General features: G+C 70.8%; 54 protein-coding genes and 7 tRNA genes (1 of these 61 only partly in view). 46 read left to right on the top strand and 15 right to left on the bottom strand.

The window, feature by feature from the left end; translation table 11 throughout:
• From ABZ818_RS10275 to ABZ818_RS10255, 5 genes are all read right to left on the bottom strand, one after another.
• A tRNA-Val gene (locus tag ABZ818_RS10275) sits at positions 1-50 on the bottom strand; it reaches 22 nt to the left of the window's first position.
• Positions 51-87: 37 nt separating this feature from the next.
• Positions 88-159, bottom strand: a tRNA-Val gene (locus ABZ818_RS10270).
• A 25-nt stretch (positions 160-184) separates the two neighbouring features.
• Positions 185-256, bottom strand: a tRNA-Val gene (locus ABZ818_RS10265).
• Position 257: 1 nt separating this feature from the next.
• Positions 258-331: transfer RNA gene (locus ABZ818_RS10260), tRNA-Cys, on the bottom strand.
• 38 nt (positions 332-369) lie between these two features.
• A tRNA-Gly gene (locus ABZ818_RS10255) sits at positions 370-442 on the bottom strand.
• Between the two features lie 178 nt (positions 443-620).
• Between ABZ818_RS10255 and ABZ818_RS10250 the strand changes: the two genes are divergently transcribed.
• The 3 genes from ABZ818_RS10250 (at position 621) to ABZ818_RS10240 (ending at position 3,525) form a co-directional block, all read left to right on the top strand.
• Positions 621-1,673, top strand: coding sequence for a chorismate-binding protein (locus ABZ818_RS10250; RefSeq protein ID WP_361412883.1), 1,053 nt, complete (start codon positions 621-623; stop codon positions 1,671-1,673).
• The gene (locus ABZ818_RS10245; RefSeq protein WP_361412771.1) at positions 1,670-2,491 is read left to right on the top strand and encodes an aminodeoxychorismate lyase; all 822 of its coding nucleotides are present in this window, start codon (positions 1,670-1,672) and stop codon (positions 2,489-2,491) included. Before ABZ818_RS10250 ends, ABZ818_RS10245 begins: the two co-directional genes overlap by 4 nt.
• A 209-nt stretch (positions 2,492-2,700) precedes the next feature.
• Positions 2,701-3,525: a GNAT family N-acetyltransferase gene (locus tag ABZ818_RS10240; protein ID WP_361412770.1), complete on the top strand. Its 825-nt coding sequence runs from the start codon at positions 2,701-2,703 to the stop codon at positions 3,523-3,525.
• A 52-nt stretch (positions 3,526-3,577) separates the two neighbouring features.
• On the opposite strand, the gene ABZ818_RS10235 is transcribed toward ABZ818_RS10240, so the two are convergent.
• Positions 3,578-4,108 (bottom strand): DsbA family protein, encoded by a 531-nt coding sequence (locus ABZ818_RS10235; protein ID WP_361412769.1) that lies wholly within the window; start codon positions 4,106-4,108, stop codon positions 3,578-3,580.
• Between the two features lie 192 nt (positions 4,109-4,300).
• Between ABZ818_RS10235 and ABZ818_RS10230 the strand changes: the two genes are divergently transcribed.
• Both ABZ818_RS10230 and ABZ818_RS10225 read left to right on the top strand, forming a co-directional pair.
• Positions 4,301-4,747, top strand: coding sequence for a hypothetical protein (locus ABZ818_RS10230; RefSeq protein WP_361412768.1), 447 nt, complete (start codon positions 4,301-4,303; stop codon positions 4,745-4,747).
• Between the two features lie 138 nt (positions 4,748-4,885).
• Positions 4,886-5,038, top strand: coding sequence for a hypothetical protein (locus ABZ818_RS10225; protein WP_361412767.1), 153 nt, complete (start codon positions 4,886-4,888; stop codon positions 5,036-5,038).
• 103 nt (positions 5,039-5,141) lie between these two features.
• Here ABZ818_RS10225 and ABZ818_RS10220 read toward each other — a convergent pair whose 3' ends face one another.
• Both ABZ818_RS10220 and ABZ818_RS10215 read right to left on the bottom strand, forming a co-directional pair.
• Positions 5,142-5,702, bottom strand: coding sequence for a CGNR zinc finger domain-containing protein (locus ABZ818_RS10220; protein WP_361412766.1), 561 nt, complete (start codon positions 5,700-5,702; stop codon positions 5,142-5,144).
• Between the two features lie 237 nt (positions 5,703-5,939).
• A complete protein-coding gene (locus ABZ818_RS10215; protein ID WP_004002642.1) occupies positions 5,940-6,353 on the bottom strand; it encodes an SsgA family sporulation/cell division regulator in 414 nt (137 codons plus the stop codon).
• A 192-nt stretch (positions 6,354-6,545) separates the two neighbouring features.
• Between ABZ818_RS10215 and ABZ818_RS10210 the strand changes: the two genes are divergently transcribed.
• The 4 genes from ABZ818_RS10210 to ABZ818_RS10195 all read left to right on the top strand — a co-directional run bounded on the left by ABZ818_RS10210 (position 6,546) and on the right by ABZ818_RS10195 (position 8,046).
• Positions 6,546-7,010, top strand: a complete 465-nt coding sequence (locus ABZ818_RS10210) for a TIGR02611 family protein (protein ID WP_361412765.1) — start codon at positions 6,546-6,548, stop codon at positions 7,008-7,010.
• 81 nt (positions 7,011-7,091) lie between these two features.
• Positions 7,092-7,163 (top strand) — tRNA-Val (locus ABZ818_RS10205).
• A gap of 325 nt (positions 7,164-7,488) precedes the next feature.
• Entirely contained in the window at positions 7,489-7,935 is a 447-nt protein-coding gene (locus tag ABZ818_RS10200; protein ID WP_361412764.1) for an SRPBCC family protein, read from the top strand.
• Between the two features lie 39 nt (positions 7,936-7,974).
• A tRNA-Val gene (locus ABZ818_RS10195) sits at positions 7,975-8,046 on the top strand.
• 45 nt (positions 8,047-8,091) lie between these two features.
• Here ABZ818_RS10195 and ABZ818_RS10190 read toward each other — a convergent pair.
• On the bottom strand, positions 8,092-8,820 hold the full coding sequence (locus ABZ818_RS10190; protein ID WP_361412763.1) for a 3'-5' exonuclease: 729 nt from the start codon (positions 8,818-8,820) through the stop codon (positions 8,092-8,094).
• 181 nt (positions 8,821-9,001) lie between these two features.
• Here ABZ818_RS10190 and ABZ818_RS10185 point away from each other — a divergent pair, with 181 nt between their 5' ends.
• From ABZ818_RS10185 to ABZ818_RS10170, 4 genes are all read left to right on the top strand, one after another.
• Positions 9,002-9,568 carry a DUF4365 domain-containing protein gene (locus ABZ818_RS10185; RefSeq protein ID WP_361412762.1) on the top strand — a complete coding sequence of 189 codons (567 nt, stop codon included), beginning with the start codon at positions 9,002-9,004 and terminating at the stop codon, positions 9,566-9,568.
• Positions 9,565-10,800: a hypothetical protein gene (locus ABZ818_RS10180; RefSeq protein ID WP_361412761.1), complete on the top strand. Its 1,236-nt coding sequence runs from the start codon at positions 9,565-9,567 to the stop codon at positions 10,798-10,800. Before ABZ818_RS10185 ends, ABZ818_RS10180 begins: the two co-directional genes overlap by 4 nt.
• A gap of 131 nt (positions 10,801-10,931) precedes the next feature.
• Entirely contained in the window at positions 10,932-12,908 is a 1,977-nt protein-coding gene (gene thrS / locus ABZ818_RS10175; RefSeq protein ID WP_361412760.1) for a threonine--tRNA ligase, read from the top strand.
• Between the two features lie 89 nt (positions 12,909-12,997).
• Positions 12,998-13,543 carry an HIT domain-containing protein gene (locus ABZ818_RS10170; RefSeq protein WP_361412759.1) on the top strand — a complete coding sequence of 182 codons (546 nt, stop codon included), beginning with the start codon at positions 12,998-13,000 and terminating at the stop codon, positions 13,541-13,543.
• 38 nt (positions 13,544-13,581) lie between these two features.
• Here ABZ818_RS10170 and ABZ818_RS10165 read toward each other — a convergent pair whose 3' ends face one another.
• Positions 13,582-15,249 (bottom strand): hypothetical protein, encoded by a 1,668-nt coding sequence (locus ABZ818_RS10165; RefSeq protein ID WP_361412758.1) that lies wholly within the window; start codon positions 15,247-15,249, stop codon positions 13,582-13,584.
• Between the two features lie 169 nt (positions 15,250-15,418).
• Positions 15,419-17,617, bottom strand: coding sequence for an elongation factor G-like protein EF-G2 (locus ABZ818_RS10160; protein WP_361412757.1), 2,199 nt, complete (start codon positions 17,615-17,617; stop codon positions 15,419-15,421).
• A 227-nt stretch (positions 17,618-17,844) separates the two neighbouring features.
• Between ABZ818_RS10160 and pgsA the strand changes: the two genes are divergently transcribed.
• The 15 genes from pgsA to relA all read left to right on the top strand — a co-directional run bounded on the left by pgsA (position 17,845) and on the right by relA (position 33,592).
• Complete coding sequence (gene pgsA / locus ABZ818_RS10155) at positions 17,845-18,573, top strand: phosphatidylinositol phosphate synthase (RefSeq protein WP_361412882.1); 729 nt, start codon at positions 17,845-17,847, stop codon at positions 18,571-18,573.
• Positions 18,570-19,499 carry a phosphatidylinositol mannoside acyltransferase gene (locus ABZ818_RS10150; RefSeq protein ID WP_361412756.1) on the top strand — a complete coding sequence of 310 codons (930 nt, stop codon included), beginning with the start codon at positions 18,570-18,572 and terminating at the stop codon, positions 19,497-19,499. The genes pgsA and ABZ818_RS10150 overlap by 4 nt, the downstream gene beginning before the upstream one ends.
• A complete protein-coding gene (locus tag ABZ818_RS10145; protein ID WP_361412755.1) occupies positions 19,496-20,659 on the top strand; it encodes a glycosyltransferase family 4 protein in 1,164 nt (387 codons plus the stop codon). The genes ABZ818_RS10150 and ABZ818_RS10145 overlap by 4 nt, the downstream gene beginning before the upstream one ends.
• A 69-nt stretch (positions 20,660-20,728) precedes the next feature.
• Positions 20,729-21,271 (top strand): hypothetical protein, encoded by a 543-nt coding sequence (locus ABZ818_RS10140; protein WP_361412754.1) that lies wholly within the window; start codon positions 20,729-20,731, stop codon positions 21,269-21,271.
• Between the two features lie 138 nt (positions 21,272-21,409).
• Positions 21,410-22,324, top strand: a complete 915-nt coding sequence (gene pdxS / locus ABZ818_RS10135) for a pyridoxal 5'-phosphate synthase lyase subunit PdxS (RefSeq protein WP_361412753.1) — start codon at positions 21,410-21,412, stop codon at positions 22,322-22,324.
• A 41-nt stretch (positions 22,325-22,365) separates the two neighbouring features.
• Entirely contained in the window at positions 22,366-22,974 is a 609-nt protein-coding gene (gene pdxT, locus ABZ818_RS10130; RefSeq protein ID WP_361412752.1) for a pyridoxal 5'-phosphate synthase glutaminase subunit PdxT, read from the top strand.
• A gap of 47 nt (positions 22,975-23,021) precedes the next feature.
• On the top strand, positions 23,022-23,774 hold the full coding sequence (locus tag ABZ818_RS10125) for a YebC/PmpR family DNA-binding transcriptional regulator (protein WP_361412751.1): 753 nt from the start codon (positions 23,022-23,024) through the stop codon (positions 23,772-23,774).
• Positions 23,775-23,920: 146 nt separating this feature from the next.
• Positions 23,921-24,469, top strand: a complete 549-nt coding sequence (gene ruvC / locus ABZ818_RS10120) for a crossover junction endodeoxyribonuclease RuvC (protein WP_361412750.1) — start codon at positions 23,921-23,923, stop codon at positions 24,467-24,469.
• Entirely contained in the window at positions 24,466-25,071 is a 606-nt protein-coding gene (gene ruvA / locus ABZ818_RS10115) for a Holliday junction branch migration protein RuvA (protein ID WP_361412749.1), read from the top strand. The genes ruvC and ruvA overlap by 4 nt, the downstream gene beginning before the upstream one ends.
• A 15-nt stretch (positions 25,072-25,086) precedes the next feature.
• Positions 25,087-26,181 carry a Holliday junction branch migration DNA helicase RuvB gene (gene ruvB / locus ABZ818_RS10110; RefSeq protein ID WP_361412748.1) on the top strand — a complete coding sequence of 365 codons (1,095 nt, stop codon included), beginning with the start codon at positions 25,087-25,089 and terminating at the stop codon, positions 26,179-26,181.
• 165 nt (positions 26,182-26,346) lie between these two features.
• Positions 26,347-26,838 carry a preprotein translocase subunit YajC gene (gene yajC / locus ABZ818_RS10105; RefSeq protein WP_361412747.1) on the top strand — a complete coding sequence of 164 codons (492 nt, stop codon included), beginning with the start codon at positions 26,347-26,349 and terminating at the stop codon, positions 26,836-26,838.
• A gap of 134 nt (positions 26,839-26,972) precedes the next feature.
• Entirely contained in the window at positions 26,973-28,742 is a 1,770-nt protein-coding gene (gene secD, locus ABZ818_RS10100; RefSeq protein WP_361412746.1) for a protein translocase subunit SecD, read from the top strand.
• Between the two features lies 1 nt (position 28,743).
• Complete coding sequence (gene secF, locus ABZ818_RS10095; RefSeq protein WP_361412745.1) at positions 28,744-29,874, top strand: protein translocase subunit SecF; 1,131 nt, start codon at positions 28,744-28,746, stop codon at positions 29,872-29,874.
• Entirely contained in the window at positions 29,871-30,410 is a 540-nt protein-coding gene (locus ABZ818_RS10090; RefSeq protein ID WP_141362739.1) for an adenine phosphoribosyltransferase, read from the top strand. The genes secF and ABZ818_RS10090 overlap by 4 nt, the downstream gene beginning before the upstream one ends.
• A 644-nt stretch (positions 30,411-31,054) precedes the next feature.
• Complete coding sequence (gene relA / locus ABZ818_RS10085; protein WP_361412744.1) at positions 31,055-33,592, top strand: GTP pyrophosphokinase; 2,538 nt, start codon at positions 31,055-31,057, stop codon at positions 33,590-33,592.
• A gap of 116 nt (positions 33,593-33,708) precedes the next feature.
• On the opposite strand, the gene ABZ818_RS10080 is transcribed toward relA, so the two are convergent.
• Together ABZ818_RS10080 and ABZ818_RS10075 are read right to left on the bottom strand one after the other, a co-directional pair.
• Positions 33,709-34,938 carry a DUF349 domain-containing protein gene (locus ABZ818_RS10080; protein ID WP_361412743.1) on the bottom strand — a complete coding sequence of 410 codons (1,230 nt, stop codon included), beginning with the start codon at positions 34,936-34,938 and terminating at the stop codon, positions 33,709-33,711.
• Between the two features lie 146 nt (positions 34,939-35,084).
• Positions 35,085-35,918, bottom strand: a complete 834-nt coding sequence (locus ABZ818_RS10075) for a peptidylprolyl isomerase (RefSeq protein WP_361412742.1) — start codon at positions 35,916-35,918, stop codon at positions 35,085-35,087.
• A gap of 167 nt (positions 35,919-36,085) precedes the next feature.
• Here ABZ818_RS10075 and ABZ818_RS10070 point away from each other — a divergent pair, with 167 nt between their 5' ends.
• Both ABZ818_RS10070 and hisS read left to right on the top strand, forming a co-directional pair.
• The gene (locus ABZ818_RS10070; protein ID WP_361412741.1) at positions 36,086-36,799 is read left to right on the top strand and encodes an MBL fold metallo-hydrolase; all 714 of its coding nucleotides are present in this window, start codon (positions 36,086-36,088) and stop codon (positions 36,797-36,799) included.
• A 13-nt stretch (positions 36,800-36,812) separates the two neighbouring features.
• A complete protein-coding gene (hisS, locus tag ABZ818_RS10065) occupies positions 36,813-38,075 on the top strand; it encodes a histidine--tRNA ligase (protein ID WP_361412740.1) in 1,263 nt (420 codons plus the stop codon).
• A 77-nt stretch (positions 38,076-38,152) separates the two neighbouring features.
• Here the strand turns inward: hisS and ABZ818_RS10060 are convergent, their stop codons facing one another.
• Both ABZ818_RS10060 and ABZ818_RS10055 read right to left on the bottom strand, forming a co-directional pair.
• Positions 38,153-38,998 (bottom strand): ABC transporter permease, encoded by an 846-nt coding sequence (locus tag ABZ818_RS10060; RefSeq protein WP_361412739.1) that lies wholly within the window; start codon positions 38,996-38,998, stop codon positions 38,153-38,155.
• Complete coding sequence (locus ABZ818_RS10055) at positions 38,998-39,855, bottom strand: ABC transporter ATP-binding protein (RefSeq protein ID WP_361412738.1); 858 nt, start codon at positions 39,853-39,855, stop codon at positions 38,998-39,000. Before ABZ818_RS10055 ends, ABZ818_RS10060 begins: the two co-directional genes overlap by 1 nt.
• A 143-nt stretch (positions 39,856-39,998) precedes the next feature.
• Here ABZ818_RS10055 and ABZ818_RS10050 point away from each other — a divergent pair, with 143 nt between their 5' ends.
• The 16 genes from ABZ818_RS10050 to nusB all read left to right on the top strand — a co-directional run bounded on the left by ABZ818_RS10050 (position 39,999) and on the right by nusB (position 56,437).
• Complete coding sequence (locus ABZ818_RS10050) at positions 39,999-40,655, top strand: vitamin K epoxide reductase family protein (RefSeq protein ID WP_361412737.1); 657 nt, start codon at positions 39,999-40,001, stop codon at positions 40,653-40,655.
• 60 nt (positions 40,656-40,715) lie between these two features.
• Entirely contained in the window at positions 40,716-42,071 is a 1,356-nt protein-coding gene (locus tag ABZ818_RS10045) for a replication-associated recombination protein A (RefSeq protein WP_361412736.1), read from the top strand.
• A gap of 344 nt (positions 42,072-42,415) precedes the next feature.
• Positions 42,416-43,030 carry a 30S ribosomal protein S4 gene (rpsD, locus tag ABZ818_RS10040; protein WP_361412735.1) on the top strand — a complete coding sequence of 205 codons (615 nt, stop codon included), beginning with the start codon at positions 42,416-42,418 and terminating at the stop codon, positions 43,028-43,030.
• A gap of 195 nt (positions 43,031-43,225) precedes the next feature.
• Positions 43,226-43,666: a DUF948 domain-containing protein gene (locus ABZ818_RS10035; RefSeq protein ID WP_361412734.1), complete on the top strand. Its 441-nt coding sequence runs from the start codon at positions 43,226-43,228 to the stop codon at positions 43,664-43,666.
• Between the two features lie 9 nt (positions 43,667-43,675).
• Positions 43,676-44,050, top strand: coding sequence for a hypothetical protein (locus ABZ818_RS10030; protein WP_361412733.1), 375 nt, complete (start codon positions 43,676-43,678; stop codon positions 44,048-44,050).
• Complete coding sequence (alaS, locus tag ABZ818_RS10025; protein WP_361412732.1) at positions 44,050-46,722, top strand: alanine--tRNA ligase; 2,673 nt, start codon at positions 44,050-44,052, stop codon at positions 46,720-46,722. Before ABZ818_RS10030 ends, alaS begins: the two co-directional genes overlap by 1 nt.
• 13 nt (positions 46,723-46,735) lie before the next feature.
• Complete coding sequence (gene ruvX, locus ABZ818_RS10020) at positions 46,736-47,200, top strand: Holliday junction resolvase RuvX (RefSeq protein WP_361412731.1); 465 nt, start codon at positions 46,736-46,738, stop codon at positions 47,198-47,200.
• Positions 47,201-47,322: 122 nt separating this feature from the next.
• On the top strand, positions 47,323-49,053 hold the full coding sequence (mltG, locus tag ABZ818_RS10015) for an endolytic transglycosylase MltG (RefSeq protein ID WP_361412730.1): 1,731 nt from the start codon (positions 47,323-47,325) through the stop codon (positions 49,051-49,053).
• Positions 49,034-49,873 (top strand): shikimate dehydrogenase, encoded by an 840-nt coding sequence (locus ABZ818_RS10010; RefSeq protein WP_361412729.1) that lies wholly within the window; start codon positions 49,034-49,036, stop codon positions 49,871-49,873. The genes mltG and ABZ818_RS10010 overlap by 20 nt, the downstream gene beginning before the upstream one ends.
• Before the next feature lie 253 nt (positions 49,874-50,126).
• The gene (aroC, locus tag ABZ818_RS10005; protein WP_361412728.1) at positions 50,127-51,311 is read left to right on the top strand and encodes a chorismate synthase; all 1,185 of its coding nucleotides are present in this window, start codon (positions 50,127-50,129) and stop codon (positions 51,309-51,311) included.
• Positions 51,308-51,826 carry a shikimate kinase gene (locus ABZ818_RS10000; RefSeq protein WP_361412727.1) on the top strand — a complete coding sequence of 173 codons (519 nt, stop codon included), beginning with the start codon at positions 51,308-51,310 and terminating at the stop codon, positions 51,824-51,826. Before aroC ends, ABZ818_RS10000 begins: the two co-directional genes overlap by 4 nt.
• Positions 51,823-52,914 (top strand): 3-dehydroquinate synthase, encoded by a 1,092-nt coding sequence (aroB, locus tag ABZ818_RS09995; protein ID WP_225076247.1) that lies wholly within the window; start codon positions 51,823-51,825, stop codon positions 52,912-52,914. The genes ABZ818_RS10000 and aroB overlap by 4 nt, the downstream gene beginning before the upstream one ends.
• 165 nt (positions 52,915-53,079) lie before the next feature.
• Positions 53,080-54,129: an AAA family ATPase gene (locus tag ABZ818_RS09990; protein ID WP_361412726.1), complete on the top strand. Its 1,050-nt coding sequence runs from the start codon at positions 53,080-53,082 to the stop codon at positions 54,127-54,129.
• A gap of 139 nt (positions 54,130-54,268) precedes the next feature.
• The gene (locus ABZ818_RS09985; RefSeq protein ID WP_361412725.1) at positions 54,269-55,378 is read left to right on the top strand and encodes an aminopeptidase P family protein; all 1,110 of its coding nucleotides are present in this window, start codon (positions 54,269-54,271) and stop codon (positions 55,376-55,378) included.
• Positions 55,379-55,433: 55 nt separating this feature from the next.
• On the top strand, positions 55,434-56,000 hold the full coding sequence (gene efp, locus ABZ818_RS09980; protein WP_361412724.1) for an elongation factor P: 567 nt from the start codon (positions 55,434-55,436) through the stop codon (positions 55,998-56,000).
• A gap of 2 nt (positions 56,001-56,002) precedes the next feature.
• On the top strand, positions 56,003-56,437 hold the full coding sequence (nusB, locus tag ABZ818_RS09975) for a transcription antitermination factor NusB (RefSeq protein WP_361412723.1): 435 nt from the start codon (positions 56,003-56,005) through the stop codon (positions 56,435-56,437).
• The last annotated feature ends 128 nt before the right edge of the window (positions 56,438-56,565 follow it).

The raw sequence follows: 56,565 nt of genomic DNA, 5'->3' as shown, positions 1-56,565 counted from the left end.
AGTGACCTCTTCCGTGTCAGGGAAGCGCTCTCCCGCTGAGCTAATCGTCCTCAAGATCATGATCACGGGTAAGGATCACGATCCCTGTGCGCGATACTGGGATTGAACCAGTGACCTCTTCCGTGTCAGGGAAGCGCTCTCCCGCTGAGCTAATCGCGCGGGTACGGATCTTGGGCAGATCCAGTGGACGATACTGGGATTGAACCAGTGACCTCTTCCGTGTCAGGGAAGCGCTCTCCCGCTGAGCTAATCGTCCTTGGAGGTGGAGACGGGATTTGAACCCGTGTAGACGGCTTTGCAGGCCGTTGCCTCGCCTCTCGGCCACTCCACCAGGAGTACAGGGGACCCGGGAGATCCCCTCTTCCTACGAGCGGACGACGAGGCTCGAACTCGCGACCTCAACCTTGGCAAGGTTGCGCTCTACCAACTGAGCTACGTCCGCCTGTCGTTTCGGTCCGCTTGCGCGGCCCGGCGACGTGTTGAACTCTAGCGGATTCCCGGGCCAGTACAAAAACGCGTTTGTGCAGCGTGCTGCGCTGCGTCCGCTCGGCGACCCGGCCGGGGGCCCGGAACGACACGCCCGGACCGCCCGGGACGGCGCCCGCCATAGACTCGACGGCGTGCTCGACCTGCCTCCTCTTGCCCGTTTCGGCGACCGTGTCGCCACCGGCCTGACCGATGTCACCAGCGATCCCGCGGCCCTGGACTCCAGCGGTTTCTGGGCCGTCGCCGCGGACTACGAGGGCCGGCTGACCTGCGCCCGCTTCCGTGACGTGCGGGAGGAACCCGTCCCCGCCCCCGTCCCGGGCCGGTGGCGCGGCCCGGCGGCCGGTGACTGGACCTCTTCCCTCGACCACGGTGCGTACACCGCCGGCGTACGACGCATCCGCGAGCACATCGCGACCGGCGAGGTCTACCAGGTGAACCTCTGCCGCGTGCTCGGCGCGCCGGTCGCTCCCGACGCCGACGTGGACGCCCTGACCGCCGTGCTGGCCCGTGGCAACCCGGCGCCGTTTGCGGGAACGATTCGCCTGCCCGGGCACGGGGTGGAGATCGCCACCGCGTCCCCCGAGCTCTTCCTGCGCCGCGACGGCCGGACCGTCGAGTCCGGCCCGATCAAGGGCACCGCCCGCACCGAGGCGGAGCTCCTGGCGAAGGACTACGCCGAGAACGTGATGATCGTGGACCTGGTCCGCAACGACATCGGGCGCGTGTGCGCCACCGGCAGCGTCACCGTCCCCGACCTGTGCGTCGTCGAGAAGCACCCCGGACTGGTCCACCTCGTCTCCACGGTCCGCGGCGAGCTGTGCGAGGGCGCGGGCTGGCCCGAGCTGCTCGACGCCGCCTTCCCGGCCGGCTCGATCACCGGAGCCCCCAAGTCGAGCGCCCTGCGGATCATCGACGCCCTGGAGACCGCGCCCCGCGGCCCCTACTGCGGCGGCATCGGCTGGGTCGACGCCGACCGCGGGACGGGCGAGCTGGCCGTCGGCATACGCACCTTCTGGATCGACCGCGCCGCCGACACACCCGTCCTGCGTTTCGGCGCCGGCGCCGGGATCACCTGGGACTCGGACCCCGAGGGCGAGTGGAGGGAGACCGAGCTGAAGGCGGCCCGGCTGCTCGCGGTAGCGTCGGGCAGGTACGAGGAAAGCGGAGAGGGACTGCAACGGTGAAGATCTGGCTCGACGGCGCGCTGCGGGACTTCGAGTCCGCCCGTGTCTCCGCGTTCGACCACGGGCTGACCGTGGGCGACGGCATCTTCGAGACGGTGAAGGCGCTCGACGGAAAGCCGTTCGCGCTGACCCGCCACCTGGACCGGCTCACCCGGTCCGCCCGCGGCCTGGGTCTGCCCGACCCCGACCACGACGAGGTGCGCCGCGCCTGCGCCGCCGTGCTCGGGGCCAACCCGATGCCGCTGGGCAGGCTGCGCATCACCTACACCGGCGGTCACGGGCCCCTCGGCTCCGATCGCGGGGACCAGGGCCCGACGCTGCTGGTCGCCCTCGGCGAGACCACCCGCCGCCCCGACTCCACCGCCGTCGTCACGGTGCCCTGGACCCGCAACGAGCGCGGCGCGCTCACCGGCCTGAAGACCACCTCGTACGCCGAGAACGTCGTCGCGCTCGCCCGCGCCCGCCAACACGGCGCCACCGAGGCCCTGTTCGGCAACACCGTCGGACGGCTCTGCGAGGGCACCGGCTCCAACGTCTTCGTCGTCCTCGACGGGGAACTCCACACCCCGCCGCTCGCCTCCGGCTGCCTCGCCGGGATCACGCGCGCCCTCGCGATCGAGTGGACGGGCGCGAAGGAGACCGACCTGCCGCTGGACGTCCTGAGCCGGGCCGAGGAGGTCTTCCTCACCTCCACCCTGCGCGACATCCAGGCCGTGCACCGTGTCGACGACCGCGAACTGCCGGACGCCCCGGGCCCGGTGACCGCCAAGGCCATGCGGATCTTCGACGAACGCTCGGTACACCGACTGGACCCCTAGTGCTGCGACCGGAAAGGTTCACCGGCTCGCGACGCCCGGCACGGTTGCTCCCCCACAGCCTGAACGGCGTGGGAGGTACCCCCAGCACCGGACGCCGCGAGCTTTCCGGCAAACCTTTCCGGTCACAGCACTAGATCCGGCGGTCCGGATCCGCTCAGGCGGGACATATTCGGCTGCCGCCCCCTGTCGCAGCGGGTAGAACATCCCTGATGACCACGACCCTGCGGCCGACCGAGCCGCTGCAGCAGAACGCCGACGGAACCCGTTCACGCCGCTACCAGGTGTGCGTGAACAGCCGCCCGGTCGGCGGGATACACCTCGCCACGCACCCCGTCTTCGGGCCCTCCGTCGCCAGGGTCCTCGACCTGCACATCGACGAACCGGACCGCCGCCGGGGCCGCGGCACGGTGGCCGCGCTCGCCGCCGAGGAGGTGGCGCGCGGCTGGGGCTGCAAGCGGATCGAGGCCGCCGTACCCGCCGACGCCGAGGCCGCGGTCCGGCTGGTCACGGCGCTCGGCTACGTCGAACGCAACCGCGCCATGGAGAAGCGGCTGGACGTCGGCGCGCCCGAACTGCCCGCCGGCAGCCGGGGCAGGCCCATGACGCCGGCCGAGTACGGGCCATGGCTCGAACAAGGCAAGCTCAGTTACGCTCAGAGCTGGATCGACCGCGGCGTGCCCGGCGACGAGGCACGGGCCAAGTCGGAGGACGACCACGCCCGGCTGCTGCCCCAGGGTCCCGACACCCCCGGCATGGTGCTCAGCGTGCTGGAGCACGAGGGCACCCCGGTCGGCACCCTGTGGGTGGCGGTCACCGAGGAGCGGGCCTTCGTCTACGACGTCGAGGCCGACGAGCGCTTCCGCGGCCGGGGCCACGGACGCTCCCTGATGCTGCTGGCCGAGATCCAGGCGCTGGCCGCGGGCAGACGCGTCCTGGGCCTCAACGTCTTCGCGGGCAACACCCCGGCCGAGCGGCTGTACGAGTCCCTCGGCTACCGGCCCGTGCTGCGCGCCGTCTACAAGGAACTGCTCTGAGGAACCGCTTCGGCACTCCGTGAGAACAGCGGCGACGGACGGGCCGGGCCGGTCAGTTCCCCTGCCCGGCCTCGGCCAGCAGCCGGTCCACGATCTCCTCGATGCGCTCGCGCAGCCCCTCCTGGCTCTTGCCGCCGTCCAGGCGCTCGCCCCCGACCACGTACGTCGGCGTGCCGGTCACGCCGATCGCCTTGCCCTCGGCCTGGTCGGCGTCGACGATCAGGATGTGCCGGCCGTCGATCAGCGCGGTGTCGAACTCCTCGGCGTCCAGGCCCAGTTCACGGGCCACCTCGATCAGGACGGGCTCTCCCTCGCGGGCCAGCCGCTCGACCCGGTCCAGCACCGCCTCCACGTACGGCCACCCCTGCCCCTGCTCGGCGGCCTCCTCCGCGGCCTGCGCGGCGGCGAAGGAGTGCTGGTGCTTATCCAGCGGGAAGTGCCGCAGTCGCAGCTCCAGCCGGTCGCCGTACCGGGCGCGCAGGGCACGCAGGTCGTCGAGCGCGGTACGGCAGTCGGGGCACTGGAGCTCGCACCAGACGTCGAGGACCGGGACGGGGGCGTGCGCGGGGGAGGAGTCGCTCATGGGGACAGTCTCCCAGGCCCGCCGCGGGCGCCCCAACCGGGATCACACGTCGTACGTCCCACCGGGACCTGCGGAGGAGACGACCCGGAGATCTCCCTGAAGTCCGCCCGGAACATGGCCTCCCCGACGGTGGGCGGTGCAGGATGGAAGGGACGAACCACCCCGACCGGTGAGCCTGCCCTGGAGGACCGGATGATCGCCGAGACCGTATGTTCCGCCGTTTCCGCGGCCGGCCTGGGCATCGCCGCCGTCACCGCCTACCGGCGGCGCTTCCTCGCCGCGGCCCGTATCGCCGCCTACTCCCTGGTCCCGGTCGGCCTGGCGATGACCGGCATCGTCGGCTGGCTGGCCGACACCGCCTTCAGCCCGACCGCCTGGGCGGGATTCGGCCTGCTCGGCGCCGCCTGGCTGCTCTTCGCGACGACCCGGGCGATGGAGCGCCGCCGCGGCGGCACGCGCAAGGAGCGCAAGGAGACGACCCGGACGGCGGAGCGGGGAGCGGTGGCTCCGGCGGCGTCGGCGCCGTCCCTGGGACCGGCCGCCCGCACCTCCGGCCGGCCCGCCGCGAAGCCGGCGGCGTCCGGGAGCGAGGACGACTTCAGCGACATCGAGGCGATCCTGAAGAAGCACGGCATCTGACGGTGATCATGGGTGCACCCGTAAGTGATCACGGTCCGCGCCGAAGCGGACCGAAGATCACGGAATCCTGCTGACTCCCGCACAATCCTGGTGTGTTGATCGCGTCAGCCGCGGCGGCTGCGTCATCATCGCCCCGAGATGGTGGACACGACACAGAGCGAGTCCGCGCCGCCTCAGGACGAGCCGCGCGGATGTCTCTTCGCCCTTTCCCAGCCGCCGCTGATGATCTTCCTTGCGGTGATCGGGTGTCTGCTGCTCATGGCTTCGTTGCACGACCTGCTGTTGCTGTGAGCCGTATCCGTGGGTCCTCGGCGTCACCCGCCGGGGACCACGACAACCATCGAGACGGCACCGGAACGCCGGCCCCGGACAGGTCCGTCACCCGGCCTTCCACTCAGCCGGCCGCCTCCTTGCGGCGCGCCCGGTAGGCGGCCACATGCAGACGGTTGCCGCACGTACGGCTGTCGCAGTACCGCCGCGAGCGGTTGCGGGACAGATCGACGAAGGCACGCCGGCAGTCGGGAGCCTCGCAGCGCCGCAGCCGCTCCCGCTCCCCGGCCACCACGAAGAACGCGAGCGCCATCCCGCAGTCGGCGGCCAGATGATCGGCCACGGAGGCACCGGGTGCGAAGTAGTGGACATGCCAGTCGTACCCGTCGTGGTCCGTCAGCCGGGGCGTGGTGCCCGCGGCGGCCACCAGCTCGTTGATCATGCCCGCGGCCGTCCGGCAGTCCGGGGCCGCGAAGATCCCCGCGAACCGGGCGCGGATCCTGCGCACCGCGGAAAGATCGAACTCCGACAGCACACCCACATCGCTCATCTTGTGGTTCGCCACGAAATCCGCGAGCGCCGCGACGTCCGCCAGCCCGTCCGGTGCCCCGTCGTCCTCCGGTGCGGTGTTCACCAGATCCACCACGGAGTCCAGCGCGCACCGGGTGTCGTGGGTGATCAGCACGTTTTGCTCCCTGGCCTGGGGATCGGGCACACGCCCGCCGATGCAGGCCGATGGTAGTGGCTCCACGCGCCCCCGAGCAGAGCTCACGGCGCCGCTGCCGCGGCCACGCGAGCACACCGGCACCAGCCCCCGCGGGAGACCGGTGCCGGTGTGCTCGCGTATGCGGTTGTCCTGGCCCGAGCCGTCTCCCCGAGTGGACGGCAACGGGCTGCTTGAAGGGTTTCGACGGGTCTGCCCCTAACTTTCCGCGAGGATGTGCGACAGCTCCTGATCCAGATCGAAGTGCCGGTGTTCCGTGCCGGGAGGCACGGCCGCGTCCGTTCGTTTCAGGAAGGACTCCAGGGCCCGCGCCGGGGCCTCCAGCAGGGCTTCGCCCTCAGGCGAGCTCAGGGCGATGCACACGACGCCCTGGCCATGGCTGCGCGAGGGCCAGACACGGACGTCTCCGGTACCCGTGGGTCGGTGAAGCCCCTCGGCGAGGAGGTCGCGGGCGAACACCCACTCGACGGTCTCCTCGGCTCCGGTGTGGAAGGTGGCGTGCACGGCGTAGGGATCGGCCGTGTCGTACCGCAGGCCTGCGGGGACAGGCAGAGAGGACTCGCTCGATACAACGAGGCGCAGGTGCAGCTCGCAGCTGACCGTGGTGTTCATAAGCGCCAGGGCCTTTCGCTCAGTGTGCGCTCGGGGATTCGCACGTCGGCGAAGTCGACATGCCACCTACGGTGCCGTTGTAAACCCCTCTGAGTGTTTTGCTTGGCTTTACGTAACTCTTCCGGCGGAGGGTGTGTTCGTACGGTACGCCCATTCCGGTGACCGGATTCTCGTCCGGTACGGTTGAACCGTATGAATACGGAGAGTGACGAACCGGAGGAGCCGGCCGAGGCGCCGGGACGAGTGAAGGCCGAGGCGGAGGCGGGCGAGGCGCGGGAACGGCGGGGGCTGGGATCGCGGGCTCCCGCGTTCGTCCGGTCACGCCGCGTGCTGCACCTGGGCTGGCAGGTGGGGATCTTCCTCGCCGGACTCCTGGTCGTGATCGCCGGCGTCGTCATGCTCGCGCTGCCCGGGCCGGGCTGGGTGGTGATCTTCGGTGGCATGGCGATCTGGGCCACCGAGTTCGTCTGGGCCCAGCTCGTGCTGCGCTGGACCAAGCGCAAGGTCACCGAGGCTGCCCAGCAGGCCCTCGATCCCGAGGTGCGCCGCCGCAACATCGCGCTTACCCTGACCGGCCTGGTGATCGTCGCCGCGCTGGCCGGGGTGTACGTCTGGAGGTTCGGCCTGGTGCCGCCCTGGGACGCCGGCGGCCGCTGAGCGCGGCGGGTGGCGGCCCGGTGCTCGCCGGGCTGTGGTCCCGGGCATCCCCTGACATGCGGTAACGTTCTCTCTGTGCCCGGGCGATTAGCTCAGTGGGAGAGCGCTTCGTTCACACCGAAGAGGTCACTGGTTCGAACCCAGTATCGCCCACCCGGAACCGGCGGCCCGTCTGCGATCATGCGGACGGGCCGCCGGCGTATGTACGGGGCGCCAGGGAGCGCGGTGACGATCCGTTACTTTGAGTGCGGCGCCGGCGAACACGCCGAGAAGTCGACCACCCGTCCCGTTCTTCCCGAAGAAGTATTTGAGGATCAAGGAGAAGGCCGACTTCCGGGACTATGTCCCATTCCGGGAGAAGTTCCGGACGCCGCCTCCGGAGGAAATCCCCGGACCTTTTCCAAAACGCCGTCACCTTTCTTCACGGGTACGGAAGGAGAGATCCCGAACCGGCGGGCGCCCGGTCCAGACTCGTCCCATGGACTGGACCCACTACCGCTTCCGCACCCGGTGGACCCTGCCCGCACCGCCCGACGCCGTCTACCGGGCACTGGAACGGGTCGAGGACTACCCCCGCTGGTGGCGGCAGGTGCGCGAGGTGACCCGGACCGACGCGGCGACCGGCGTGATCCGGATCCGCTCCCTCCTGCCCTACGACCTGACCTTCACCGCGCGCGAGGTACGCCGCGACCCGGCCGCCGGAGTCCTGGAGGCCGTGCTCACCGGGGACGTCGACGGCTGGGCGCGCTGGACGCTCACCGCGCACGGCACCGGCACCCTCGCCCGCTACGACCAGGTCGTCGACGTGAACAAACCGCTGCTCAGGCGGTTCGCCGTGCCCGGCCGGCCCCTCTTTCGCGCGAACCACCGGCTGATGATGCGAGCCGGACGACGCGGACTGGCCGCACACCTGGAAGCGGTTTGAACGAACGCCCCGCAGGCCTGTATGGTTCAGTGCGTTCCCGGGCGATTAGCTCAGTGGGAGAGCGCTTCGTTCACACCGAAGAGGTCACTGGTTCGAACCCAGTATCGCCCACCGGGTAAGGCCGGTCCGCACAGGCGGACCGGCTTTTTCTCATGCCTACGCGGCCGCCGCCGGCAGGTCCGGACGCAGCGGCCACGACGGGTCCACCGTCTCCTCCGTCCCGCTGCGCGCGAACCACGCCTGAAGACCGCGGGCCTGCGCCGCGTGCCATCCCGTCTGCAGCGTGTGCAGTTCCGTCGGGGTCAGCCGCTCCAGGCGGGCCGCGAACCGGCGGCCGAGCGCGCGGACCACTTCCATCGCGGCCAGGGCGTCCGCCGCCGCGTCGTGCGCGTCCTGCAGGGCCACGCCGTAGTGCGCGCACAGATCGGTGAGGGTGCGCCTGCCCTTGCGGTAGCGGTCGAGATGCTTGTCCAGCACCCGCGGATCCAGCACCCGCAGCGACGACGCCTCGAACCAGTGGTCCAGCGACGAGGCCCGATGGCGACGCAACTCCCGGTCCAGCAGCGTCAGATCGAACGGCGCGTTCATCACCACCAGCGGCCGCCCCAGAGCGGCCTGCTCCGCCAGCTCCTCGGCCAGCTCGTGCATCACCGGCGCCGGCCAGCGCCCGTTGCGCTGGAGATGCTCGTCGGTCAGCCCGTGCACCGCCGTCGCCGCCTCCGGAACCGGCACCCCCGGATTCACCAGCCAGCGGTGAACCCGCGGCCGGAAACCCGGGCCGTCCTGGACGACGACGGCGGCCGACACGATGCGGTCGGTCTCGACGTCGACGCCCGTCGTCTCCGTGTCGAACGCGGCCAGAGGCCCCTCGTACCAGCACGTCATACGCCCACAACTCCTCCGTCCAACTGGACAGCTGACGCGACGTCTCCTGCGTTCGCCTTCTGCCCGTTTGGTGATACCCGGGCTGTTTGCGTCGTACGCCGGAAGGACACAACAGGAGTGCGGGTCTTTGCAGTTCACGCGCCCGCAGCGGGGATTCACCAATCGTGGAAGGCTGTTGGTCATGGTGATCGCGCAGCCCGAGCGGGGCGGGCTGCTGCCCGAGCGCGCGAGCGCCCCACGGGGCACACTCGCCACCACCGCCTGCATGGAGACACTTCAGGTGGGCTATCTGCACGCGGTCGCCGCGGCGGCCGGCTGCTCGCTGTCGCAGCCCTTCCCTGACAACGGCATCGACTGGCACGTCAGCCACAGCGCCCCCGGACACACCGTCGACGACGAGGTGACCATCAAGGTGCAGCTGAAGTGCACCTACCAGGTACCGCCCAACCCCCCGGGCCGGTTCTTCTCCTTCACGCTGGACAACGCCCACCTGGCGAAACTCGCCCGCACCCCGGTCTCGGTGCACAAGATCCTCGTCGTGATGATCGTGCCCCGGTCGCAGGACCAGTGGCTGCGCGCCGGCCACGACCGGCTCGACCTCAGGCACTGCTGCTACTGGGTCAACCTCGCCGGCCACCCCCTCACCGGCCGGCACCGGACCACCGTGCGGATCCCGACCTCGCGCATCTTCGACGACCGGGCCCTGTGCGAGATCATGACGCGGGTCGGGACGGGAGGCAGACCATGACGCACCGCCCCCTCGACGAGCCGCTGCGACCAGTGCGGCCGCACCCCGTCGACGCCCACCGCAACCGCCTTCCCGCGCCCTCCGACGTCGACCCCGCCGTCCTCGGGGCCCTGCTGAGCCGGCACGGCTGGCAGCGGCGCGGCGGCGCCGCCGGCCGCTACGGCCGCTGGACCCCGCCCGGCCCCGGCGGTGCCGGCACCAGCCTGCTCGTGCCCGAGAGCCGCGCCTTCCCCGACAGCGACGACCTGCTCGGCGAGGCGCTGGACGCCCTCGCCCGCAGCGGCATGCCCTCCGCGCGTGAGGTACTGGTCGCGCTCACCCTGCCCAGCGACGAGATCCGCTGGTGGCGGGATGTGCCGGAGGGGCCGGCCGACGCCGTCGGCTGGACCGTCGAGGAACGGCTGCGCGCCGCCGCCCGGCAGATGCTGCTCGCCGCCGCGCTCGCCACACGCGCGCGTGCCGGCTACCACGGCGCCCGCCACCGGCGCTCGGCCGCCGCCTGCCTGGACCACGTCCTCGTCGGCTCCGCCGCCGACGGCCGCGGCCTGACCGCCTTCGTCCCCGTCGACCCCGGACGCCCCCTCGCCGTATGCCTCCACCAGGCCCTGTACGCCGTCCGTGAGGCCGTCGACTACCGCCGGGCCACCGGCGCCATGGACGCCTTCGACGGTGCCGTCCGCGCGGGCGCGAGCCGTGAACTCACCGAGGCCGTCGCCGCCCTCGTCCGCGGCACCGAGGGCGCGCGGGTCGCCGTCGAGTGGGCGCCCGCCGCGGGTGTCCCCGAGGCCTGCGCGGCCGCCGCCGAGGCCGTCGAGTTCTCGCCGGGCGACCTGCCCGTGCTCCGCGAGGCCGGAGCCCGCTATCTGCGCGCCGAACCGTCGGTGCCCGCGCGGATCACCGGCACCGTGGTGCGGCTGCGCAGAGCGCAGCCGCGCGGCGAGGGCACCGTACGGCTGCGGGTGCTCGCGGGCGCCGAAGTGCCGTACGTGCGCGCGACCCTGGACGAGGAGGACTACCGCATCGCCGGGCACGCCCACCTCGTCGGACTGCCCGTGCGCGTGCTCGGACGGCTGGAGAGCCGTGGTGGCTTCCGCCGGCTCACGGGCGCCTCCGGCGTCGTACCCGTCCAGGTGGACGACGAGGAGCGGGACCGGCTGATGAAGTCGTTGCAGGAGAACGCCAAGGACAGGGACTACTTCGAGGAGGCGTGCGGCGGGGACGACCACGACTGACGCGAACGACTGCGACCGACCGTGGACCGTGCGTAATCGTTTCGCGGTCACGGGCCCGGGGTCGGTACGATCCCAGTCATGCGCGCGCTCCAGGTATGGCGCCGCACCCCACCTGCAGTCAGGAGAGACCGGTGTCAGACGTCCGTGTGATCATCCAACGCGATTCCGAGCGGGAAGAGCGCACGGTGACGACGGGCACCACGGCCGCCGACCTCTTCGCCGGCGAGCGCTCGATCGTCGCCGCGCGTGTCGGAGGCGAACTCAAGGACCTCGCCTACGAGGTCGAGGACGGCGAGACCGTAGAGGGCGTCGAGATCTCCTCGGAGGACGGCCTCAACATCCTGCGCCACTCCACCGCGCACGTCATGGCGCAGGCCGTGCAGGAGATCTTCCCCGAGGCCAAGCTGGGCATCGGCCCGCCGGTCAGGGACGGCTTCTACTACGACTTCGACGTCGAGAAGCCGTTCACGCCCGAGGATCTCAAGGCCATCGAGAAGAAGATGCAGGAGATCCAGAAGCGGGGCCAGCGCTTCTCCCGCCGCGCCGTCAGCGACGAGGCCGCCCGCGAGGAGCTGGCCGACGAGCCGTACAAGCTGGAGCTGATCGGCCTCAAGGGCTCCGCGTCGCACGACGACGGAGCGGACGTCGAGGTCGGCGCCGGCGAGCTGACGATCTACGACAACCTGGACGCCAAGACCGGCGAGCTGTGCTGGAAGGACCTCTGCCGCGGTCCCCACCTGCCCTCCACCCGGCTTATCCCGGCGTTCAAGCTGATGCGCAACGCCTCGGCGTACTGGCGCGGCAACGAGAAGAACAAGCAGCTCCAGCGCATCTACGGCACCGCCTGGCCGTCCAAGGACGAGCTGAAGGCGTACCTCGACTTCCTCGCCGAGGCCGAGAAGCGCGACCACCGCAAGCTGGGCAACGAGCTGGACCTGTTCTCCATCCCCGAGCAGATCGGCTCCGGTCTGGCGGTCTTCCACCCCAAGGGCGGCATCATCCGCCGCGTGATGGAGGACTACTCGCGCCGCCGCCACGAGGAGGAGGGCTACGAGTTCGTCTACACCCCGCACGCGACCAAGGGGAAGCTCTTCGAGACCTCGGGCCACCTGGACTGGTACGCCGAGGGCATGTACCCGCCCATGCAGCTCGACGAGGGCGTGGACTACTACCTCAAGCCCATGAACTGCCCGATGCACAACCTGATCTTCGACGCGCGCGGGCGGTCGTACCGGGAACTGCCCCTGCGGCTCTTCGAGTTCGGCACGGTCTACCGCTATGAGAAGTCGGGCGTCGTGCACGGCCTGACCCGTGCCCGCGGCTTCACCCAGGACGACGCGCACATCTACTGCACCCGCGAGCAGATGGCCGACGAGCTCGACAAGACGCTCACCTTCGTGCTGAACCTGCTGCGCGACTACGGTCTGACCGACTTCTACCTGGAGCTGTCCACCAAGGACCCGGAGAAGTACGTCGGCTCCGACGAGGTCTGGGAAGAGGCCACCGAGACCCTGCGCCAGGTCGGCGAGAAGCAGGGCCTGCAGCTGGTCCCGGACCCGGGCGGCGCGGCCTTCTACGGCCCGAAGATCTCCGTCCAGGTCAAGGACGCCATCGGCCGCACCTGGCAGATGTCGACGGTCCAGCTCGACTTCAACCTGCCCGAGCGCTTCGACCTGGAGTACACGGCCGCGGACGGCTCCAAGCAGCGCCCGGTCATGATCCACCGCGCGCTGTTCGGCAGCATCGAGCGGTTCTTCGCGGTGCTGCTCGAGCACTACGCGGGCGCGTTCCCGGCATGGCTGGCGCCCGTTCAGGCGGTCGGCATCCCGGTCGGCGACGCCCACGTGGAGTACCTCCAGAAGTTCGCCGCGGACGCGAAGAGGAAGGGCCTGCGCGTCGAGGTGGACTCCTCCTCGGACCGCATGCAGAAGAAGATCAGGACGCATCAGAAGCTCAAGGTGCCGTTCATGATCATCGTCGGTGACGACGACATGAACGCGGGCACGGTGTCGTTCCGCTACCGCGACGGTTCGCAGGAGAACGGCATTCCGCGTGACGAGGCGCTGGCGAAGCTCCTCGACGTGGTGGAGCGCCGCGTACAGGTGTGATGCGGCGGCCACCGACATAGGCCTTCAGGCCCCCGGGTATCCCCGGGGGCCTTTGCCTGTCCGCAGGTCGCACGCCATATGCTGCACGCATGACGAGTGAGCCGGAACAGCAGATCGGAGTGGGGACGCAGGACGCGTTCCAGCGCCTGTGGACGCCCCATCGGATGGCCTACATCCAGGGCGAGAACAAGCCGAGCGGCCCCGGTGCCGACGACGGCTGCCCCTTCTGCTCGATCCCGGCCAAGTCCGACGAGGACGGGCTGATCGTCCGGCGCGGCGAGCTGGTGTACGCGGTGCTCAATCTGTACCCCTACAACGGCGGCCACCTGATGACCGTGCCCTACCGCCACGTCGCCGACTACACGGACCTGACCGAGGCGGAGACCGCGGAGCTGGCGGAGCTGACCAAGCAGGCGATGCGGGCGCTGCGCGCCGCCTCCGGCGCCCATGGCTTCAACATCGGCATGAACCAGGGCACGGTCGCCGGCGCCGGTATCGCGGCCCATCTGCACCAGCACATCGTGCCCCGCTGGGGCGGTGACACGAACTTCATGCCGGTGGTCGGCCACACGAAGGTCCTGCCGCAGCTCCTCGCCGACACCCGCACGATGCTCGCGAAGGCCTGGCAGGCGTAGCGCGCCGACAGGCGCAGCCCGCGCCGCGGGCGTACGCCTCACGCGTCGTAGGAGTCGGCCTTCTTCGGTGACACGTCCTGGACGGCGCCGCTGAGGACCGCGGAGCGGGAGCCGAACTTCTCGACGTTCACGCCGTTCTCCTTGAGGACCTTGAGCGCCGCGGCGTGTACCACCCGCAGCACGGGCGTGGCGGCGCGCAGCGCGTCGTCGGCCATGAAGCGGTGGCGCCAGGGCTGGTCGGCCCAGGCGTGCCGCAGCCCGAACGGCTCCGGCAGGGTGAGGCTGCCGCCGAGCCAGTTCAGCAGGGGCGGGTACCAGGACAGGGGGGCGCGGGCGGCGAGCCGTACCACCTCGTCGGCGTCGATCAGGGGCAGTTTCACCTTGCGGGTCTCCCAGAAGCGGAGCGCCTTCTGGACCGTCTTCTCCTTGGCCGCCGGTTTCTCGTTGAACAGGGGGTTGACCGGTCCGAGGGCGTGGCCGGTGACCTCGATGCGCAGGGTGTCGTGCAGCACCGTCACGGTGACCAGCATGGTGATCACCAGATGGCCGTCCCAGAGGGTCCACTGCACGCCGAGGTAGTGGCGGTCGCCGCTGCCGAACTGCTGCTTGTTGCAGATGTCCTGCATGGCGTGCGTCTTGACCGTGTACGTCTCGACGTCGGCGCCGCTCGGCCGGGAGACCTCCTTGGCGTTCTCCCCGATCGGTGTGACGACCCAGTGGGTGACGGTCGGCTTGGGGAAGCCGCCGGTGTTGATGGAGGTGCGTTCGAGCATGGCCAGGCCGCCCTGGATCGCGGTGATGACGTCCCAGCTGCGGAAGGGGTGGAACTCCTTGCCCGGTTCGGCGGAGACCAGTTCCTCGGCCAGTTGCCAGCTGCCCCAGCGGGTGCCCATGCCGAGTATGCCCTTGGGGCCGGCGTAGAAGACGGAGTTGGAGCGCTGCTCGGCGCTGAGCCGGGCGAGTTCCTTGCGTACTTGTTCGGCCGCGTCGCCGGGGTTGCCCGGTACGGCTTCGGGGATCTTGGCGCCCACGCCGCCGCCGGTCAGGAGGCCTTCCCAGCGCTCCCGCAGTTCGCGCGCCGAGCGTTCGCAGATCTGCTTGGCCCAGAACCAGCCGATCACGGGCATGACGACCGCCGCGCGTGCGTACCACGCCCAGAAGTCGGTGAAGGGCATCTTGATCAGGAAGAGCACGGCGAGTGCGGCCATGGCGACCAGCAGCGTGTTGGCGAGGGCGCCGGCCCGTTTGTCCTCACGTTTGCCGATGGTGGTGCGCAGGGTGAACACGAGCAGCCACACGAGGAGGCCGGGCAGGAAGAGCACCCCGCACAGTACGGTCACCGCCGTCAGCCAGTTGTCGCGGTCGCGGCGGATGCGGTGGGCGGCCAGGCAGTGCTCCACGACGACCTGGGGTTCGAGGCCGAAGGACTGGATGAGCGGTTTGCGCCCGGCGCCGAGCATGCGGTCGATCACCGCGCGGGAGAAGGCCTCGCCGAACCTGGGGCGGAAGATCTTCGCCCATGGGCGCGGCAGGCTGACCTTGGACTGGTGCCATTCGTTGTCCGCGGCCAGGATCTTGGTCACTTCGTCGTCCCGGTAGGCGGCCGCGGCGAGCGAGTTGGTCGCCGCCGTCTGCCCCGCCGAGCCGGACAGGGGCACCTGAGCCCCGGGACTGAAATCGAATCCGTCCGTCACTTCCGCCCCCATTGCCGCCGCTCCTGCATCTGCGGCCTTCCCGACTTCCCTGCCCGGCACACCTGTTGATCAGGTCATCAGGGTATCGGCAGTCGAGCGCGCGGACAGGCGGACGGCTGGAGCCGCCCACCTGTTCGCAACGATGCGTTCCAGCGCCCTGGTTGTGCGCCGGGCGCGCCGACTATGAAGCTTCGCGCTCCTGTTGGCGTATCCGTTCGGCCACCTGGGGCGGCATCGGCTCGTGCCGTACGTACCTGCGGTCGAAGCGGGCCGTGCCGTGCGACAGGGAGCGCAGGTCGATCGCGTACCGGCCGATCTCGATCTCGGGCACCTCGGCGCGTATCAGGGTGCGGCCGCTGCCCACCTGTTCGGTGCCCAGTACCCGGCCGCGCCGTCCGGACAGGTCGCTCATCACGGGGCCCACATAGTCGTCGCCGACCAGCACGGTCACCTCGGCCACCGGTTCCAGCAGGTGGATCCGCGCGTCGGCCGCGGCTTCCCGCAGTGCGAGCGCGCCCGCGGTCTGGAAGGCCGCATCGGAGGAGTCCACCGAGTGTGCCTTGCCGTCCAGCAGGGTGATCCGTACGTCGATCAGCGGGTGGCCGGCGGCGACGCCCCTGGCGGCCTGGGTCCGTACGCCCTTCTCCACCGAGGGGATGAACTGCCGTGGCACGGCTCCGCCGACGACCTTGTCCACGAACTCGATGCCCGAGCCGCCCGGCAGCGGCTCCACCTCGATCTCGCAGATGGCGTACTGGCCGTGGCCGCCGGACTGCTTGACGTGCCGTCCGCGCCCCGCGGACCGGTCCGCGAACGTCTCGCGCAGCGAGACCCGGTGCGGTACGACGTCGACCTGGACGCCGTACCGGCTGCGCAGCCGCTCCAGGGCGACGTCGGCGTGGGCCTCGCCCAGGCACCACAGCACCACCTGGTGGGTGTCCTGGTTCTGCTCCAGGCGCATCGTCGGGTCCTCCGCGACCAGCCGGGCCAAGCCCTGGGAGAGCTTGTCCTCGTCGGGTTTGCTGTGGGCCTGGATGGCGAGCGGCAGCAGCGGGTCGGGCATCTGCCACGGCTCCATCAGCAGCGGGTCGTCCTTGGCGGAGAGCGTGTCGCCGGTCTCGGCGCGGCCGAGTTTCGCCACGCACGCGAGGTCGCCGGCGATGACGTGCGTCACCGGGCGCTGCTGCTTGCCGAAGGGCGTGGACAGGGCGCCGACCCGCTCGTCGACGTCGTGGTCCTCGTGGCCGCGGTCGGCCAGGCCGTGTCCGGAGACGTGCACGGTCTGGTCGGGGCGCAGGGTGCCGGAGAAGACGCGGACCAGGGAGACGCGGCCGACGTACGGGTCGGAGGAGGTCTTGACGACCTCGGCGACCAGCGGCCCGTCCGGGTCGCACGGCCGCAGTTCGCGCGGGCTGCCGTCGATGGTGGTGACCGCGGGTGCCTCGTGCTCCAGCGGGGTGGGGAAGCCGCGGGTGATCAGCTCAAGGAGCTCCACGGTGCCGATGCCCTGCTTGGCGCCCTCGGCGGCGGGCGCGGCGGCCAGGACGGGGAAGAACGCCCCGCGCGCGACGGCCCGTTCCAGGTCCTCGATGAGCGTCTTGACGTCGACCTGTTCACCGCCGAGGTAGCGGTCCATGAGGGTCTCGTCCTCGCTCTCGGCGATGATGCCCTCGATCAGCCGGTTGCGGGCCTCCTCCAGCTGCGGCAGCTGGTCCTCGCCCGGTTCGGACTCCTTGCGCTCGCCGGAGGAGTAGTCGAACAGCTTCTGCGTCAGCAGTCCGACCAGACCGGTCGCGGGCGCGTGCCCGTCGGGTCCCTGCGGGCCGCGCAGCGGCAGGTAGAGCGGCAGGACGGCGTCGGGGTCGTCCGCGCCGAACGCCTCCGCGCACACCCGTGTCATCTCCTCGAAGTCCGCGCGCGCGGCCTCCAGATGCGTGATCACGATGGCGCGGGGCATGCCGACGGCCGCGCACTCCTCCCAGACCATGCGGGTCGAGCCGTCCACGCCGTCGGAGGCCGAGACGACGAACAGGGCCGCGTCCGCGGCGCGCAGACCGGCCCTGAGCTCCCCGACGAAGTCGGCGTAGCCGGGGGTGTCCAGCACGTTGATCTTGATGCCGTCCCATTCGACGGGTACCAGGGAGAGCTGCACCGAGCGCTGCTGCCGGTGCTCGATCTCGTCGTAGTCCGAGATGCTGCCGCCGTCCTCCACGCGGCCGGCGCGGTTCACCGCTCCCGCGGTCAGCGCGAGAGCCTCCACCAGGGTCGTCTTGCCCGATCCGGAGTGGCCGACCAGCACCACATTGCGTACGGATGCGGGATGGTCGGCCGCCCTTGCCCTGCCGGCGGCTCCGGGGTGGGTCTGCGTCTTGTCGCCCATGATCCTGCCTCCCGTTGAGGGTGAGGTCACTGTGGGCGCGGACACGCGGCACCGCGTGCACTGGCGGCTCCTGCGACGCCCGCGGTCCTTCGAGCTTTCCACTCCCGTCACGCTGCGTCCATACGAAGGACCCGATCCCGCCGTCCACCAGCGCTTGCGCACGGCCGGCCGCCGGTGCCCGCGGAGGTCGGGCGCCTGGCCGCCGCGCACGCGCGCGCGTGACTACGATGGGCCAGCCGGTGGCCAGCAGGGGCCGCCCGGCGACACCGACCCTCGGGAAGGCCATGCTGAACAAGTACGCGCGTGCATTCTTCACGCGTGTCCTCACACCGTTCGCCGCGTTTCTCATCCGCCGGGGCGTGAGCCCGGACACGGTCACGCTCATCGGGACCGCCGGAGTGGTCGCGGGCGCGCTGGTCTTCTACCCGCGGGGCGAGTTCTTCTGGGGCACGGTCGTGATCACGCTGTTCGTGTTCTCCGACCTCGTCGACGGCAACATGGCCCGCCAGCTCGGCCGCTCCAGCCGCTGGGGCGCTTTCCTGGACTCCACCCTCGACCGGGTCGCCGACGGCGCGATCTTCGGCGGTTTCGCCCTGTGGTACGCGGGTCATGGCAACGACAACGTGCTGTGCGCGGTGTCGATCTTCTGTCTGGCCAGCGGCCAGGTGGTGTCGTACACCAAGGCCCGGGGCGAGTCGATCGGCCTGCCGGTCGCCGTCAACGGGCTGGTCGAGCGTGCCGAGCGGCTGGTGATCTCGCTGGTCGCGGCCGGGTTCGCGGGCCTGCACAAGTTCGGGGTGCCGGGCATCCAGTACCTGCTGCCGATCGCCCTGTGGATCGTCGCCGCGGGCAGCCTGGTCACGCTGATCCAGCGGGTCGTCACGGTGCGCCGGGAGTCCGCCGAGGCGGAGGCCGCGGCGGCCCGGCGGGAGCAGGGGAGCGAGGCGGCGAAATGACCGTCCAGGAGCGGCTCAGCGACGGGCTGTACGGCCTCGGCTGGGGCACCGTCAAGAAGCTCCCCGAACCGGTCGCCGCACGGCTCGGCCGCACGGTCGCCGACCTGGCCTGGCGGCAGCGGGGCAAGGGTGTGCGGCGGCTGGAGGGCAACTACGCGCGCGTGGTGCCCGACGCGACCCCCGAGCGCCTCGCCGAACTGTCGCGCGCGGGGATGCGCTCGTACCTGCGCTACTGGATGGAGTCCTTCCGGCTGCCGTCCTGGAATGCCGAGCGGATCAGGGCGGGCTTCGACCCCAAGGACCTGCACCACCTGACCGACGGCCTGGCGGCCGGCAAGGGCGTCGTCCTCGCCCTGCCCCACCTGGCCAACTGGGACCTGGCCGGCGCCTGGGTCACCACCGAGCTGAAGACGCCGTTCACGACGGTCGCCGAGCGGCTGAAGCCGGAGACGCTCTACGACCGGTTCGTCGCCTACCGCGAGGGCCTCGGCATGGAGGTCCTGCCGCACAGCGGCGGCTCCGCGTTCGGCACGCTGGCCCGGCGGCTGCGCGACGGCGGCCTGGTCTGCCTGGTCGCCGACCGCGACCTGTCCGCCTCCGGGGTGGAGGTGACGTTCTTCGGCGAGACGGCCCGGATGCCCGCCGGTCCCGCCCTCCTCGCCCAGCAGACGGGAGCCCTGCTGCTGCCCGTCACCCTCTGGTACGACGACTCGCCCGTCATGCGGGGCCGTGTGCATCCTCCGGTCGACGTCCCCGCGACAGGTACTCGGGCCGAGAAGACGTCTGTCATGACACAGGCGCTGGCCGACGCCTTCGCCACGGGGATCGCCGAGCATCCGGAGGACTGGCACATGCTTCAGCGCTTGTGGCTCGCGGACCTGGATCCCGGACGGGATCCCGCGCATCCCGGGAAGGCTGCGGCGTGAGGATCGGCATCGTCTGCCCCTACTCGTGGGACGTGCCCGGTGGTGTGCAGTTCCACATCCGGGACCTGGCGGAGTACTTCATCGGCCTCGGCCACGAGGTGTCCGTCCTCGCCCCCGCGGACGACGACACCCCGCTGCCGCCCTACGTCGTCTCGGCCGGCCGGGCGGTCCCGGTGCCCTACAACGGCTCGGTGGCCCGGCTCAACTTCGGCTTCCTGTCGGCGGCCCGGGTGCGGCGCTGGCTGCACGAGGGCCGGTTCGACGTGATCCACATCCACGAGCCGACCTCGCCGTCGCTGGGCCTGCTGACCTGCTGGGCGGCCCAGGGCCCGATCGTCGCCACCTTCCACACCTCCAATCCCCGGTCGCGGGCGATGATCGCCGCGTACGCCATCCTCCAGGCGGCCCTGGAGAAGATCAGCGCGCGGATCGCGGTGAGCGAGTACGCCCGCCGCACCCTCGTCGAGCACCTCGGCGGCGACGCGGTGGTGATCCCCAACGGCGTCGACGTCGACTTCTTCGCCCAGGCCGAGCCCAAGCCCGAGTGGCAGGGGGACACGATCGGCTTCATCGGCCGCATCGACGAGCCCCGCAAGGGCCTGCCCGTGCTGATGAGGGCGCTGCCCGGGATCCTCGCCGCCCGCCCGGGGGCCCGACTGCTGGTCGCGGGCCGCGGGGACGAGGAACAGGCCGTGGAGGACCTGCCGAGGGAACTGCGCTCGCGCGTGGAGTTCCTCGGCATGATCAGCGACGAGGACAAGGCGCGTCTCCTGCGCAGCGTCGACCTGTACGTGGCCCCGAACACCGGCGGGGAGAGTTTCGGCATCATCCTGGTCGAGGCCATGTCGGCCGGAGCTCCGGTCCTCGCCTCGGACCTGGACGCCTTCGCCCAGGTCCTGGACCAGGGCAAGGCCGGTGAACTCTTCGCCAACGAGGACGCCGACGCCCTCGCCGAAGCCGCCGTGCGGCTGCTGGCCGACCCGTCCCGCCGAGCCGAACTGCGCGAACGCGGCAGCACCCATGTGCGCCGCTTCGACTGGTCGACCGTCGGCGCCGACATCCTCTCCGTCTACGAGACGGTCACCGCCGGCGCCGCGGCGGTGGCCGCCGACGAACGCGCCACGGGGCTGCGGGCCCGCCTGGGCCTGGCCCGCGACTGACCTCGGCGACTCGTCCGGGACGCAAGGCCCCGGCCATCCGCGCGGGGCGTCCCGGTAGCCTTGCCGCCCGTGACCGTAACGCTCATCTGGATTGTCGTCGCGCTCGTGGCCGTCGGGCTGTATCTGAGCTGGACGGCCGGGCGGCTGGACCGGCTGCACGCCCGTATCGACGCCGCGCGGGCCGCGCTGGACGCGCAGTTGCTGCGGCGGGCCTCGGTGGCGCAGGAACTGGCCACCTCCGGCGTGCTTGACCCGGCCGCCTCCATCGTGCTGTACGAGTCCGCGCACGCCGCGCGGCAGGCCGAGGAGGAGCAACGGGAGGTCGCGGAGAGCGAGTTGAGCCAGGCGCTGCGGGCCGTGTTCGCCGAGGCCCAGCAGGTCGAGGCGGTGCGCGAGGCGCCCGGGGGAGAGGAGGCGGCGCACGAGCTGACCGAGGCCGTGCGCAGGGTGCCGATGGCCCGCCGCTTCCACAACGATGCCGTGGGAGCCGCCCGCCGGCTGCGCGAACACCGCAAGGTGCGGTGGTTCCGGCTGGCCGGACACGCCCCGTTCCCCTTGGCCTTCGAGATGGACGACGAGCCGCCGTCGGCCCTGGCGGAGCGGGCCGCCTGACCGGAACCGGTGGCGCCCTTTCGGGCGGTGCCGGGCGAAAAGGATCCACCGGGTTCCCATTGGCCCTTGCTCTGGACTGGTCCAATCCCGTTTCCTCGGTGGCGCACTACACCCTCTTCTCACCAAGTGAGGTCACCCGTGTCCACCACGATTTCCGACTCCGCCCAGACCCCCGAGACCGGTACCGCCCGTGTGAAGCGCGGCATGGCCGAGCAGCTCAAGGGCGGCGTGATCATGGACGTCGTCACGCCGGAGCAGGCGAAGATCGCCGAGGACGCGGGCGCCGTCGCGGTCATGGCCCTGGAGCGTGTCCCCGCCGACATCCGCAAGGACGGCGGCGTGGCCCGCATGTCCGACCCGGACATGATCGAGGGCATCATCGACGCCGTCTCCATCCCGGTCATGGCCAAGTCCCGCATCGGCCACTTCGTCGAGGCCCAGGTCCTTCAGTCGCTCGGCGTCGACTACATCGACGAGTCCGAGGTCCTCACCCCGGCCGACGAGGTCAACCACTCCGACAAGTGGGCCTTCACCACCCCCTTCGTATGCGGCGCCACCAACCTCGGCGAGGCCCTGCGCCGGATCGCCGAGGGCGCCGCGATGATCCGCTCCAAGGGCGAGGCCGGCACCGGCAACGTCGTCGAGGCCGTCCGCCACCTGCGCCAGATCAAGAACGAGATCGCCCGCCTGCGCGGCTACGACAACCACGAGCTGTACGCCGCCGCCAAGGAGCTGCGCGCCCCGTACGAGCTGGTCAAGGAGGTCGCCGAGCTGGGCAAGCTCCCGGTCGTGCTGTTCTCCGCCGGCGGTGTGGCCACCCCCGCCGACGCCGCGCTGATGCGCCAGCTCGGCGCCGAGGGTGTCTTCGTCGGCTCCGGCATCTTCAAGTCCGGCGACCCGGCCAAGCGCGCCGCCGCCATCGTGAAGGCCACCACCTTCTACGACGACCCGAAGATCATCGCGGACGCGTCCCGCAACCTCGGCGAGGCCATGGTCGGCATCAACTGCGACACCCTCCCCGAGGCCGAGCGCTACGCCAACCGCGGCTGGTGAGCGGGTTCCGAGGGACCGCACGCAGAGAGAACCCCACGTACATGACCGACTCACCCGTCATAGGCGTCCTGGCCCTCCAGGGCGACGTACGGGAGCACCTCATCGCCCTGGCCGCGGCGGACGCCGTGGCCAGGCCGGTGCGGCGCCCCGAAGAGCTCGCCGAGGTCGACGGCCTCGTCCTCCCCGGCGGCGAGTCCACCACCATCTCCAAGCTGGCCGTCCTCTTCGGTGTGATGGACCCCCTTCGCGCGCGCGTGCGGGACGGCCTGCCCGTCTACGGCACCTGCGCCGGCATGATCATGCTCGCCGACAAGATCCTCGACCCGCGTTCGGGCCAGGAGACCATCGGCGGGATCGACATGATCGTGCGCCGCAACGCCTTCGGACGGCAGAACGAGTCCTTCGAGGCAGCCGTCGACGTCAAGGGCGTTCTGGGAGATCCTGTGGAGGGCGTCTTCATCCGCGCCCCCTGGGTCGAGTCCGTCGGCGCCGGGGCCGAGGTGCTCGCCGAGCACGAGGGTCACATCGTCGCGGTCCGCCAGGGCAACGCGCTGGCCACGTCGTTCCACCCGGAGCTGACCGGCGACCACCGCGTGCACGCCCTGTTCGTCGACATGGTGCGCGCGAACCGGACACCGGAGTCCTTGTAGGATTCCTGCGTTCGTACGCAGACGGGTTACGCGAAGGAGACAGGCAGATGTCCGGCCACTCTAAATGGGCCACGACGAAGCACAAGAAGGCCGTCATCGATGCCAAGCGCGGCAAGCTCTTCGCGAAGCTGATCAAGAACATCGAGGTCGCGGCTCGCATGGGCGGCGTCGACCTGGACGGCAACCCGACGCTCTACGACGCCGTGCAGAAGGCCAAGAAGCAGTCGGTGCCGAACAAGAACATCGACTCGGCCATCAAGCGCGGCGGTGGTCTCGAGGCCGGCGGCGCCGACTACGAGACGATCATGTACGAGGGTTACGGTCCGAACGGTGTCGCGGTGCTCATCGAGTGCCTCACCGACAACCGCAACCGCGCCGCCTCCGACGTCCGCGTCGCCATGACCCGCAACGGCGGCTCCATGGCCGACCCGGGCTCGGTGTCGTACCTCTTCAACCGCAAGGGCGTCGTGATCGTCCCCAAGGACGAATTGTCGGAGGACGACGTCCTGACGGCCGTCCTGGACGCGGGCGCCGAGGAGGTCAACGACCTCGGCGAGTCCTTCGAGGTGCTCAGCGAGGCCACCGACCTGGTGGCGGTCCGCACCGCCCTCCAGGAGGCCGGCATCGACTACGACTCCGCCGAGGCCAACTTCGTCCCCACCATGCAGGTGGAGCTGGACGAGGAGGGCGCCAAGAAGATCTTCAAGCTGATCGACGCGCTCGAGGACAGCGACGACGTGCAGAACGTCTTCGCCAACTTCGACGTCAGCGACGAGATCATGGAGAAGGTCGAGGCGTAACCGCCGCCGCGGATCGCCTGGGCTTGTACGGGCCGGTGGGACATTCCCGCCGGCCCGCCGTCGTTGTCGGTGGCAGCGGATAGCCTGGCGTCAGGCAAAGATCACCACCACGGACCGCGACCATGTCACGAGGGGAGGGGACACGCGTGCGCGTGCTGGGAGTCGACCCCGGACTGACCCGTTGCGGCGTCGGTGTCGTCGAGGGAGTCGCGGGCCGGCCGCTGACCATGCTCGGCGTCGGCGTCGTCCGCACCCCCGCGGACGCCGACCTCAGCCACCGCCTGGTCGCCGTCGAGCGGGGGATAGAGCGGTGGCTGGAAGAGCACCGCCCCGAATACGTGGCGGTGGAACGCGTGTTCAGCCAGCACAACGTGCGCACGGTGATGGGCACCGCCCAGGCCAGCGCCGTGGCGATGCTCTGCGCGGCCCGCCGCGGCATCCCGGTCGCCCTGCACACCCCCAGCGAGGTCAAGGCCGCCGTCACCGGCAGCGGCCGTGCCGACAAGGCGCAGGTCGGCGCCATGGTCACCCGGCTGCTGCGGCTCGCCGCGCCTCCCAGGCCGGCCGACGCCGCCGACGCCCTCGCCCTGGCCATCTGCCACATCTGGCGAGCCCCCGCCCAGAACCGGCTCCAGCAGGCCGTCGCCGCGCACGCGGCCGGACAACCCTCGACAACGAAAGGCCGTACGGCATGATCGCCTTCGTCAGCGGCACGGTCGCAGCCCTCGCCCCCGACGCCGCGGTGGTCGAGGTCGGCGGTGTCGGCATGGCCGTGCAGTGCACCCCGAACACGCTGTCCACGCTCCGCCTCGGCCGGCCGGCCAGGCTCGCCACCTCCCTCGTCGTACGCGAGGACTCGCTGACCCTGTACGGCTTCGCGGACGACGACGAGCGCCAGGTCTTCGAGCTGCTGCAGACCGCCAGCGGGGTGGGACCGCGGCTCGCCCAGGCGATGCTGGCCGTGCACACGCCCGACGCCCTGCGCCGGGCCGTCGCCACCGGAGACGAGAAGGCCCTCACCGCCGTCCCGGGCATCGGCAAGAAGGGTGCCCAGAAGCTTCTGCTGGAGCTCAAGGACCGGCTCGGCGAGCCCGTCGGCGCACCCGTCGTCGGCGCGCCGGTCACCCAGGGCTGGCGCGACCAGCTGCACGCGGCGCTGATCGGCCTCGGATACGCCACCCGCGAGGCCGACGAGGCGGTGACCGCCGTGGCACCCCAGGCCGAGGCCGCCGGGGGCACGCCCCAGGTGGGCCGGTTGCTCAAGGCGGCCCTGCAGACCCTGAACCGAGCCCGCTGAGCCAGGAGTACGTGAGTGAACTGGGACGACACGACCGACACGCCCGCCGCCGAGGAGCGCGTCGGCCCCGGGGCGGACCGGCTGGTGGGTTCCGCCGCCGACGGTGAGGACCAGGCCGTCGAGGCCGCCCTGCGCCCCAAGGACCTGGACGAGTTCATCGGCCAGGAGAAGGTCCGCGAACAGCTCGACCTCGTGCTGCGCGCCGCCCGGGCGCGCGGCGCCACCGCCGACCACGTGCTGCTGTCCGGAGCCCCCGGCCTGGGCAAGACCACCCTGTCCATGATCATCGCGGCGGAGATGGGCGCCCCCATCCGCATCACCTCGGGTCCCGCCATCCAGCACGCCGGCGACCTCGCGGCCATCCTGTCCTCCCTCCAGGAGGGCGAGGTGCTCTTCCTCGACGAGATCCACCGCATGTCGAGGCCCGCCGAGGAGATGCTCTACATGGCGATGGAGGACTTCCGGGTCGACGTGATCGTCGGCAAGGGCCCCGGCGCCACCGCCATTCCGCTCGAACTGCCCCCGTTCACCCTCGTGGGCGCCACGACACGCGCGGGCCTGCTGCCGCCCCCGCTGCGCGACCGCTTCGGCTTCACCGCGCACATGGAGTTCTACGGGCCCGCGGAGCTGGAGCGCGTCGTCCACCGCTCGGCGAGCCTCCTCGACGTCCGGATCGACACCGACGGGGCCGCCGAGATCGCCGGCCGCTCCCGGGGCACCCCGCGCATCGCCAACCGCCTGCTGCGCCGCGTCCGCGACTACGCGCAGGTCAAGGCCGACGGGACCGTCACGCGCGAGATCGCCGCCGCGGCCCTGGCGGTCTACGAGGTCGACGCCCGCGGCCTCGACCGGCTCGACCGGGCGGTCCTCGAGGCTCTGCTGAAGCTCTTCGGCGGCGGTCCGGTCGGCCTGTCGACGCTCGCGGTCGCCGTGGGGGAGGAGCGCGAGACCGTCGAGGAGGTCGCCGAGCCGTTCCTCGTCCGTGAGGGCCTGCTCGCCCGCACTCCGCGCGGCCGTGTCGCCACCCCCGCCGCCTGGGCGCACCTCGGCCTCACCCCGCCCGGCTCGTCAGCTGCGGGAAACGGACAACAGGGCCTGTTCGGGGCGTGACGGCTGGGGTATTGGCCCGAGGAGGAACCCAGGTGTCATGCTGAGCGTTGTTCCTTGCATGCGGACTCGCCTAGACTCCGCCGATGCCGCCTTTGTAGGCAGTACACATACCCCCAACCAATCAGGCCGCTCCCCATCGCGGTCGTGTGAAGGAAGTTCCGACCCGTGAGTCTCGTGACCCTCCTCCCGTTCATCGTGCTCATCGGGGCCATGTTCCTGATGACCCGGTCGGCCAAGAAGAAGCAGCAGCAGGCCGCGGACATGCGCGACCAGATGCAGCCCGGTAGTGGTGTCCGCACCATCGGGGGCATGTACGCCACGGTCAAGGAGGTCAACGACGACACGGTCCTCCTCGACGCGGGCCCGGGCGTTGAGCTGCTGTTCGCCAAGAACGCGATCGCGACCGTCCTGAGCGACGACGAGTACAACCGCATCGTCCACGGCATCGAGCACGACCTGAAGTCCGACGCCGACCTCGTCCCCGACGACGCCTCCTCCCTCACCGGTACCGACGAGCCCGCCGACACCGACGGCGCCTCCGACGACAAGCCCATCGACCTCGGCAAGAAGGACGCGGCCGAGGAGCCGGCCGACGCGGCCGAGGCGAAGGCGGAGGACGAGCCGAAGAAGACCGACGGCGACTCCGAGGCGAAGTAGTCACCACCCAGGGCGCGCGGCACGACCTGCGCGCGCCCTGGGATGCGTTCACTTCGTGCGGGATTCCGACACCATGTGATGGCCGTCGCCGAGCTGACCCGGCGCGGGACGGCCCGAGAGGGAGTAGCTAAAAGGTGGCTGTATCCAAAAAGGGACGCAGTGCGAGCGCCCAGAGCAAGCCGGGGCGCTCGCTGGCCCTCATTCTGTTCGCCATCGTGGCGCTCACCGGAGGCATGTTCGTCACCGGCAACACCGCTCCGCGCCTGGGCATCGACCTGGCCGGCGGTACGAGCATCACGTTGCGGGCGGTACCGGAGCGCGGTCAGGAATCCGCGATCAACAAGGCCAACATGGACACGGCCGTCAACATCATGGAACGCCGTGTCAATGGTCTCGGTGTATCGGAGGCCGAGGTCCAGACCCAGGGGAATGACAACATTATTGTCAACATCCCCAAGGGCACCAACTCCAAGCAGGCCCGGGACCAGGTCGGTACCACCGCGAAGCTGTACTTCCGTCCGGTCCTCGCCACCGACATCAGCGGCGCCACCCCGGCCGAGCCGTCGCCCAGCACCTCTCACAAGGCGACCGACAAGTCCACCGGCAAGGCGACGCCCTCCGGTTCCCCGACTCCCTCGGCGAGCGAGACCAAGCAGGGCCGCCCGGTCACCGACGCCCTCAAGGCGGACGCCACCCCGTCCGCGAGCGGCTCCCCGGCCAGCCCGAAGGCCTCGGCGAGCCCGTCGGCCCCCGCCAGCGCCGCCCCGTCCCCGAGCGGCGGCTCCGGTGACGCGAACAGCAAGCTCCAGGCCCAGTACGCCGCCCTGGACTGCAGCAAGCAGGACGTGCGCGCCACCGCCGGCAAGGGCGTGCTGCCCACCGAGTCGACCGTCGCCTGCGGCCAGAACTCGCAGGGCCAGTGGCAGAAGTACCTGCTCGGCCCCGCCGAGGTGGACGGCACCGACGTCGACAAGGCGCAGGCGGTCTTCGACACGCAGGGTGCCTCCGGCTGGATCGTCCAGCTCGACTTCACGAGCAAGGGCGGCAAGAAGTTTGCGGACATCACCGGCAGGCTGGCTCAGAACCAGTCCCCGCAGAACCAGTTCGCCATCGTCCTGGACGGCGACGTGGTCTCGGACCCGTACGTGCGCAGCGCCATCACCGGTGGCAACGCCCAGATCTCGGGCAGTTTCGACCAGCAGTCCGCTCAGAGCCTCGCCAACATGCTGTCCTACGGCTCTCTGCCGCTGACCTTCAAGGAGGACAGCGTCACCACCGTGACCGCCGCGCTCGGCGGCGAGCAGCTGCACGCCGGTCTGATCGCGGGCGCCATCGGCCTGGCCCTGGTCGTGATCTACCTGGTGGTCTACTACCGCGGCCTGGCGATGATCGCCATCACTTCGCTGATGGTCTCCGCGATGCTGACGTACACCCTCATGTCGCTGCTCGGCCCGACCATCGGCTTCGCGCTGAACCTGCCGGCCGTGTGCGGCGCGATCGTCGCCATCGGCATCACAGCGGACTCGTTCATCGTGTTCTTCGAACGCATAAGGGACGAGATCCGAGAGGGCCGCTCGCTGCGCCCCGCCGTCGAGCGCGGCTGGCCGCGGGCCCGACGCACCGTCCTGGTCTCCGACTTCGTGTCGTTCCTGGCCGCCGCGGTGCTCTTCATCGTCACCGTCGGCAAGGTCCAGGGCTTCGCCTTCACGCTCGGCCTGACCACCCTGCTCGACGTCGTGGTCATCTTCCTGTTCACCAAGCCGCTGATGACGATTCTCGCCCGTCGGAAGTTCTTCGCGAGTGGCCACAGCTGGTCGGGACTGGATCCCGAGCGCCTGGGCGCCAAGCCTCCGCTGCGCCGCACCCGCCGTCCCTCCGCCCCCATCGAGACGAAGGAGGCGTGAGGTGTCCAAACTCGGCAACCTCGGCGCCCGACTGCACCACGGCGAGGTCGGCTACGACTTCATCAAGAACCGCAAGATCTGGTACGGCATCTCCATCCTGATCACCATCACGGCCATCCTGGGCCTGGCGGTGCGTGGCCTGAACATGGGCATCGAGTTCCAGGGCGGAGCGGTCTTCACCACGCCGAAGCACATGAGCGCGTCGGTGGCCCAGGCGGAGAGCTACGCCCACGACGCCGCCTCCGGCGCGGAGACGATCGTGCAGAAGCTCGGTGACGGCACCCTGCGCATCCAGATCGCCGGCATCGAGACCGGCAAGTCCGACCAGATCAAGGAATCTCTGGCCAAGGACCTGAAGGTCAATCCGGAGCACATCAACGCCGACCTGGTCGGTCCCAGCTGGGGTGAGCAGATCGCCAACAAGGCCTGGCAGGGCCTGGGGATCTTCATGGTCCTGGTCGTGATCTACCTGGCGATCGCGTTCGAGTGGCGTATGGCGCTGGCCGCGCTCGTCGCGCTGATCCACGACCTGACGATCACCACCGGCGTCTACGCCCTCGTCGGCTTCGAGGTCACGCCGGGCACGGTGATCGGTCTGCTGACGATCCTCGGTTACTCGCTCTACGACACGGTCGTCGTCTTCGACAGCCTCAAGGAGCAGACGAAGGACATCACCCGGCAGACCCGCTGGACGTACAGCGAGATCGCGAACCGCTCGATCAACGGCACGCTGATCCGTTCCATCAACACCACCGTGGTGGCGCTGCTGCCGGTGGCGGGCCTGCTGTTCATCGGCGGCGGTGTGCTCGGCGCGGGCATGCTGAACGACATCTCGCTGTCGCTGTTCGTCGGTCTCGCGGCCGGTGCGTACTCCTCGATCTTCATCGCCACGCCGCTCGTCGCCGATCTCAAGGAGCTCGAGCCGCAGATGAAGGCCCTCAAGAAGCGCGTGCTCGCCAAGCGGGCGCAGGCGGCGGCGCAGGGCGAGCCCCTGGAGGCGGAATCCGCCGGGGTCACCGCCGATGACGACACGGAGGACCCGGAGGACGCCACACCCGCCGTGGTGGGCCCGCGCAACCAGCCCGCCTCCCGCGGCCGGGGCCGCGGCCGACCCTCGGGGAAGCGACGATGACCGACGTCCAGGAGCTGCTGCTCAGCCGCATCCGTGATGTGGCCGACTATCCGTCGCCGGGGGTGATGTTCAAGGACATCACCCCGCTCCTGGCGGATCCGGCGGCGTTCACCGTCCTCACGGACGCGCTGGCGGAGGTCGGCACACGGGAAGGGGCGACGAAGGTCGTCGGCCTGGAGGCCCGCGGCTTCATCCTCGGCGCCCCGGTCGCGCTCCGCGCGGGCCTCGGCTTCATCCCCGTGCGCAAGGCGGGCAAGCTCCCCGGAGCGACCCTCAGCCAGGCGTACGACCTGGAGTACGGCTCGGCGGAGATCGAGGTCCACGCGGAGGATCTGAGCGCGGGGGACCGTGTTCTGGTCGTCGACGACGTGCTCGCGACGGGTGGTACCGCGGAGGCGTCCATCCAGCTCATCCGGCGGGCGGGGGCCGAGGTCGCCGGTGTGGCGGTACTGATGGAACTCGGGTTTCTCGGTGGGCGGACGCGGTTGGAGCCGGCGCTGTCGGGGGCGCCGCTGGAGGCGCTCCTCCGCCTCTGACCAAGGTGGGCCTGGGGCAGCAGCCCCAGGCCTCCTTTTTTCGGGGGGCTGCACCCCGGCTTTGCCCACCCACCCGTCTCGGTGGGTGGGGAGGGTCCCGTCCCTGGGGCTCCGCCCCAGACCCCGGCGGGGGCTTTGCCCCCTGCACCCCTGGTTTCCCACCCGCCCGCCCGTCTCGGTGGGTGGGGAGCGTCCCCCTGGGGCTTCGCCCCAGACCCCGGCGGGGGCTCCGCCCCCTGCACCCCGGCTACCGGCCGACCAGCCGTCTCGTCACCCTGTGCCCTTCGGATTACCGGTTGCCTGCCTGCCTGCCTGCCTGCCCGCCCGCACGCCCCGGCCCCGGCAGAGGCTTTGCCCCCTGCGCCCTTCGGGCTGCACCGGCCACCTGACCGTCTCGGTGGGGGAGAGGCCCCGTCCTGGGGCTCTGTCCAGGCGACGGCGGGGGTTTCGCGCCCGCCGTGCACGGGCGGCCTCCCGCCGTGCGGGGGCTTGAAATGTGGGTACCGGAATCCCGTGTCCGTCTTGTGTGTTTGTCCCGTAAACGGTCCTTCGATCGGGCTGAAGGGGATCCTGGAGCTCTGGATCGCTACCATGGGGGCTCCGGAGCCTGACCGGGGGACCCGGATCGCGCACGAGGAGTCCTCTTGCCAGACGAGGCCCAGCCACTGACCGCCGCAAAGCCCGAGTCCGCCTCGGCGCCCGCGGCGAAGCCCGCGCCGCACGCGAAGAGCGACACGCGTGGGACGGCCGAGCACGCCCAGTCGGCCCCCGTCGGCAAGTCGACCGAGGCCGCGCGTCCCAAGCCGGCGCCGTCCGAGCGTCCCGCGCCGCCCCCTGTCGTGCGACCCTCCGTCGGCCAACCCGGCCGTTCCGGCTCCTCCAACCGCGTCCGCGCCCGCCTCGCCCGTCTCGGCGTGCAGCGCGCCAACCCGTACAACCCGGTGCTGGAGCCGCTGCTGCGGATAGTGCGCAGCAACGATCCGAAGATCGAGAACTCGACCCTGCGCCAGATCGAGCGCGCCTACCAGGTCGCCGAGCGGTGGCACCGCGGCCAGAAGCGCAAGAGCGGCGACCCGTACATCACGCACCCGCTCGCCGTGACGACCATCCTCGCCGAACTCGGCATGGACCCGGCCACGCTGATGGCGGGGCTGCTGCACGACACCGTCGAGGACACCGAGTACGGCCTGGACCAGCTGCGCCGCGACTTCGGCGACACCGTCGCCCTGCTCGTCGACGGCGTCACCAAGCTGGACAAGGTCAAGTTCGGCGAGGCCGCGCAGGCGGAGACCGTGCGCAAGATGGTCGTCGCCATGGCCAAGGACCCCCGCGTCCTGGTCATCAAGCTCGCCGACCGCCTGCACAACATGCGCACCATGCGCTACCTCAAGCGCGAGAAGCAGGAGAAGAAGGCCCGCGAGACGCTCGAGATCTACGCCCCGCTCGCCCACCGGCTGGGCATGAACACCATCAAGTGGGAGCTGGAGGACCTCGCCTTCGCGATCCTCTACCCCAAGATGTACGACGAGATCGTCCGCCTCGTCGCCGAGCGCGCCCCCAAGCGCGACGAGTACCTGGCCATCGTGACCGACGAGGTCCAGGCCGACCTGCGCGCCGCGCGCATCAAGGCCACCGTCACCGGCCGACCCAAGCACTACTACAGCGTCTACCAGAAGATGATCGTCCGCGGCCGTGACTTCGCGGAGATCTACGACCTGGTCGGCATCCGTGTCCTGGTCGACACGGTCCGCGACTGCTACGCCGCCCTCGGCACCGTGCACGCGCGATGGAACCCGGTCCCCGGCCGGTTCAAGGACTACATCGCGATGCCCAAGTTCAACATGTACCAGTCGCTGCACACGACGGTCATCGGCCCCAACGGCAAGCCGGTCGAGCTGCAGATCCGCACCTTCGACATGCACCGCCGCGCCGAGTACGGCATCGCCGCGCACTGGAAGTACAAGCAGGAGGCCGTCGCCGGCGCCTCCAAGGTCCGTACCGACGCGCCGAAGCCCGCCGGCAAGGCCGGCAAGGACGCGGGCGCCATCAACGACATGGCGTGGCTGCGGCAGTTGCTGGACTGGCAGAAGGAGACCGAGGACCCCGGCGAGTTCCTGGAGTCGCTGCGCTTCGACCTGTCCCGCAACGAGGTCTTCGTCTTCACGCCCAAGGGCGACGTCATAGCGCTCCCGGCCGGCGCCACCCCGGTGGACTTCGCGTACGCCGTCCACACCGAGGTCGGCCACCGCACCATCGGAGCACGCGTCAACGGCCGGCTCGTCCCGCTGGAGTCGACCCTGGACAACGGCGACCTGGTGGAGGTCTTCACCTCCAAGGCGGCCGGCGCCGGCCCCTCCCGCGACTGGCTCGGCTTCGTCAAGTCCCCGCGGGCCCGCAACAAGATCCGGGCCTGGTTCTCCAAGGAGCGCCGGGACGAGGCGATCGAGCAGGGCAAGGACGCCATCGTCCGCGCGATGCGCAAGCAGAACCTGCCGATCCAGCGCATCCTGACCGGCGACTCACTGGTCACCCTCGCGCACGAGATGCGCTACTCGGACATCTCCGCGCTGTACGCGGCGATCGGCGAGGGCCACGTCTCCGCGCCGAACATCGTGCAGAAACTGGTGCAGGCGCTCGGCGGCGAGGAGGCGGCCACCGAGGAGATCGACGAGAGCGTGCCGCCCTCGCGCGGGCGCTCCCGCAAGCGCCGCTCCAGCGCCGACCCCGGTGTCGTCGTCAAGGGCGTCGACGACGTGTGGGTAAAGCTGGCCCGCTGCTGCACTCCGGTCCCAGGCGACCCGATCATCGGCTTCGTCACGCGGGGCAGTGGTGTATCGGTCCACCGCAGTGACTGCGTCAACGTGGACTCACTCTCGCGTGAGCCGGAGCGGATCCTCGACGTCGAGTGGGCGCCCACCCAGTCCTCGGTCTTCCTGGTCGCCATCCAGGTCGAGGCCCTGGACCGCTCCCGTCTGCTCTCGGACGTCACTCGCGTCCTGTCCGACCAGCACGTCAACATCCTCTCCGCGGCCGTCCAGACCTCCCGCGACCGCGTCGCCACCTCCCGCTTCACCTTCGAGATGGGCGATCCCAAGCACCTGGGGCACGTCCTGAAGGCCGTACGGGGCGTGGAGGGCGTCTACGACGTCTACCGGGTCACGTCGGCGCGCAGCCGGGCGTAGCCACCGCCGGACACGTACAGGCAAAGAAAAGTCCGGACAACGGCTGAGGGCCCCCGTAGGCGCTACGGGGGCCCTCAGCCGTCAGTGGAAGCGTCGCCGGATCCGGGCGGACCGGATCAGCCGCCGAACTCCTGGAGGCCCTTCAGGGCCTGGTCCAGGAGCGCCTGGCGGCCTTCCAGCTCCTTCTCGAGCTTGTCGGCCCTGGACGTGTTGCCCTGGGCGCGGGCCTGCTCGATCTGCCCCCTCAGCTTGTCCACGGCGGCCTGGAGCTGGCCGGTCAGGCCCTCGGCACGGGCCCGCGCCTCCGGGTTCGTCCGGCGCCACTCGGCCTCCTCGGCCTCCTGGATGGCCCGGTCGACCGTGTGCATCCTGCCCTCCACCCGCGGACGGGCGTCGCGCGGCACATGGCCGATGGTCTCCCAGCGCTCGTTGATCGAGCGGAAGGCGGCGCGAGCGGCCTTCAGGTCCGTGATCGGCAGGAGCTTCTCGGCCTCGCCGGCCAGCTCCTCCTTCAGCTTCAGGTTCTCCGCCTGCTCGGCGTCCCGCTCGGCGAACACCGAGCCGCGGGCGGCGAAGAAGACGTCCTGGGCACCGCGGAAGCGGTTCCACAGATCGTCCTCGTGCTCGCGCTGGGCACGGCCGGCGGCCTTCCACTCCGTCATCAGCTCGCGGTAGCGGGCCGAGGTGAGGCCCCAGTCCGTCGAGCCCGACAGCGCCTCCGCCTCGGCGACCAGCCGCTCCTTGGCCTTGCGTGCGTCCTCGCGCTGCGCGTCCAGCTGCGCGAAGTGCGCCTTGCGCCGCTTGGAGAACGCCGACCGGGCGTGCGAGAAGCGGTGCCACAGCTCGTCGTCGGACTTGCGGTCCAGGCGCGGCAGCCCCTTCCAGGTGTCCACCAGCGCGCGCAGCCGCTCCCCGGCCGCCCGCCACTGATCGGAACGGGCCAGCTCCTCGGCCTCCGTGACCAGCGCCTCCTTGGCGTGCCGGGCATCGTCCGCCTGCCGGGCGCGCTGAGCCTTGCGCTCCTCACGGCGTGCCTCGACCGTCTCGACCAGCTTGTCCAGGCGGACACGCAGCGCGGCCAGGTCGCCCACCGCGTGGTGCGCGTCGACCTGCTCCCGCAGATGGCCGACGGCGGCCTGGGCGTCCTTCGCCGACAGGTCGGTGGTCTGCACTCGCTTCTCGAGGAGGCCGATCTCGACAACCAGGCCCTCGTACTTGCGCTCGAAGTAGGCCAGCGCCTCCTCAGGGGAGCCGGCCTGCCAGGAACCGACGACCTGCTCGCCATCGGCCGTACGCACGTACACGGTCCCCGTCTCGTCGACGCGGCCCCACGGGTCGCTGCTCACAGCGCCTCCTCCACATGATGCCTGCGGAGGGCCTCGAAGCTCCCCCGGGCATCGTCCACAGTTTCGTCACCGCCAACATAGGCGACCGGCGGGTGGCCTGTCCGCATCCAGCGCGACCGAAATTTCCCAGCCGGTCGTCGCTGCCGTCAGGACTTCGTCACCGTCGCCTTGTTGATCACCACGGTCGCGTTCGGGGCGGTGTTGCCCGTCTGCGGATCGGCGGGCTGGGCGCCGGCGTCCGAGATCTTCTTCAGCACCTTCATACCCGATGCGGAGATGGTGCCGAACGGGGTGTAGCTGGGCGGAAGAGGGCTGTCCTGGTACACCAGGAAGAACTGGCTGCCGCCGCTGTTCGGCTGCGACGTGTTCGCCATCGCCACGGTGCCCGCCGGATAGACGCCGCCCTTCAGGCTTTTCTCCTTGAGGTTCTCGTCGGGAATCGTGTACCCGGGACCGCCCCGGCCCGTACCCTCCGGGTCGCCGCACTGCAGGACGTAGATGCCCTCCGCGGTGAGCCGGTGGCACTTGGTGTGGTCGAGGAAGCCCTTGCCGACCAGGAAGTCGAAGGAGTTCACGGTGTGCGGCGCCGCGGAGGCCTTCAGGTCCAGATCAATCGCGCCGCACGTGGTGTCGAGCGTCATCGTGTACTTCGCCGACTTGTCGATGGCCATCGCCGGTTCCTTGGCCCAACTCAGCTTCTTCACCGAGCCCGCCGCCGGCTTCGCGCACGGGTCCGGCGCCTTGCTGGTGGCCGAGGCGCTGGGGGTGACCTCGGCGCTCGCGTTGGCCTTGTCGTCGTTGCCGTTCTTCAGCACCCCGGTCGTGTACAGCGCGACACTGCCGATCAGGACCACGCCCAGCACCGACGCGATCACGGAGGTGCGTACGCGTGCCTTGCGCCGTGCGGCGGTGCGCCGCTGCTGCTGCCGCAAGAACTTCTCCCGGGCGAGCTGACGCCGCCGCTGCTCCTGGCTGACCACCGCGTTCTCTCCTCATGCGTCTCGTGTGTCCACCGGTACGGGTGCGTCGCCCGAGGCGGCCACCCGCGTGTGCCCGTACCGTATATGGGTTAGCTGAGGATCCGGCAGCGCCGGTAGGCTCTGACAACAGCTTTAGCCGCCCGTAATCGACACAACGAAGGACGATCGTGCTCATTGCCGGGTTCCCCGCCGGGGCCTGGGGGACGAACTGCTACCTCGTCGCCCCCGCCGCCGGTGAGGAGTGCGTGATCATCGACCCCGGCCACCAGGCCGCCCAAGGTGTCGAGGAAGCGCTGAAGAAGCATCGGCTCAAGCCCGTCGCCGTCGTCCTCACCCACGGCCACATCGACCACGTGGCCTCGGTCGTTCCGGTGTGCGGCGCGCACGACGTACCGGCCTGGATCCACCCGGCCGACCGGTACATGATGAGCGACCCCGAGAAGGCGCTCGGCCGTTCCATCGGCATGCCGCTGATGGGCGAGCTGACCGTGGGGGAGCCGGACGACGTCCAGGAGCTGGCCGACGGCGCCGAACTGAAGCTGGCCGGCCTGGAGTTCTCCGTCGCGCACGCGCCCGGCCATACCAAGGGGTCGGTGACCTTCCGGATGCCCGGGGCCGCGGACATCCCGCCGGTCTTCTTCTCCGGGGATCTGCTGTTCGCCGGCTCCATCGGACGCACCGACCTGCCAGGCGGTGACACGGCCGAGATGCTCGACTCGCTGGCCCGCGTGTGCCTGCCGCTCGACGACTCGACCGTGGTGCTGTCCGGCCACGGCCCCCAGACGACCATCGGCCGGGAGCGCGCCACCAATCCCTATCTGCGGCAGGTGGCCGCCGGCCCGGGAGCGGACCTGGACGACGCTCCCCGACGAGGAATGTGACGAGAGACCTTCCGTGAGCACCTTCAAGGCCCCCAAGGGCACGTACGACCTGATCCCGCCGGACTCCGCGAAGTACCTGGCGGTCCGCGAGGCGATCGCCGCCCCGCTGCGCAACTCCGGCTACGGCTACATCGAGACCCCCGGCTTCGAGAACGTGGAGCTGTTCGCGCGCGGCGTCGGCGAGTCCACCGACATCGTGACCAAGGAGATGTACGCCTTCGAGACCAAGGGCGGCGACAAGCTCGCCCTGCGCCCCGAGGGCACCGCCTCCGTGCTCCGCGCCGCCCTGGAGGCCAACCTCCACAAGGCCGGCAACCTGCCGGTCAAGCTGTGGTACTCCGGTTCCTACTACCGCTACGAGCGCCCCCAGAAGGGCCGGTACCGCCACTTCTCGCAGGTCGGCGCGGAGGCGATCGGGGCGGAGGACCCGGCGCTCGACGCCGAGCTGATCATCCTGGCCGACCAGGCCTACCGTTCGCTGGGCCTGAGCAACTTCCGCATCCTGCTCAACAGCCTGGGCGACAAGGAGTGCCGTCCGGTCTACCGGGCCGCCCTCCAGGACTTCCTGCGCGGCCTGGACCTGGACGAGGACACCCGCGCCCGGATCGAGATCAACCCCCTGCGCGTCCTGGACGACAAGCGGGAGTCGGTGCAGAAGCAGCTGACGGGCGTCCCGCTGCTGCGCGACTACCTGTGCGACGGGTGCAAGGCGTACCACGAGGAAGTGCGGGCGCTGCTGGAGGCCCAGGGGGTCGCCTTCGAGGACGACGCCAAGCTGGTCCGCGGACTCGACTACTACACCCGCACCACCTTCGAGTTCGTGCACGACGGGCTCGGTTCCCAGTCCGCGGTGGGCGGCGGCGGCCGGTACGACGGACTGTCCGAGATGATCGGCGGCCCCGCGCTGCCGTCGGTGGGCTGGGCGCTGGGCGTGGACCGTACGGTCCTGGCCCTGGAGGCGGAGGGAGTCGAGCTCCAGCTCCCGTCGAGCACCAGCGTGTTCGCGGTCCCGCTCGGCGAGGAGGCACGCCGGGTGCTGTTCGCGAAGGTCTCCGAACTGCGCAAGGTGGGCATCGCCGCCGACTTCTCCTACGGCCACAAGGGCCTCAAGGCCGCCATGAAGGCGGCCAACCGGTCAGGTGCCCGCTTCGCGCTCGTCGCCGGCGAACGCGACCTCGCCGACGGCGTCGTCCAGCTCAAGGAGATGGAGTCCGGAGAGCAGACGGCGATCGCCGTCAACGAGATCGTCGCGGAACTGGAATCCCGCCTCGGCTGACGACCCTCGCGCAAGGGCGCCGGTGCTCGTCCGGGCACCGGCGCCCTTTGCCGTCCCGGCCCAGGCCTCCTCCTGCTTCAGCCCGCCCGCCGGTCCTTCCAGCGGAACGTCAGCAGGCACAGCACCAGTCCGCCGGCGCACCAGGCCGCGAGCACCAGGGCGATCCGCCCGAACTCCCAGCTCCCCGCGTGCTCCAGCACTCGCGCCGAGTCCGGCAGGAACACCCCGCGCAGGCCCTGGCACAGCCACTTCAGCGGGAAGAGGGCGCCGACGTTCAGCATCCAGCCGGGGAGGGCGTCGATCAGGATGTAGACCCCGGAGATGAACTGGAGCACCAGGAACGGCAGGACGACCACCGAGCCGGCACTCCTCGCCGACCGGGGCACCGAACTGATCGCGATGCCGAGCAGCGCGCACCCGGTCAGGCCGAGCACGAAGATCCAGGCGAAGTGGAACCACCGGGTCGCGTCCGAGGGCAGCCGGACGCCGTACAGCGTGGTGCCGACGAGCAGCAGGATCACCGTCTCCAGCACGCCGGTGAACAGAACCAGCCAGATTTTCCCCAGGAAGTACGCCGTCGGCGGCATCGGCGTGCCGCGCAGCCGGCGCAGCGCCTTCTCGTCCCGTTCGACCGCGATCGATATGCCCAGGGACTGGAAGCTGGTCGACATGATGCCCGAGGCAAGCATCGAGGGGACGTAGAGCTGCGAGGCGGTGACGCCGGTGCCGCTGACGTCGTCGCGGAAGATCGACGCGAACAGGAACAGGAACACCACCGGGAAGGCGAAGGTGAACACCACCTGCTCGCGCTGCCGGAAGAACTGCCTGATCTCCAGGGCGCCCCGGTGCAGCCCGATGCCCCACGCCCCGGGCAGCCCTGCGGCCGCCGCCCCGGCGCGCGTCCGGCCGGCGGTCGAGGTCATCACGCGTCCTCCTGTCCGGTCAGCCGGAGATAGACGTCCTCCAGCGTGGGGCGGCCGACCCGCAGGCCCGGTATCTCGCCGTCGAAGCGGCGCATCAGGTCGGCGACGGTCCTCGTGGGCGTCCCGGTGTGCTCGGTGCGAGGAGTGCCGTCGGGGTCCGTCCACTCGACGGTGGCGCCGGTGGCGTGCCGTTCCCGCAGCTCGCGGGAGGTGCCCTCGGCGACGATCCGGCCCCGGGCGACCACCGCCAGCCGGTCCGCGAGGGCCTCCGCCTCCTCCAGGTAGTGCGTGGTCAGCAGGATCGTCGTGCCCTCCTGGGCGAGCGTGCGGATCAGCGCCCAGAACCGGCGCCGGGCCGCCGGGTCGAAACCGGTCGTCGGCTCGTCCAGGAGCAGCAGATCGGGGCCGCCGATCACACCGAGGGCCACGTCCAGCCGGCGCCGCTGGCCGCCCGACAGCGCCTTGATCCGGCTGCCCGCCTTCGCCTCCAGACCCACCAGGGCGATGACCTCCTCCGGGTCGCGCGGCCGGGGGTAGTACCGGGCGAAGTGCCGCACGGTCTCGCGGACCGTCAACTCGGCGGGCGCCGATTCGTCCTGCCAGACGATTCCGACGCGCGAGCGCCACGCGCGCGTGGCGCCCGCCGGGTCCGCCCCCAGGACCGAGACCTTGCCCGCGTCCCGTGAGCGGTGGCCCTGGATGATCTCCACCGTGGTGCTCTTGCCCGCGCCGTTGGGCCCGAGCAGGCCCAGTACCTCGCCCTTCTTGATCGCCAGATCCATTCCGTCGACTGCGGTGACGTCCCCGTACCGCTTGCGCAGCCCCCGTACGTCCACCGCGAGTTCGTTTCGCGTCATGGTCCGAGCATCGTCCGGAACCGAACGTTCGAGTACGGCCGTGCACACCTTCGTGTCGCCACCTGACGGTGTTCACACACGCACGTGCGGCACAATGGCCCTGCCCGAAGAAGGTTCAACTCACAAGTGACGGAATCGGCGTGATGAGCAAGACGACAGTCAAACCCGTCTCCGCGGAGCCCGAGCCGGAGCGCGCGGCGACCGCGCCGCGGACGGTGGGCGGCAGCCGCGCCTTCGCACTGCTGCTGGTGATCACCGGAGCGGCCGGTCTGCTCGCCGCGTGGATCATCACGATCGACAAGCAGAAGATCCTCGAGGGCAAGCTCAGCGGCAAGACCTTCACCCCGAGCTGCAGCCTCAACCCGATCGTGTCCTGCGGCAGCGTCATGGAGAGCAAGCAGGCCACCGTCTTCGGGTTCCCCAACCCGCTCCTCGGCCTGGTCGCCTACGGCATCGTCATCTGCGTCGGCATGAGCCTGCTCGCCCGCACCACCTTCCCGCGCTGGTACTGGCTGACGTTCAACTTCGGCACGCTCTTCGGCGTCTGCTTCGTCACCTGGCTCCAGTTCCAGTCGCTGTACCGCATCAACGCGCTGTGCCTGTGGTGCTCGCTGGCCTGGGTGGCCACGATCGTCATGTTCTGGTACGTGACCTCCTTCAACATCCGCAACGACTTCCTGCCCGCCCCGCGCCCGGTGAAGAACTTCCTCGCCGAGTTCACGTGGGTGCTGCCGGTCACGCACTGCGGTGTCATCGTCATGCTGATCCTGACCCGCTGGGGCACCAGCCTCTGGGCCTGAGCCGGAGCCGGTGATCCACCGTCCGGCCGCGTTGTCGGCGGTGTGCCATAGGGTTTCAGCGTGGAGCCCGACCTGTTCACCGCCGCAAGTGAAGAACGCCAGGAGAAGGACCCGGCCGCGAGTCCCCTGGCAGTCCGGATGCGCCCGCGCACCCTCGACGAGGTGGTGGGCCAGCAGCACCTGCTCAAGCCCGGCTCCCCGCTGCGCCGGCTGGTCGGCGAGGGCGCGGGCGGCCCTGCGGGACCGTCCTCGGTGATCCTGTGGGGTCCGCCCGGCACCGGCAAGACCACCCTGGCGTACGTGGTCTCCAAGGCCACCAACAAGCGCTTCGTGGAGCTGTCGGCGATCACCGCGGGCGTCAAGGAGGTCCGCGCGGTCATCGACGGCGCCCGCCGCGCCTCCGGCGGGTACGGCCAGGAGACCGTCCTCTTCCTGGACGAGATCCACCGTTTCAGCAAGGCCCAGCAGGACTCCCTGCTCCCGGCGGTCGAGAACCGCTGGGTGACCCTGATCGCGGCCACCACGGAGAACCCGTACTTCTCGGTGATCTCCCCGCTGCTCTCCCGCTCGCTCCTGCTCACCCTCGAACCGCTCACCGACGACGACGTGCGCGGTCTGCTCCGCCGCGCCCTCACCGACGAGCGCGGCCTGAGGTCGGCCGTCGGCCTGCCCGAGGACACCGAGAGCCATCTGCTGCGCATCGCCGGCGGCGACGCCCGCCGCGCCCTGACCGCCCTGGAGGCCGCCGCCGGGGCCGCCCTCGACAAGGGCGAGAGCGAGATCGGCCTGACCACCCTCGAGGAGACCGTCGACCGGGCCGCGGTGAAGTACGACCGGGATGGCGACCAGCACTACGACGTCGCCAGCGCCCTGATCAAGTCCATCCGCGGCTCCGACGTCGACGCCGCCCTGCACTACCTGGCCCGGATGATCGAGGCCGGCGAGGACCCCCGGTTCATCGCCCGCCGCCTGATGATCTCCGCCAGTGAGGACATCGGTCTGGCCGATCCGCACGCGCTGCCCACGGCGGTCGCCGCCGCCCAGGCCGTCGCCATGATCGGCTTCCCCGAGGCCGCCCTGACCCTCAGCCACGCCACCATCGCCCTGGCCCTCGCCCCCAAGTCCAACTCGGCGACCACGGCGATCGGCGCCGCCCTGGACGACGTGCGCAAGGGACAGGCCGGACCGGTCCCGCCCCATCTGCGGGACGGGCACTACAAGGGCGCGGCCAAGCTCGGCCACGCGCAGGGGTACGTCTACCCGCACGACCTGCCCGAGGGCATCGCCGCCCAGCAGTACGCGCCGGACGCCCTGAAGGACCGCGAGTACTACTCCCCGGGCCGGCACGGCGCCGAGGCGCGATACGCGGACGCGGTGGAGTGGACCCGCAAGCACCTCGGTCGGAAGCGACCCTGACCGCCCTGTAGACTGCCTGGAAGCGCTGAGTTCCGTGTCCGGAACCCCGAAAGGGGAACCGGCGCCACCAGAGCGGGACATTCAGCCGGAACTCCGCCGTTCCAGGACGGCGGGGATCCAGGAGCGTCGCGCACCGTCGAACGGTGTCGCGGGCAGCCCACCACCACCCGGAGTTCCGGGAACGGTCGGTGGGCCACTCGCGTGCTGCACGTATGTGCCCAGACCAGGGGAGCGGCTGCCCATCGGGCCCGACAGGGATCCGAGGGGTTTCCCCGGCTGCGGATGCGACCTCCCCTAACCCTGGTGAAGCCGTATTCGCACAGAAAAAACGAGGTGTTTGGTTCATGGCGAACCAGTCCCGCCCCAAGGTCAAGAAGTCGCGTGCCCTCGGCATCGCGCTGACCCCGAAGGCCGTCAAGTACTTCGAGGCGCGCCCCTACCCGCCGGGTGAGCACGGCCGTGGCCGCAAGCAGAACTCGGACTACAAGGTCCGTCTGCTGGAGAAGCAGCGTCTGCGCGCTCAGTACGACATCAGCGAGCGCCAGCTCGTCCGCGCCTACGAGCGTGCCGCCAAGACGTCGATGAAGACCGGTGAAGCCCTCGTCATCGACCTCGAGAAGCGCCTTGACGCCCTGGTGCTGCGTTCGGGCATCGCCCGCACGATCTACCAGGCCCGCCAGATGGTCACCCACGGCCACGTCCAGGTCAACGGCAAGAAGGTCGACAAGCCGTCCTTCCAGGTCCGTCCCGACGACGTGGTCCAGGTCCGCGAGCGCAGCCGCGAGAAGACCCTCTTCCAGGTCGCCCGCGAGGGTGGCTTCGCCCCCGACGGCGAGACCCCCCGCTACCTCCAGGTGAACCTCAAGGCCCTGGCGTTCCGCCTGGACCGCGAGCCGAACCGCAAGGAGATCCCGGTGATCTGCGACGAGCAGCTCGTCGTCGAGTACTACGCCCGCTGATCATCGGCAGGCCGTAGCACCATTGCACCACCCCGGCCCGCCGTCTCCCCGCCCTTCCGGGCGGGCGGGACGGCGGGCTCGCTCATGTCCCCGGCGCGCGTGCCAAATCCGGTACGGAGCCCCGCCCTCGGCGCGATAGGCTCGGTGCACGACTTTCTCGATGTACAGGCACGTTTCAGGGAGCGGGTGCGCACAGTGTCCGGTGGAGAGGTGGCCGGGATCCTGGTGGCCGTGTTCTGGGCGATCCTGGTCTCCTTCCTCGCCGTCGCACTGGTGAGGCTGGCCCAGACGCTCAAGGCGACCACCCGGCTCGTGGCGGACGTGACCGACCAGGCCGTTCCGCTGCTGGCCGACGCCTCCCAGGCGGTGCGCTCCGCGCAGAGCCAGATCGACCGCGTCGACGCGATCGCCTCCGACGTCCAGGAGGTCACGTCCAACGCCTCCGCGCTGTCGACCACCGTCGCCTCCACCTTCGGCGGTCCGCTGGTCAAGGTCGCGGCCTTCGGCTACGGCGTGCGCCGGGCGCTCGGCGGCCGCAAGCAGGACGCGCCCGGCAAGACGTCGAGGCGTACCGTGATCGTGGGCCGCACCGTCCCGGCCGCACGGCGGGGGAAGCGGAACAACCGGGAGAAGTAAGGACTAGCGATGTTCCGCCGTACGTTCTGGTTCACCACCGGTGTCGCCGCCGGAGTGTGGGCCACCACCAAGGTCAACCGCAAACTCAGGCAGCTGACCCCCGAGAGCCTCGCCGCGACGGCGGCGACCAAGGCGATTGAGGCGGGTCACCGGCTCAAGGACCGCGCCCTCGGCTTCGCGCTCGACGTCCGCGACAACATGGACCAGCGGGAGGCCGAACTCGGCGAGGCACTGGGACTGAACGCCCCGGTCGACCCGGAACTGCCCCCGTCCAGGCGGTACACCGCCATCGAGAACCGCAATCACCCGAAGTACGTCGAGGGCCCGGCGTCCTCGGAACACCCCTGCACGACGTACTCGTACAACCGGAATGAGGACCACTGATGGAGTCGGCTGAGATCCGCCGCCGCTGGCTGAGCTTCTTCGAGGAGCGCGGGCACACCGTCGTCCCTTCGGCGTCGCTCATCGCGGACGACCCGACTCTGCTCCTCGTCCCGGCCGGCATGGTGCCCTTCAAGCCCTACTTCCTGGGTGAGGTCAAGCCGCCCTTCCCGCGCGCCACCAGCGTGCAGAAGTGCGTGCGCACGCCCGACATCGAAGAGGTCGGCAAGACCACCCGGCACGGCACCTTCTTCCAGATGTGCGGCAACTTCTCCTTCGGCGACTACTTCAAGGAAGGCGCCGTCAAGCTCGCCTGGGAGCTGCTCACCACGCCCCAGGACAAGGGCGGTTACGGCCTGGAGCCGGAGAAGCTCTGGATCACCGTCTACCAGGACGACGACGAGGCCGAGCGGATCTGGCACGAGGTCGTCGGCGTGCCCAAGGAGCGCATCCAGCGCCTGGGCAAGAAGGACAACTTCTGGTCCATGGGCGTTCCCGGCCCGTGCGGCCCCTGCTCCGAGATCAACTACGACCGCGGCCCCGAGTTCGGCGCCGAGGGCGGCCCCGCCGTCAACGACGAGCGGTACGTGGAGATCTGGAACCTCGTCTTCATGCAGTACGAGCGCGGCGAGGGCACCGGCAAGGACAACTTCGAGATCCTCGGCGACCTGCCGAGCCAGAACATCGACACGGGGCTCGGCCTGGAGCGGCTCGCCATGATTCTGCAGGGCGTGCAGAACATGTACGAGATCGACACCTCCCTGGCCGTCATCGACAAGGCCACCGAACTCACCGGTGTCGCCTACGGCGCCGCCCACGACTCGGACGTGTCACTGCGCGTGGTCACCGACCACATGCGCACCGCCACCATGCTCATCGGCGACGGCGTCACCCCCGGCAACGAGGGCCGCGGCTACGTCCTGCGCCGCATCATGCGCCGCGCCATCCGCAACATGCGCCTGCTGGGCGCCACCGGTCCGGTCGTCAAGGACCTGGTCGACGTGGTGATCGGCACGATGGGACAGCAGTACCCCGAGCTGATCACCGACCGCGAGCGGATCGAGAAGGTCGCCCTCGCCGAGGAGGCCGCCTTCCTCAAGACGCTGAAGGCCGGCACCAACATCCTCGACACCGCCGTCACCGAGACCAAGCAGGCCGGTGGCACGGTCCTCTCCGGCGACAAGGCCTTCCTGCTCCACGACACCTGGGGCTTCCCGATCGACCTCACCCTGGAGATGGCCGCCGAGCAGGGCCTGTCCGTGGACGAGGACGGTTTCCGCCGCCTGATGAAGGAGCAGCGGGAGCGGGCCAAGGCCGACGCCCAGGCCAAGAAGACCGGCCACGCCGACCTCGGTGCCTATCGTGAGATCGCCGACTCCGCAGGCGAGACCGACTTCATCGGCTACACCGACACCGAGGGCGAGTCCACGATCGTCGGCATCCTCGTCGACGGCGCCTCCTCCCCGGCCGCCACCGAGGGCGACGAGGTCGAGATCGTCCTCGACCGCACCCCCTTCTACGCCGAGGGCGGCGGCCAGATCGGCGACACCGGCCGCATCAAGGCCGACTCCGGCGCCGTCATCGAGGTCCGCGACTGCCAGAAGCCGGTCCCCGGCGTGTACGTCCACAAGGGCGTCGTCCAGGTCGGCGAGGTCACCGTCGGCGCCAAGGCCCACGCCTCGATCGACTTCCGCCGCCGCAAGGCCATCGCCCGCGCCCACTCCGCCACGCACCTGACCCACCAGGCCCTGCGTGACGCCCTCGGTCCGACGGCCGCCCAGGCCGGCTCCGAGAACCAGCCGGGCCGCTTCCGCTTCGACTTCGGCTCCCCGTCCGCCGTCCCGACGGTCGTGATGACCGACGTCGAGCAGAAGATCAACGAGGTGCTCGCCCGCGATCTGGACGTGCACGCCGAGGTCATGGGCATCGACGAGGCCAAGAAGCAGGGGGCCATCGCCGAGTTCGGCGAGAAGTACGGCGAGCGCGTGCGCGTGGTGACCATCGGTGACTTCTCCAAGGAGCTGTGTGGCGGCACCCACGTGCACAACACCGCCCAGCTGGGCCTGGTGAAGCTGCTCGGCGAGTCGTCGATCGGCTCCGGTGTGCGCCGTATCGAGGCTCTGGTCGGTGTGGACGCCTACAACTTCCTCGCCCGTGAGCACACGGTCGTCGCCCAGCTCCAGGAGCTGATCAAGGGCCGTCCGGAGGAGCTGCCGGAGAAGGTCTCCGCCATGCTCGGCAAGCTGAAGGACGCCGAGAAGGAGATCGAGAAGTTCCGCGCCGAGAAGGTGCTCCAGGCCGCCGCCGGTCTCGCCGAGTCCGCCAAGGACGTCCGCGGTGTGGCCGTCGTCACCGGCCGGGTCCCGGACAGCACCACGCCGGACGACCTGCGCAAGCTGGTACTCGACGTGCGCGGCCGGATCCAGGGCGGCCGGGCCGCCGTGGTCGCCCTGTTCACGGTGAACAACGGCAAGCCGCTCACGGTGATCGCCACCAACGAGGCCGCCCGCGAGCGCGGCCTGAAGGCCGGCGACCTGGTCCGCACGGCCGCCAAGACCCTCGGCGGCGGCGGTGGCGGCAAGCCGGACGTCGCCCAGGGCGGCGGACAGAACCCGGCCGCCGTCGGCGAGGCCGTGGACGCCGTGGAGCGGCTCGTGGCCGAGACGGCGAAGTAGGGCGGCTGAAGCGATGCGCAGAGGACGTCGGCTCGCGATCGACGTCGGGGACGCCCGGATCGGGGTCGCCTCGTGCGACCCCGACGGGATCCTCGCCACCCCGGTGGAGACGGTCCCCGGCCGGGACGTCCCCGCGGCACACCGCCGGCTCGGGCAACTCGTCGCGGAGTACGAGCCGATCGAGGTCGTCGTCGGCCTCCCACGCTCCCTCAAGGGGGGCGAGGGCCCGGCCGCGGTCAAGGTCCGCGCCTTCGCCGGCGAGCTGGCCAAGGGCATCGCCCCGGTGCCGGTCCGCCTGGTGGACGAGCGGATGACCACGGTGACGGCCAGTCAGGGACTGCGCGCCTCCGGGGTGAAATCCAAGAAGGGACGCTCCGTGATCGACCAGGCCGCGGCCGTCATCATCCTCCAGCAAGCCCTCGAATCCGAACGAGCGTCAGGGAAAGTACCCGGCGAGGGCGTCGAAGTGGTCATCTGATCGCGATACGGTAACGTTCCGCGCGATGCGCCTGCGTTCGAACACACGACGCACAGAAAGAGGCGGAACGGAAGCCGGGGCACACGGCCGTGTGACCGCCGCCTCGCGGCTCTAGGGGATCGATGACTGAGTATGGCCGGGGTCCAGGCCCCGAACCGTGGCATCCGGAGGACCCGTTGTACGGGGACGGCGGATGGGGAGGACAGCAGGCCCACGCGGGCCCGCAGTCCCCCCACGGGGGTGGGCCGCAGCACCATCCGCAGCAGCCGCAGCAACAGCAGTACGGCGACTGGGGTCAGCAGCAGCCCGGCTACGACGGGCAGTACCAGCAGCAGCCCTACGGCAACCAGGGCCAGCAGCACTACGACCCGCAGGGTCAGCAGCACTACGGTCAGCAGGGTCAGCAGCAGTACGACCCTCGGTACGGGGCACACCCCCAGCAGCAGGGCTACGGCCAGGGCGGATGGGACGGCGCCGACGGGCAGCAGCAGCCGGTCTACCCCGGAGACCCGTACGGCCGGCAGGCCGCGGCCTACGGCGCGCAGCAGCCCGATCCGTACGGCACCCCCGAGGCCTACCCGCCGCCGGAGCCGCCGAGCCGCCGGCGCGCCGAGCCGGAGCCGCGGCCGGACTGGGACCCGGATCCCGAGGCCGTCCAGGAAGACCACGCGTTCTTCGCGGGTGACGGCGAGGACGACGAAGACGGCGACGATCCGAACGAGGGCCGGGGGCGGGGCGACCGCAAGGGCCGCGGCGGCAAGGGCAAGGAAAAGAAGCGCCGCAGCGGCTGTGCCTGCCTGGTGGTCGCCCTGGTGTTCGGCGGAGGTACGGCCGGAGTCGTCTACTACGGCTACCAGTTCTACCAGGATCGTTTCGGCGCAGCCCCGGACTACGCGGGCGACGGAATCAACGAGATGGTGACCGTCGAAATCCCCAAGGGCGCGGGCGGCTACGACATCGGCCGGGCGCTGAAGGCGGCAGGCGTGGTCAAGAGCGTCGACGCCTTCGTGGCGGCGCAGTCGCAGGTCCCCAATGGGGGGCAGATCCAGGCGGGCGCCTATCTGCTGAAGAAGCAGATGTCCGCGGCGAGCGCGGTGACCATGATGCTCGACCCCAAGAGCCAGAGTAATGTTCTGGTCAAGCCGGGCGAACGCAATGTCCTGGTCTACGAGGACATCGACAAGCGGCTGGAACTGGCCGCCGGTACCACGCAGAAGATCGCCGCGAAGCAGTACAAGGACCTCGGCCTGCCCAAGTGGGCCCAGAACAACAGCCAGATCAAGGATCCGCTGGAGGGCTTCCTCTACCCGGGCACGTATGCCGCGGCCAAGGGAATGAAGCCCGAGGCGGTCCTGAAGGAAATGGTCAAGCAGGCCGACGAGGCCTACATCCGGTACAAGCTCGCCGACAAGGCGAAGGCACTGAACCTGGACGACCCGTTCCAGCTCGTCACGGTCGCGAGCCTGGTCCAGGCCGAGGGCAAGACGCACGACGACTTCCGCAAGATGGCGGAAGTGATCTACAACCGCCTGAAGCCGACCAACACCGAGACCATGCAGTTGCTGCAGTTCGACTCGACCTTCAATTACCTGAAGGGCCAGAGCAACATCCACATCAGCGAAAAAGAGATCAACAGCAACCAGGACCCGTACAACACATACACCCACAAGGGCCTTCCGCCCGGTCCGATCGGAAACCCCGGCGACGATGCGCTGAAGGCGACATTGAATCCGACCGAGGACGGCTGGATCTATTTCGTGGCGACCGACGGCGCGCACAAGACCGAATTCGCCAGGAACTACGCCGATTTCCAGAAGCTCAAGGACAAGTTCAATGCCACCAAGGGCAACTGACGCCCGTCGGGCGGCTGTGCTCGGTTCGCCGATCGCCCACTCGCTCTCCCCGGTGCTGCACCGGGCGGCGTACGCGGAGCTGGGGCTCGTGAACTGGTCGTACGAACGGTTCGAGATCGACGAGGCAGGCCTGCCCTCGTTCTTCGAGGGTCTGGGACCCGAGTGGGCCGGGCTGTCGCTGACCATGCCGCTGAAGCGGGCGGTCATCCCGCTGCTCGACGAGATCAGCGACACCGCCGCGTCCGTCGAGGCGGTCAACACGGTCGTGTTCACCGCGGACGGCCGCCGGGTCGGGGACAACACCGATGTGCCGGGCATGGTCGCGGCCCTGCGCGAGCACGGCATCGAGCAGGTCGGCTCGGCGGCGATCCTCGGAGCCGGCGCCACTGCCTCCTCCGCGCTGGCCGCGCTCGCCCGCGTCTGCACCGGCGAGGTCGTCGCCTACGTCCGCAGCGAGGCCCGCGCGGCCGAGATGCGGGAGTGGGGTGAGCGGCTGGACGTCGAGGTCCGCACGGCGGACTGGGCGGACGCCGCGCAGGCCCTGAAGGCGCCACTGGTGATCGCCACCACCCCGGCCGGAACGACGGACGCGCTCGCCGACGCCGTACCCGGACGGCCCACCACCCTCTTCGACGTCCTCTACGACCCGTGGCCCACGCCGCTGGCGGCCCGCTGGTCCATGGCCGGCGGCGCCGTCGTCGGCGGCCTCGACCTGCTGGTGCACCAGGCGGTCCTCCAGGTCGAGCAGATGACGGGCCACAGCCCGGCCCCCCTGCACGCCATGCGCGCAGCGGGCGAGAAGGCCCTCGCGGCCCGCTGACCAGGGAGCATCCGCTCCGGCGCAGGAGCGCCGGCCCTCGCGGCCCGGATGGCCCACTCGCCGTGTGCCCGTGACGGGCCGACGGGAGTGCGTGACATGCCGGTGCCGCGGGGCGGGCCTGTGCGCCGGGCGTCCGACTGCTGGACCGGCGACCGGGGCCGGCGTCCGGACGTGGGAGGATCGGAGGTGGCGGGCCAGGGCCGCGCACCCGGTCGCGCCGTCGCAGTTCCAGGCGCGAGCATGAGGAGCACCGTTGAGCAGGTTGCGCTGGCTGACCGCGGGGGAGTCCCACGGCCCCGCACTCGTCGCCACGCTGGAGGGCCTTCCCGCCGGCGTGCCCATCACCACGGAGATGGTGGCGGACCACCTCGCACGGCGGCGCCTGGGCTATGGACGCGGTGCCCGGATGAAGTTCGAGCGGGACGAGGTCACCTTCCTCGGCGGCGTCCGGCACGGCCTCACCATCGGCTCCCCGGTGGCGATCATGGTGGGCAACACCGAGTGGCCCAAGTGGGAGAAGGTCATGGCCGCCGACCCGGTCGACCCGGCGGAGCTGGCCGAGCTCGCGCGCAACGCGCCGCTGACCCGGCCCCGGCCCGGGCACGCCGATCTGGCGGGCATGCAGAAGTACGGCTTCGACGAGGCCCGGCCGGTGCTGGAGCGGGCCTCCGCGCGCGAGACCGCGGCCCGTGTCGCGCTGGGCGCCGTGGCCCGGTCGTACCTGAAGGAGACCGCCGGCATCGAGATCGTCAGCCACGTCGTCGAACTGGCCGCGGCCAAGGCGCCCTACGGCGTGTACCCGAACCCGGCGGACGTCGAGAAGCTGGACGCGGACCCGGTGCGCTGCCTGGACGCGGACGCCTCCAAGGCGATGGTCGCGGAGATCGACCAGGCCCACAAGGACGGCGACACGCTCGGCGGCGTGGTGGAGGTGCTGGCGTACGGCGTGCCGGTGGGCCTGGGCTCCCACGTGCACTGGGACCGGCGGCTCGACGCCCGGCTCGCGGCCGCGCTCATGGGCATCCAGGCGATCAAGGGCGTCGAGGTCGGCGACGGCTTCGACCTGGCCCGGGTGCCCGGCTCTCAGGCGCACGACGAGATCGTCACCACCGACGAGGGCATCCGGCGCGCCACGGGCCGCTCCGGCGGCACCGAGGGCGGGCTGACCACGGGCGAGCTGCTGCGGGTGCGCGCCGCGATGAAGCCGATCGCGACCGTACCGCGGGCCCTGCGGACCGTGGACGTCTCCACCGGCGAGTCCGCGCAGGCCCACCACCAGCGCTCCGACGTGTGCGCGGTGCCGGCCGCCGGCATCGTGGCCGAGGCCATGGTGGCCCTCGTCCTCGCCGACGCCGTCGCGGAGAAGTTCGGCGGCGACAGCGTGCCCGAGACCCGCCGCAACGTGCGGTCCTACCTCGAGAACCTGGCGATCCGGTGAGCGCCGAGCCGGTCGTCGTCCTGGTCGGACCCATGGGCGTCGGCAAGTCCACCGTCGGGCGGATGCTGGCCGACCGTCTCGGGATCGCCTACCGGGACGTCGACGACGACATCGTCGCGGAGCAGGGCCGCACCATCGCCGAGATCTTCGTCGACGAGGGCGAGCCGTTCTTCCGCGCCGTCGAGAAGGAGGCGGTGCGCCGGGCGCTCGCCGGGCACGACGGCGTACTGGCCCTCGGCGGCGGAGCGATCCTGGACCCGGACACACGGGCGCTGATCGCCCGACTGCCGGTCCTGTACCTGTCGATGGACGTCGAGGAGGCCGTCAGGCGCACCGGCCTGAACGTGGCCCGCCCGCTGCTCGCCGTGAACCCGCGCAAGCAGTGGCGCGAGTTGATGGAGGCCCGGCGGCACCTGTACGAGGAGGTCGCCACCGCGGTTGTGCCGACCGACGGGCGCACCCCTGAAGAGGTCACCCAAGCCGCCCTGGGCGCACTGGAGTTGAAGGAAGCATGAGCGAGTCGGTCACGCGGATCCACATCGCCGGCACGGCCGGCACCGAGGCGTACGACGTCCTGGTGGGCCGCCGGCTCCTCGGTGAACTCACCGGCCTGGTCGGCGAGAAGGCCAAACGGGTCGCCGTGATCCACCCCGAGGCGCTCGCCGAGACCGGGGACGCGCTCCGCGCCGACCTGGCCGAGCAGGGCTACGAGGCCGTCGCCATCCAGGTGCCGAACGCGGAGGAGGCCAAGACCGCGGAGGTCGCCGCCTACTGCTGGAAGGCGCTCGGCCAGTGCGGGTTCACCCGCACCGACGTCATCGTGGGCGTGGGCGGCGGCGCCACCACCGACCTGGCCGGATTCGTGGCCGCGACCTGGCTGCGCGGGGTGCGCTGGATCGCCGTCCCGACCACCGTGCTGGCCATGGTGGACGCGGCCGTCGGCGGCAAGACCGGCATCAACACCGCCGAGGGCAAGAACCTCGTGGGCGCCTTCCACCCGCCCGCGGGCGTGCTGTGCGACCTGGCCGCGCTGGACTCCCTCCCGGTCAACGACTACGTCTCCGGGCTCGCGGAGGTCATCAAGGCCGGCTTCATCGCCGACCCGGTGATCCTCGACCTGATCGAGTCCGACCCCGAGGCCGCCCGCACCCCGGCCGGCCCGCACACCGCCGAACTCGTCGAGCGGTCCATCAGGGTCAAGGCGGACGTCGTCTCCGCCGACCTGAAGGAGTCGGGCCTGCGGGAGATCCTCAACTACGGCCACACGCTGGGCCACGCGATCGAGAAGAACGAGCGGTACAAGTGGCGGCACGGCGCCGCGGTCGCCGTCGGCATGCACTTCGCCGCCGAACTCGGGCGTCTGGCGGGCCGGTTGGACGACGCCACGGCCGACCGCCACCGTACGGTCCTCGAATCGGTGGGCCTGCCGCTGCACTACCGCTACGACCAGTGGCCCAAGCTGCTGGAGACGATGAAGGTCGACAAGAAGTCCCGCGGCGACCTGCTGCGCTTCATCGTCCTGGACGGCCTTGCCAAGCCCACCGTCCTGGAGGGTCCCGACCCGGCCGTACTCCTCGCCGCGTACGGCGAGGTCGGGCAGTAAGTCCCACCGAACGGCATCCGCCCCGTTCTGCCTGCCGCGACGGGCACTTCGGACCGCGCCCGGCCGTTCACCATATGGCGGCCGGGGACGGTACCGTTCGGTAGGCGGCGGGGCTCGGACCCGCTGCCGGCGCCAATTGCCCCGTACGAGACGGAGTCGCACCGGATGCAGCACGCAGTGGGTCCACCGCTGCCGCCGCCCCGCCAGCCGGGGCACGGACCGGCCGCCGGCTGGGCGCCGGCCGCACATCACCTGGGGCCGCGGCACCCGGGGGCGCCCCAGGGCCCCGCGCCCGTGCCTTCGCCGCCTCCGGCATCGGGCCATCCCGGCGCCCCGACACCGCAACCGCCGGGCCCGCCCCCGTCGGCGCCGCATCCCCAGACTCCGCGTCCTCAGGGTCCGCCTCCGTCGGTGCCACGCCCGCAGAGCCCGCGTCCTCAGGGTCCGCCCCCGTTGGTGCCGCACCCGCAGAGCCCGCATCCTCAAGGGCCGCCTCCGTCGGCGCCCCACCCCCAGAGCCCCCATCAGTCGGCCCCCGCGATGCCGCCGTCCGCCGTGCCGCACGCGCCGGATGCCACCGGCCATGTCCGGCTGCCGCCGGGCGGTCCGGTCGGCATGCCCAGCGTGCCGCCGGCCCAGACCGCGCCCGACCCGACGACCACCACGCTGGCGGTGCTGCTGATCGGGCCGGCGGGCGCGGGCAAGACGAGCGTCGCCAAGTACTGGGCCGACCACCGCCGCGTGCCCACCGCGCACATCAGCCTCGACGACGTCCGCGAGTGGGTCCGCTCCGGCTTCGCCGACCCGCAGTCGGGCTGGAACGACCACTCCGAGGCGCAGTACCGCCTCGCCCGCCGCACCTGCGGCTTCGCCGCCCGCAACTTCCTCGCCAACGGCATCTCGTGCATCCTCGACGACGCCGTCTTCCCCGACCGCCCGGTGGTCGGGCTCGGCGGCTGGAAGCGCCACGTCGGCCCCGGCCTGCTCCCGGTCGTGCTGCTGCCCGGCCTGGACATCGTCCTGGAGCGCAACGCCGAGCGATCCGGAAACCGCCGGCTGACCGACGAGGAGGTCGCCCGCATCCACGGCCGCATGGCCGGCTGGTACGGATCCGGCCTCCCCATCATCGACAACTCCCAACTCGACGTCCCGGCCACGGCCAGAGTCCTGGACGAGGTCCTGTCCCGCGCCATCGCCAGCCCCCCGAACTGGTAGGACGCGGCCGCGCCTGTCGGGCCCGGGCAGGCGGCCCGACCGCCGGATTACGGCCCCCGGCGCTCCGAAGCCGGGATCCGGCAGACCCACTCGGACCTCTCGAACGGCGATATTGAGCCATGACTCTTACGCTCGGTTCATGTCAGAGGTGTACGCGGCCCGCCGGACCCGGCTGAGGGAGCGCTGCAACGCGGGCGGCAGCGCGGCGGCGCTGGTGACTCGTCCCGCCAATGTGCGGTACCTCGCGGGGGCGGCCCCGCAGGGTGCCGTCCTGCTTCTCGGAAGGCGCGAGGACCTGCTGGTGTGCCAGAGCCCACCGGACGACCGGCCCTGCGAGGACCGCCCCGACGAGGCGCTGCAGGTACAGGTCCTGCCCCAACCCCCCGGCGGCGACGCGGCCGTCGCCGCCGCCGACCACGCCCGGACCCAGGGCGCCGACTCGCTCGCCGTGGAGGAGCACCACCTCACGGTGGCCCGCTACCGCGCCCTAGGCTCGGTGGCGCCCCAGCTGCGCCTGGCCGACCTGGGCGGCGCGGTCGAGCAACTCCGCGTCGTCAAGGACGAGGAGGAGATCTCCTGTCTGAGAATCGGTGCCGAGATCGCCGACCAGGCCCTGGGCGAGCTGCTGGAGTCCATCCTGGTCGGCCGCACCGAGCGCCATCTCGCCCTGGAGCTGGAGCGGCGGCTCGTCGACCACGGCGCCGACGGACCCGCCTTCCCGACCTCCGTGGCCACCGGCCCGAACTCCGGCCGCCGCGGCCACCGGCCCACCGACCGGCGGGTCGAGGAGGGCGACTTCCTCACGGTGTGCCTGGGCGCCGCCTACCGCGGCTACCGCTGCGAGATCGGCCGCACCTTCGTGATCGGCACATCTCCGGCGGACTGGCAGATCCAGCTCTACGACCTGGTCTTCGCAGCCCAGCGCGCCGGACGGGAGGCCCTGGCCCCCGGCGCCGTCTACCGCGACGTGGACCGCGCCGCACGCCAGGTACTGGACTCGGCCGGGTTCGCCGAGGGCCTGCAACCCCTCACCGGGCACGGGGTCGGACTCGAAATCGACGAGGACCCGCAGCTGGCCCCTTCAGCCATGGGTAAACTGGACGCTTGCGTGCCGGTCACCGTCGAACCGGGGGTTCACCTCCCGGGCCGGGGCGGTGTCCGGATCGATGACACGCTCGTCGTGCGCCCCGAGGCGGACGGCGGACCCGAGCTACTCACCATCACGACCAAGGAGCTCCTCGCGCTCTAGCCTCGCGCTGTGCGCCTGCCCCCGGTCGTACGTCAGTCCAGGAGATTCCGCAACCGTGGCTTCCACGAACGACCTCAAGAACGGCATGGTGCTCAAGCTCGAAGGCGGCCAGCTGTGGTCCGTCGTCGAGTTCCAGCACGTCAAGCCCGGCAAGGGCCCGGCCTTCGTGCGCACCAAGCTCAAGAACGTGCTCTCCGGGAAGACCGTCGACAAGACGTTCAACGCCGGCGTCAAGGTCGAAACGGCCACCGTCGACAAGCGTGACATGCAGTTCTCCTACATGGACGGCGACTACTTCGTCTTCATGGACATGGAGACCTACGACCAGCTGCACATCGAGCGCAAGGTCGTCGGCGACACCGCCAACTTCCTGATCGAGGGCTTCGAGGCCACCGTCGCCCAGCACGAGGGCGAGGTGCTCTTCGTCGAGCTGCCGGCCGCTGTCGAGCTGACCGTCGCCGAGACCGAGCCGGGCGTCCAGGGCGACCGCTCCACCGGTGGCACCAAGCCCGCCACCCTGGAGACCGGCCACCAGATCCAGGTCCCGCTCTTCATCACCACCGGTGAGAAGATCAAGGTCGACACCCGTACGAGCGACTACCTCGGCCGGGTGAACAGCTAACCGTGGCCGCCCGCAATACGGCCCGCAAGCGTGCCTTCCAGATCCTCTTCGAGGGTGACCAGCGCGGCGCCGACGTCCTGACGGTCCTCGCTGACTGGATCCGGCTCTCCCGGACGGACACCCGACAGCCACCGGTGAGCGAGTACACGATGCAGCTCGTCGAGGGCTACGCGGAGCGCGCGATCCGGATCGACGAACTCATCGCGCAGTACGCGGTCGGCTGGACGCTCGACCGTATGCCGGTCGTCGACCGCAACATCCTGCGGCTCGGCGCGTACGAGCTGATCTGGGCCGACGAGACCCCGGACGCCGTCGTGCTGGACGAGATGGTGCAGCTGGCGAAGGAGTTCTCGACGGACGAGTCGCCCTCGTTCGTCAACGGCCTGCTGGGCCGTCTGAAGGAGCTCAAGCCCTCCCTCCGCCGCGACCAGGTGTGAGAGGGGCCCGGCCTGCAGCCGGTGCCCGCACGGACGCCGAGGGGCCCCCCGCACCAGAGCCCCCCCCCCCGCGCCCCGCCGGGCCCCCCCCGCCCCCGGCCCCCCCGCCCCGGGCCAACCCCCCCCCC

The organism is Streptomyces sp. NPDC047453 (assembly GCF_040643155.1).
Classification (GTDB): Bacteria; Actinomycetota; Actinomycetes; order Streptomycetales; family Streptomycetaceae; genus Streptomyces.
Note: the sequence above shows the minus strand (reverse complement) of the source record. Positions and strands in the feature narration are given on the sequence as shown.

Bases quoted from the DNA above. Each gene is read 5' to 3' on its own strand.
- ABZ818_RS10240 (WP_361412770.1), top strand. From the start codon at position 2,701: ATGACCACGACCCTGCGGCCGACCGAGCCGCTGCAGCAGAACGCCGAC.
- ABZ818_RS10235 (WP_361412769.1), bottom strand. From the start codon at position 4,108: ATGAGCGACTCCTCCCCCGCGCACGCCCCCGTCCCGGTCCTCGACGTC.
- ABZ818_RS10230 (WP_361412768.1), top strand. From the start codon at position 4,301: ATGATCGCCGAGACCGTATGTTCCGCCGTTTCCGCGGCCGGCCTGGGC.
- ABZ818_RS10225 (WP_361412767.1), top strand. From the start codon at position 4,886: ATGGTGGACACGACACAGAGCGAGTCCGCGCCGCCTCAGGACGAGCCG.
- ABZ818_RS10215 (WP_004002642.1), bottom strand. From the start codon at position 6,353: ATGAACACCACGGTCAGCTGCGAGCTGCACCTGCGCCTCGTTGTATCG.
- ABZ818_RS10210 (WP_361412765.1), top strand. From the start codon at position 6,546: ATGAATACGGAGAGTGACGAACCGGAGGAGCCGGCCGAGGCGCCGGGA.
- ABZ818_RS10200 (WP_361412764.1), top strand. From the start codon at position 7,489: ATGGACTGGACCCACTACCGCTTCCGCACCCGGTGGACCCTGCCCGCA.
- ABZ818_RS10190 (WP_361412763.1), bottom strand. From the start codon at position 8,820: ATGACGTGCTGGTACGAGGGGCCTCTGGCCGCGTTCGACACGGAGACG.
- ABZ818_RS10185 (WP_361412762.1), top strand. From the start codon at position 9,002: ATGGTGATCGCGCAGCCCGAGCGGGGCGGGCTGCTGCCCGAGCGCGCG.
- ABZ818_RS10180 (WP_361412761.1), top strand. From the start codon at position 9,565: ATGACGCACCGCCCCCTCGACGAGCCGCTGCGACCAGTGCGGCCGCAC.
- ABZ818_RS10170 (WP_361412759.1), top strand. From the start codon at position 12,998: ATGACGAGTGAGCCGGAACAGCAGATCGGAGTGGGGACGCAGGACGCG.
- ABZ818_RS10165 (WP_361412758.1), bottom strand. From the start codon at position 15,249: ATGGGGGCGGAAGTGACGGACGGATTCGATTTCAGTCCCGGGGCTCAG.
- ABZ818_RS10160 (WP_361412757.1), bottom strand. From the start codon at position 17,617: ATGGGCGACAAGACGCAGACCCACCCCGGAGCCGCCGGCAGGGCAAGG.
- pgsA (WP_361412882.1), top strand. From the start codon at position 17,845: ATGGGCCAGCCGGTGGCCAGCAGGGGCCGCCCGGCGACACCGACCCTC.
- ABZ818_RS10150 (WP_361412756.1), top strand. From the start codon at position 18,570: ATGACCGTCCAGGAGCGGCTCAGCGACGGGCTGTACGGCCTCGGCTGG.
- pdxT (WP_361412752.1), top strand. From the start codon at position 22,366: ATGACCGACTCACCCGTCATAGGCGTCCTGGCCCTCCAGGGCGACGTA.
- ABZ818_RS10125 (WP_361412751.1), top strand. From the start codon at position 23,022: ATGTCCGGCCACTCTAAATGGGCCACGACGAAGCACAAGAAGGCCGTC.
- ruvA (WP_361412749.1), top strand. From the start codon at position 24,466: ATGATCGCCTTCGTCAGCGGCACGGTCGCAGCCCTCGCCCCCGACGCC.
- ABZ818_RS10090 (WP_141362739.1), top strand. From the start codon at position 29,871: ATGACCGACGTCCAGGAGCTGCTGCTCAGCCGCATCCGTGATGTGGCC.
- ABZ818_RS10060 (WP_361412739.1), bottom strand. From the start codon at position 38,998: ATGACCTCGACCGCCGGCCGGACGCGCGCCGGGGCGGCGGCCGCAGGG.
- ABZ818_RS10055 (WP_361412738.1), bottom strand. From the start codon at position 39,855: ATGACGCGAAACGAACTCGCGGTGGACGTACGGGGGCTGCGCAAGCGG.
- ABZ818_RS10050 (WP_361412737.1), top strand. From the start codon at position 39,999: ATGAGCAAGACGACAGTCAAACCCGTCTCCGCGGAGCCCGAGCCGGAG.
- rpsD (WP_361412735.1), top strand. From the start codon at position 42,416: ATGGCGAACCAGTCCCGCCCCAAGGTCAAGAAGTCGCGTGCCCTCGGC.
- ABZ818_RS10030 (WP_361412733.1), top strand. From the start codon at position 43,676: ATGTTCCGCCGTACGTTCTGGTTCACCACCGGTGTCGCCGCCGGAGTG.
- alaS (WP_361412732.1), top strand. From the start codon at position 44,050: ATGGAGTCGGCTGAGATCCGCCGCCGCTGGCTGAGCTTCTTCGAGGAG.
- ruvX (WP_361412731.1), top strand. From the start codon at position 46,736: ATGCGCAGAGGACGTCGGCTCGCGATCGACGTCGGGGACGCCCGGATC.
- mltG (WP_361412730.1), top strand. From the start codon at position 47,323: ATGACTGAGTATGGCCGGGGTCCAGGCCCCGAACCGTGGCATCCGGAG.
- ABZ818_RS10010 (WP_361412729.1), top strand. From the start codon at position 49,034: ATGCCACCAAGGGCAACTGACGCCCGTCGGGCGGCTGTGCTCGGTTCG.
- aroB (WP_225076247.1), top strand. From the start codon at position 51,823: ATGAGCGAGTCGGTCACGCGGATCCACATCGCCGGCACGGCCGGCACC.
- ABZ818_RS09990 (WP_361412726.1), top strand. From the start codon at position 53,080: ATGCAGCACGCAGTGGGTCCACCGCTGCCGCCGCCCCGCCAGCCGGGG.
- ABZ818_RS09985 (WP_361412725.1), top strand. From the start codon at position 54,269: ATGTCAGAGGTGTACGCGGCCCGCCGGACCCGGCTGAGGGAGCGCTGC.